Annotated in this window: 48 protein-coding genes and 5 tRNA genes (2 of these 53 cut by a window edge); 37 read left to right on the top strand and 16 right to left on the bottom strand. The window is 39.0% G+C overall.

All coding sequences use genetic code 11. The features are described from left to right. Together HDE70_RS20475 and HDE70_RS20470 are read left to right on the top strand one after the other, a co-directional pair. Nucleotides 1–389 carry the final stretch of a D-TA family PLP-dependent enzyme gene (locus tag HDE70_RS20475; protein ID WP_260161560.1) on the top strand. The gene continues 733 nt to the left of window position 1, outside the view, so 389 of the gene's 1122 nt are visible here — the last part of the coding sequence; its start codon lies beyond the left edge, outside the window; it ends in the stop codon at nt 387–389. Between the two features lie 11 nt (nt 390–400). Beyond that, on the top strand, nt 401–1471 hold the full coding sequence (locus tag HDE70_RS20470; protein WP_183891703.1) for a dipeptidase: 1071 nt from the start codon (nt 401–403) through the stop codon (nt 1469–1471). Nucleotides 1472–1554: 83 nt separating this feature from the next. On the opposite strand, the gene HDE70_RS20465 is transcribed toward HDE70_RS20470, so the two are convergent. From HDE70_RS20465 to HDE70_RS20445, 5 genes are all read right to left on the bottom strand, one after another. Further along, nucleotides 1555–2694, bottom strand: a complete 1140-nt coding sequence (locus tag HDE70_RS20465; RefSeq protein WP_183891702.1) for an acyltransferase family protein — start codon at nt 2692–2694, stop codon at nt 1555–1557. Between the two features lie 74 nt (nt 2695–2768). Further along, the gene (locus HDE70_RS20460; protein WP_183865841.1) at nt 2769–4556 is read right to left on the bottom strand and encodes a RagB/SusD family nutrient uptake outer membrane protein; all 1788 of its coding nucleotides are present in this window, start codon (nt 4554–4556) and stop codon (nt 2769–2771) included. A 27-nt stretch (nt 4557–4583) separates the two neighbouring features. Then, on the bottom strand, nt 4584–8147 hold the full coding sequence (locus HDE70_RS20455; RefSeq protein ID WP_183891701.1) for a TonB-dependent receptor: 3564 nt from the start codon (nt 8145–8147) through the stop codon (nt 4584–4586). A gap of 166 nt (nt 8148–8313) precedes the next feature. Continuing rightward, the gene (locus tag HDE70_RS20450) at nt 8314–9351 is read right to left on the bottom strand and encodes a FecR family protein (RefSeq protein ID WP_183891700.1); all 1038 of its coding nucleotides are present in this window, start codon (nt 9349–9351) and stop codon (nt 8314–8316) included. Between the two features lie 64 nt (nt 9352–9415). Then, nucleotides 9416–10000, bottom strand: a complete 585-nt coding sequence (locus HDE70_RS20445; protein ID WP_183865838.1) for an RNA polymerase sigma factor — start codon at nt 9998–10000, stop codon at nt 9416–9418. Nucleotides 10001–10562: 562 nt separating this feature from the next. On the opposite strand from HDE70_RS20445, the gene HDE70_RS20440 reads away from it, so the two are divergent. Continuing rightward, the gene (locus HDE70_RS20440) at nt 10563–11315 is read left to right on the top strand and encodes a hypothetical protein (RefSeq protein ID WP_183865837.1); all 753 of its coding nucleotides are present in this window, start codon (nt 10563–10565) and stop codon (nt 11313–11315) included. A 167-nt stretch (nt 11316–11482) separates the two neighbouring features. Further along, entirely contained in the window at nt 11483–12235 is a 753-nt protein-coding gene (locus HDE70_RS20435; RefSeq protein ID WP_183891699.1) for a hypothetical protein, read from the top strand. Nucleotides 12236–12284: 49 nt separating this feature from the next. On the opposite strand, the gene HDE70_RS20430 is transcribed toward HDE70_RS20435, so the two are convergent. Then, nucleotides 12285–12551, bottom strand: coding sequence for a helix-turn-helix domain-containing protein (locus tag HDE70_RS20430; RefSeq protein WP_068403249.1), 267 nt, complete (start codon nt 12549–12551; stop codon nt 12285–12287). 382 nt (nt 12552–12933) lie between these two features. On the opposite strand from HDE70_RS20430, the gene HDE70_RS20425 reads away from it, so the two are divergent. Continuing rightward, complete coding sequence (locus HDE70_RS20425; RefSeq protein WP_183865835.1) at nt 12934–14466, top strand: hypothetical protein; 1533 nt, start codon at nt 12934–12936, stop codon at nt 14464–14466. Nucleotides 14467–14474: 8 nt separating this feature from the next. Here the strand turns inward: HDE70_RS20425 and HDE70_RS20420 are convergent, their stop codons facing one another. Beyond that, on the bottom strand, nt 14475–15050 hold the full coding sequence (locus tag HDE70_RS20420; protein WP_183865834.1) for a thymidine kinase: 576 nt from the start codon (nt 15048–15050) through the stop codon (nt 14475–14477). 101 nt (nt 15051–15151) lie between these two features. Here HDE70_RS20420 and HDE70_RS20415 point away from each other — a divergent pair, with 101 nt between their 5' ends. Then, nucleotides 15152–16285, top strand: a complete 1134-nt coding sequence (locus tag HDE70_RS20415) for a hypothetical protein (RefSeq protein ID WP_183891698.1) — start codon at nt 15152–15154, stop codon at nt 16283–16285. Here the strand turns inward: HDE70_RS20415 and rodA are convergent. From rodA to purN, 7 genes are all read right to left on the bottom strand, one after another. Continuing rightward, nucleotides 16278–17543 carry a rod shape-determining protein RodA gene (gene rodA / locus HDE70_RS20410; RefSeq protein ID WP_183865832.1) on the bottom strand — a complete coding sequence of 422 codons (1266 nt, stop codon included), beginning with the start codon at nt 17541–17543 and terminating at the stop codon, nt 16278–16280. The two genes, HDE70_RS20415 and rodA, sit on opposite strands and share 8 nt — an antisense overlap. A 4-nt stretch (nt 17544–17547) precedes the next feature. Then, nucleotides 17548–19485, bottom strand: a complete 1938-nt coding sequence (gene mrdA, locus HDE70_RS20405; RefSeq protein ID WP_183865831.1) for a penicillin-binding protein 2 — start codon at nt 19483–19485, stop codon at nt 17548–17550. Further along, a complete protein-coding gene (locus HDE70_RS20400; RefSeq protein ID WP_183865830.1) occupies nt 19485–20000 on the bottom strand; it encodes a rod shape-determining protein MreD in 516 nt (171 codons plus the stop codon). Before HDE70_RS20400 ends, mrdA begins: the two co-directional genes overlap by 1 nt. Continuing rightward, nucleotides 19990–20829, bottom strand: coding sequence for a rod shape-determining protein MreC (gene mreC / locus HDE70_RS20395; RefSeq protein WP_183865829.1), 840 nt, complete (start codon nt 20827–20829; stop codon nt 19990–19992). The genes HDE70_RS20400 and mreC overlap by 11 nt, the downstream gene beginning before the upstream one ends. A 107-nt stretch (nt 20830–20936) precedes the next feature. Beyond that, nucleotides 20937–21959 (bottom strand): rod shape-determining protein, encoded by a 1023-nt coding sequence (locus HDE70_RS20390; protein WP_037440490.1) that lies wholly within the window; start codon nt 21957–21959, stop codon nt 20937–20939. A gap of 84 nt (nt 21960–22043) precedes the next feature. Next, nucleotides 22044–23570, bottom strand: a complete 1527-nt coding sequence (gene purH, locus HDE70_RS20385; protein WP_183865828.1) for a bifunctional phosphoribosylaminoimidazolecarboxamide formyltransferase/IMP cyclohydrolase — start codon at nt 23568–23570, stop codon at nt 22044–22046. Nucleotides 23571–23643: 73 nt separating this feature from the next. Continuing rightward, nucleotides 23644–24222 (bottom strand): phosphoribosylglycinamide formyltransferase, encoded by a 579-nt coding sequence (purN, locus tag HDE70_RS20380; RefSeq protein WP_183865827.1) that lies wholly within the window; start codon nt 24220–24222, stop codon nt 23644–23646. A 577-nt stretch (nt 24223–24799) separates the two neighbouring features. On the opposite strand from purN, the gene rpsT reads away from it, so the two are divergent. From rpsT to HDE70_RS20330, 10 genes are all read left to right on the top strand, one after another. Next, complete coding sequence (gene rpsT / locus HDE70_RS20375; RefSeq protein ID WP_041878275.1) at nt 24800–25054, top strand: 30S ribosomal protein S20; 255 nt, start codon at nt 24800–24802, stop codon at nt 25052–25054. Between the two features lie 58 nt (nt 25055–25112). After that, entirely contained in the window at nt 25113–25811 is a 699-nt protein-coding gene (gene radC, locus HDE70_RS20370) for a RadC family protein (RefSeq protein WP_183865826.1), read from the top strand. 83 nt (nt 25812–25894) lie between these two features. Beyond that, nucleotides 25895–28294, top strand: coding sequence for a phenylalanine--tRNA ligase subunit beta (gene pheT, locus HDE70_RS20365; RefSeq protein WP_183891697.1), 2400 nt, complete (start codon nt 25895–25897; stop codon nt 28292–28294). Between the two features lie 54 nt (nt 28295–28348). Then, nucleotides 28349–28639 carry a hypothetical protein gene (locus tag HDE70_RS20360; RefSeq protein ID WP_068403216.1) on the top strand — a complete coding sequence of 97 codons (291 nt, stop codon included), beginning with the start codon at nt 28349–28351 and terminating at the stop codon, nt 28637–28639. Nucleotides 28640–28670: 31 nt separating this feature from the next. Next, nucleotides 28671–28961 (top strand): cell division protein ZapA, encoded by a 291-nt coding sequence (locus HDE70_RS20355; protein ID WP_183865824.1) that lies wholly within the window; start codon nt 28671–28673, stop codon nt 28959–28961. Nucleotides 28962–29213: 252 nt separating this feature from the next. After that, entirely contained in the window at nt 29214–30776 is a 1563-nt protein-coding gene (rny, locus tag HDE70_RS20350; protein WP_183865823.1) for a ribonuclease Y, read from the top strand. A gap of 65 nt (nt 30777–30841) precedes the next feature. Then, on the top strand, nt 30842–31366 hold the full coding sequence (locus HDE70_RS20345) for a DUF962 domain-containing protein (protein WP_183865822.1): 525 nt from the start codon (nt 30842–30844) through the stop codon (nt 31364–31366). A 365-nt stretch (nt 31367–31731) separates the two neighbouring features. Next, nucleotides 31732–35004 carry a carboxypeptidase regulatory-like domain-containing protein gene (locus tag HDE70_RS20340; RefSeq protein ID WP_183865821.1) on the top strand — a complete coding sequence of 1091 codons (3273 nt, stop codon included), beginning with the start codon at nt 31732–31734 and terminating at the stop codon, nt 35002–35004. A 163-nt stretch (nt 35005–35167) separates the two neighbouring features. Beyond that, nucleotides 35168–35524 carry a hypothetical protein gene (locus tag HDE70_RS20335; protein WP_183891696.1) on the top strand — a complete coding sequence of 119 codons (357 nt, stop codon included), beginning with the start codon at nt 35168–35170 and terminating at the stop codon, nt 35522–35524. A 47-nt stretch (nt 35525–35571) separates the two neighbouring features. Further along, nucleotides 35572–36753, top strand: a complete 1182-nt coding sequence (locus HDE70_RS20330; RefSeq protein WP_221302113.1) for a redoxin domain-containing protein — start codon at nt 35572–35574, stop codon at nt 36751–36753. Between the two features lie 169 nt (nt 36754–36922). Here the strand turns inward: HDE70_RS20330 and HDE70_RS20325 are convergent, their stop codons facing one another. Next, the gene (locus tag HDE70_RS20325) at nt 36923–38674 is read right to left on the bottom strand and encodes a lysophospholipid acyltransferase family protein (protein WP_183865818.1); all 1752 of its coding nucleotides are present in this window, start codon (nt 38672–38674) and stop codon (nt 36923–36925) included. 240 nt (nt 38675–38914) lie between these two features. Between HDE70_RS20325 and HDE70_RS20320 the strand changes: the two genes are divergently transcribed. From HDE70_RS20320 to HDE70_RS20220, 21 genes are all read left to right on the top strand, one after another. Continuing rightward, nucleotides 38915–39820, top strand: coding sequence for a ComEA family DNA-binding protein (locus HDE70_RS20320; RefSeq protein WP_183865817.1), 906 nt, complete (start codon nt 38915–38917; stop codon nt 39818–39820). Nucleotides 39821–39822: 2 nt separating this feature from the next. Continuing rightward, nucleotides 39823–40353 (top strand): adenine phosphoribosyltransferase, encoded by a 531-nt coding sequence (locus HDE70_RS20315; RefSeq protein ID WP_183865816.1) that lies wholly within the window; start codon nt 39823–39825, stop codon nt 40351–40353. A 161-nt stretch (nt 40354–40514) separates the two neighbouring features. Then, entirely contained in the window at nt 40515–41687 is a 1173-nt protein-coding gene (locus HDE70_RS20310) for an acyl-CoA dehydrogenase family protein (protein WP_221270554.1), read from the top strand. Nucleotides 41688–41859: 172 nt separating this feature from the next. Further along, nucleotides 41860–42054: a 30S ribosomal protein S21 gene (gene rpsU / locus HDE70_RS20305; RefSeq protein ID WP_041878250.1), complete on the top strand. Its 195-nt coding sequence runs from the start codon at nt 41860–41862 to the stop codon at nt 42052–42054. 146 nt (nt 42055–42200) lie between these two features. Next, a complete protein-coding gene (locus tag HDE70_RS20300; RefSeq protein ID WP_183865815.1) occupies nt 42201–43085 on the top strand; it encodes a tyrosine-type recombinase/integrase in 885 nt (294 codons plus the stop codon). 15 nt (nt 43086–43100) lie between these two features. Beyond that, nucleotides 43101–43448 carry a ribosome hibernation-promoting factor, HPF/YfiA family gene (hpf, locus tag HDE70_RS20295; RefSeq protein WP_041878247.1) on the top strand — a complete coding sequence of 116 codons (348 nt, stop codon included), beginning with the start codon at nt 43101–43103 and terminating at the stop codon, nt 43446–43448. Nucleotides 43449–43623: 175 nt separating this feature from the next. Then, a tRNA-Thr gene (locus tag HDE70_RS20290) sits at nt 43624–43696 on the top strand. A 41-nt stretch (nt 43697–43737) separates the two neighbouring features. Further along, nucleotides 43738–43820: transfer RNA gene (locus HDE70_RS20285), tRNA-Tyr, on the top strand. A 19-nt stretch (nt 43821–43839) separates the two neighbouring features. Beyond that, nucleotides 43840–43912 (top strand) — tRNA-Gly (locus HDE70_RS20280). 80 nt (nt 43913–43992) lie between these two features. Beyond that, nucleotides 43993–44064: transfer RNA gene (locus HDE70_RS20275), tRNA-Thr, on the top strand. 127 nt (nt 44065–44191) lie between these two features. Continuing rightward, nucleotides 44192–45379, top strand: coding sequence for an elongation factor Tu (gene tuf / locus HDE70_RS20270; RefSeq protein WP_183865814.1), 1188 nt, complete (start codon nt 44192–44194; stop codon nt 45377–45379). Between the two features lie 121 nt (nt 45380–45500). After that, nucleotides 45501–45571, top strand: a tRNA-Trp gene (locus HDE70_RS20265). 13 nt (nt 45572–45584) lie between these two features. Next, the gene (gene secE, locus HDE70_RS20260) at nt 45585–45782 is read left to right on the top strand and encodes a preprotein translocase subunit SecE (RefSeq protein ID WP_068403184.1); all 198 of its coding nucleotides are present in this window, start codon (nt 45585–45587) and stop codon (nt 45780–45782) included. A 9-nt stretch (nt 45783–45791) separates the two neighbouring features. Then, on the top strand, nt 45792–46334 hold the full coding sequence (gene nusG, locus HDE70_RS20255) for a transcription termination/antitermination protein NusG (protein WP_041878241.1): 543 nt from the start codon (nt 45792–45794) through the stop codon (nt 46332–46334). 69 nt (nt 46335–46403) lie between these two features. After that, nucleotides 46404–46847 (top strand): 50S ribosomal protein L11, encoded by a 444-nt coding sequence (gene rplK / locus HDE70_RS20250; RefSeq protein WP_037443979.1) that lies wholly within the window; start codon nt 46404–46406, stop codon nt 46845–46847. A gap of 23 nt (nt 46848–46870) precedes the next feature. Continuing rightward, the gene (rplA, locus tag HDE70_RS20245; protein ID WP_068403182.1) at nt 46871–47569 is read left to right on the top strand and encodes a 50S ribosomal protein L1; all 699 of its coding nucleotides are present in this window, start codon (nt 46871–46873) and stop codon (nt 47567–47569) included. 2 nt (nt 47570–47571) lie between these two features. Continuing rightward, a complete protein-coding gene (rplJ, locus tag HDE70_RS20240; protein WP_183865813.1) occupies nt 47572–48093 on the top strand; it encodes a 50S ribosomal protein L10 in 522 nt (173 codons plus the stop codon). A 67-nt stretch (nt 48094–48160) separates the two neighbouring features. Then, on the top strand, nt 48161–48535 hold the full coding sequence (gene rplL, locus HDE70_RS20235; protein WP_183865812.1) for a 50S ribosomal protein L7/L12: 375 nt from the start codon (nt 48161–48163) through the stop codon (nt 48533–48535). Nucleotides 48536–48688: 153 nt separating this feature from the next. Next, a complete protein-coding gene (gene rpoB, locus HDE70_RS20230) occupies nt 48689–52492 on the top strand; it encodes a DNA-directed RNA polymerase subunit beta (RefSeq protein ID WP_068403176.1) in 3804 nt (1267 codons plus the stop codon). Nucleotides 52493–52579: 87 nt separating this feature from the next. After that, entirely contained in the window at nt 52580–56872 is a 4293-nt protein-coding gene (gene rpoC, locus HDE70_RS20225) for a DNA-directed RNA polymerase subunit beta' (RefSeq protein ID WP_183865811.1), read from the top strand. A 102-nt stretch (nt 56873–56974) separates the two neighbouring features. Continuing rightward, the gene (locus HDE70_RS20220) at nt 56975–57289 is read left to right on the top strand and encodes a DUF3467 domain-containing protein (protein ID WP_068403172.1); all 315 of its coding nucleotides are present in this window, start codon (nt 56975–56977) and stop codon (nt 57287–57289) included. 49 nt (nt 57290–57338) lie between these two features. Here the strand turns inward: HDE70_RS20220 and miaA are convergent, their stop codons facing one another. Further along, on the bottom strand, nt 57339–57671 hold the final stretch of the coding sequence (gene miaA / locus HDE70_RS20215) for a tRNA (adenosine(37)-N6)-dimethylallyltransferase MiaA (RefSeq protein ID WP_183891694.1). It continues 579 nt past the right edge of the window; the window shows 333 of its 912 coding nt (coding positions 580–912); the start codon falls outside the window, past its right edge; its stop codon occupies nt 57339–57341.

Raw genomic sequence — 57671 nt, 5'->3', positions numbered from 1 at the left:
TTGTATTATGGGATAAAGGCTATCAGGATGCTTTTGCAGAGCAGGATTATCTGACGGCAGCACTGGTGATTACCCGTGTTATTTCCTTAACATCTGCTACAAAGATCACGGTGGACCTCGGGCACAAAGCAGTAGCAGCAGAGAATTTATTAAAAAAGAGGGTTTATTTTTTGAATGCACCCACAGCAGAAGCCGTAAGCCAGAGCGAAGAACACCTGGTGCTGGAGCTGGGGTCAGGTCATGGTTTCCGGATCGGGGATATCCTGTATGGTTTACCAGTACATATCTGTCCTACAGTAGCACTTTACGGCAGTGCGAATATCATTAACAATCATAAACTAACAGAGGGGTGGAAGATAATTTCACGGGAGAGGAAGATTAATATTTAATTTTTAAGCTGATGTTTACTATAGATGCACACCTGGATTTAAGTATGAATGCGCTGGAATGGAACCGCGATTTGCGGTTGCCAATTGCTGCCATTAATGAAAGAGAAAAAGGATTAACAGATAAACCTGATCGTGCCAAAGCCGTAGTGTCTTTACCGGAGCTTCGGAAAGGTAAGATAGGTTTAGTCGTCGCTACCCAGATTGCACGTTATGTTGCCCCTGGGAATAACTTGCCCGGCTGGCATTCACCAGAACAGGCCTGGGCACAAACACAAGGTCAGCTGGCCTGGTATAAGGCCATGGAAGAAGCCGGGGAGATGGTACAGATCAATAACCTGCAAACACTCGAAAAGCATGTGCAGTTATGGGAGAACGATCAACCGGACGAACAGAAGCCCATCGGTTATATTTTAAGCCTCGAAGGTGCAGATTCTATCGTGACTATTCAGCATCTGGAACGCGCTCATGCCAATGGTCTTCGTGCAGTCGGACCGGCCCATTATGGCCCCGGACGGTATGCACAAGGTACAGATGCCACAGGTTTTATGGGTCCAAAAGGTCATGAACTGCTCAAAGAAATGGAACGTCTGAACATCATTCTGGATGCCACACATTTGTGCGATGACAGTTTCTGGGAAGCACTGGACCATTTTAACGGACATATCTGTGCATCTCATAACAATTGCAGAGCCTTAGTTAACCACAACCGTCAATATAGCGACGGGCAAATTAAAGCACTAATTACCCGTGGCGCAGTTATTGGCTTAGCACTTGATGCCTGGATGATGGTCCCAAACTGGGTTCGCGGACAGTCAACACCAAGAAGTATGAACTGTAACCTGGAAGTTATGGTGAACCATTTAGATCATATCTGCCAGATCGCTGGTAATACCTTACACGTAGGTATCGGATCGGATCTGGATGGTGCATTCGGAACAGAACAATGTCCATATGATGTGGAAAACATTGCCGATTTACAGAAGATACCTGCACTTTTAACAAAAAGAGGATATACAACTGAGGATATTAAAAACCTGATGCAGGGAAACTGGCTGCGGTTCCTCAGAAAAGCATGGCATTAAGCCAATCCATAACACGTTATTCACGTTGTAAACAAGTTATCCACATTTTATGTGGATAACTTGTTAGAGTTAAAATTAATAGCTTAGACTTTAATATAGATTTTGCGTCTGTCAAGTACATAACCTACCAGCCAACATACTAACATAAAGCTAATTGCAAATAGTAAGGAACCTATCGGCCCCGGTGCAATCACCTGAAAGAAATTAACATTTATCCACTTACTAAAATGGAATTGTGGAAAAAGTAAATCAATAATAATCAGTAATAAGTCTGAAACAATATAAATGAACAACGGGTTTTTCCCGAAAACCACGAAGAATTTTGTCCATTTGGTAGATTGTTTAACCTCAATAATATAAAGCAGGGCACCAATAATCATCAGGTCAAGTCCGGTGGTGACCAGTACGAAAGAACTGGTCCATAACTTTTTGTTAATAGGCAGTACAGCATTCCAGCATATTGCGATTAAGACGAATAAACTTCCCAGCAGAAAAAGTTTGGCAATGCTTTCATATCCTTTCCCTTTTTCCTGGATAAATTTACCGGCAAAGTATCCGATAATCACATTTACGATGGATGGAATTGTACTTAAAATCCCCTCGGGGTCAAAAGCAACATGTTTACCATTCATAAAATCACCATGATACAAATGAGAAGTTCCCATCACGAATTTATCCAGGTAATACCCTGCATTCCCTGTCATGGTTAATTCGGCACCAGGATCACCAAAAACTAATAAAAAAATCCAATAACCCACCAGAAAGAGCACACTCATCCAGATGACTGTTTTTCCTGATAGGTAATGGATCATTAGCGAAGCAATTCCAAAACACAGCGCTATTCTTTGTAAAACACCCAGAATACGGGTGTTTCTTATATCTGCAAATATGATATGCCCCTGGTTATCATGTTTGAAAAACGGAAACCAGTAGATCAGGAATCCGATAAGGAAAATGAGAAAAGTACGTTTGAATATTTTCAGCAGCACCTGGGAATTGTCCATCTGGCTGAATCTTTTCATAGAAAAGCTCATTGCATTCCCTACAGCGAAAAGAAACGAAGGGAAAACCAGGTCAGTAGGAGTGAACCCGTGCCAGGCGGCATGTTCAAGGATGCCAAAAGGTATTGCGCCCCTTCCGGGAGAATTTACAATGATCATGAAACATAAAGTCATGCCACGGAATACATCCAGGGAAAGAAAACGCTCGGTTAGTGGTTTCATAGGCTTATTAGGTTTATTCCTTTTTTAAACAGGAGCTCCCTTAAAGATAGGGAGTTCCTGAATGTATTTTCTGGCTAGTTATACCCGGGGTTTTGTGTCAGTATTTTTGTACCTCCCTGAATACTCAGATCAATCTGACGTTGAGGTATAGGGTAATACTCATTTCTTCCGGACGTGAATTTACCCCTTCTTACATCAGAAGTTATCTTGCCCTGATAGTTGAAATAAGCATTCAGTTCTTTCTCTGCAATACCCCAGCGTACCAGGTCAAAAAAGCGGTGTCCTTCCATTGCCAGTTCTATCTTACGTTCATAATAGATTGCGCTTAGTGCATATGCCTGGCCCTGGCTGGCAAAATCACCGGCAGGATACTCACTCACCTTATAATTTGCAGCCGGAACATCAGAGAACCCTCCAAGCGGGTTAGAATCATCTATATATTTATAAACCCAGCCCTCTTTATTTGCAGCTCTGGCTCTTACCCTGTTTACATACTGTTGTGCAGTAGCCAGGCTTCCCGCCTGTGCTTCACACTCGGCAGCTTGTAACAAGACATCAGCAAAGCGGATAACCAGGTAATTGATTGCTGAACCCGGAGCCCAGGTTGTTTTATCCGCATCTGTAGCCGCAGTTTTTTGCCAGTATATATTTTTCTTTGGTCCATAAGGCCCACCATAGCTCTGATCTCTGATCCACGCTGCTCCCGGATAATTTCCCCAGTCCAGATAAGGAACACCTCTTCTGCCAGCAGTCCAGTCAATTCTTGGGTCTAAAGTTCCCTGGTCAGGAATAAATTCTGTACCTCCGCCAACACCCATGTCGTTTTTAACCGCGTAGTCATTGTAATTGGAAAGGTAAGGAAGACCCGTTGTTTCATTGGTTCTGAACCTGTTTACTAAATCAATAGAAGGCTGGAAGAATCCGCAGCACCCAAATGGACTGCCCCCATAAGGGAAATTCAGCATATCTCCGTTATTACCACTTGTCGGGCCGGACGGATCTGCATTCGCTGCCATCTGTATCGTAAATACTTCTTCCGGATTGTTTTCCTTACTAGGCATAAAATTATCCTCGAATGAAGCATTCAGATCGTACTTTTTACCACTGCTGGTTACGCCCGACGGGATCACCACATCAAATACCGCTTTAGCATCCGCATATTTCTTCTGGTATAAATAAGACTTTGCGAGGTAAGCACCGGCTGCCCATTTATTGACTCTGCCTATTTCTCCCTGTGTTGCAGGAAGATTTTCGTAAGCAAATTTGAAATCACTGGTAATTCTGGCCCATAGCTCAGTACTTACTGGTTGATTAAAATCGGTGGTGGTTTCATCGATCCATGGCGCATTGTTCCAGAACTTCTTAATTTCAAAATAGAAGTGAGCTCTTAAAAACCTGGCCTGTCCGGCAATAACTTTTCCTTCCTCCGGTGTGATGTCCGTCGCCTTTGCTAAAAATTTCAGTACGTTATTTGTGCGGGAGACACCTTCATACAGTGCCTTCCACTTTCCGTTATAATAAGCATTGTTTGCATCAGAATAAAAGTTGGCAATAGGGTCAATAGCGGGCTGATCAGAGCCGTCACTACCTTTAGAGGCGTCGCCACCAGCAATTGATCCGAAGACCCAGTTGCTTGGTGAACCCTGCCAGGCTTCACCGCCGCCTAAACTCTGGTTTGCTCCCTGCATACCATACAGCGCCGCGTAAGCGCCAATCAGCAGGGAGTTTACACCGTTTTTATTAGCCACGAGTTCTTCAGATACCGAACCCAGAGGAGGCTGTTGTAATGCCTTTTTACAGGAATAGAATGATTGTCCTGTCAAAACCAGTACAGTCAATAAAATAAATGTAGATTTTTTCATCTTAATATTTTTTAAACCAAAAGGTGATTAAAAGGATAAGTTTACACCAACTAAGAAAGTGCGCTGACTAGGATAAGACCCATCATCAACTCCATAAGCAGTCTGCTGTCCGGTTTCACTTGATGTGCCAATTTCCGGATCAACACCAGAGTATTTGGTAATCGTAAACAAGTTCGCTCCAGACAGGTAAACTCTTAATTTGTTAACGCCTATTTTCTGTAATCTTGCCGAATTGAAAGAATAACCAATCTGCGCATTTTTTAATCTCAGGTAAGAACCGTTTTCTACGAAATATGAATTAGGAACCGCATTGGTACTGAATGAATTCGCCGTTTCCTGAATCGGTGCTTTTGCATTGTGATTCTGTGGAGTCCAGGAATCATATAAAGCTGTTTTACTTTTCGCCCCTCCGAATGATGGCGTGAAATCAGTCCACCATTTTACCTGGTTCCAGATCGAGTTACCCTGAACACCATAGAAAAATGCACTGAAGTCCCAGTTTTTATAAGTCAGGCCTAAGTTTAATCCATAACTGTAAGATGGATTAGCATTACCCAAAAAGGTACGGTCTTCCGCAGTGATACGGCCATCACCATTCACATCCGCATATTTAAAACGGCCTACCCCTATATCAGTCTGGTAAACATCATTGGGGTTACCTGTAGCCGATTGTGCTTTTTTGTTAGCCTCATCCACCTCTTGCTGAGAATTCCAGAAACCATCTACTTTATAGCCAAAAAACTGGCTGATCGGATGTCCTACTGCATTGCGGATAATATTACTTCCATCAAAACGACGGGCATCCACATCATAATAATCAGAACCACCAGAAATCTTCTGGATTTCATTGTGGTAAGTCGTGATTGTAGCCGTCGCATTCAGTTTAAGAGAACTGCTGACCTGTGTATTTCCGGAAACAGAGATGTCAAAGCCATTGTTTTTCATCTGTGCTATATTCACAAAAGGCACTTTTGCTGCACCACTTGTTGCGATCATTTCAGGATTATATAACAGATCTTTGATGTTTTTACGGTAATAATCAGCAGAGATATCAATATGCCCACCAAATAAAGTCGCATCAAAACCAAAGTTTGAATTGATGTTTTTCTCCCATTTGGCGTTTGGATTACCAGTTTGATTCTGATAGAATCCGGAAACGATATTGTTTCCGCCACCAATGGCATAATAAGACGTCCCTACTTTGCTTCCGAAGGTTGTAAACGAATTACCACCACTTACATTCAGCTGATTTCCCATGATGCCATAACCACCTCTGATTTTCAGGTCAGTGATCCATTTTACATTTTTAAGGAAACCTTCCTGAGAAATTCTCCATCCCGCACTTACCGCAGGGAACCAGCCGTATACATGCTGAAGGAATTTTGAAGAACCATCACGGCGTATCGTTGCACCGATCAGATATTTATCATTATAACTATAATCTACTCTTCCAATCAGGGAGAATAAAGTATTGGCCGTCCGCTCACTGGTCGTTTTCATCGGCCCGCTTCCGGTCGAGAGATTGGTGTAATCCGGATCAAAAGAAAAATATCCCTGGTTAGAACTTGTAGAAACGTGTGTATTTTCTCTAAAAAACTCTGTTCCTGCTACCGCTTTAATCCGGTGTTTATTAAATGTCTTATTAAAAGATAATGTATTGGTCCAGCTATAATTATAACCATCCAAAGCAGATTCTGAATAAGAATTGGTTGTCGAGTTTTCTGAATTCTCATACTGCGGATACACAAACGCGCGGGTAGCACCCGAATAGTTTTCTCCGCCAAACTGAGATCTTATCGTCAAAAAGTCTGTTAAATCAGCCTCTGCGAAGATATTTCCGAATAACCTGTTTTGTTGGGATTTATTATCTTTAGTACGTTCCTGCATTGCTACCGGATTGTAAGCATCACCCAAATTACCACCATAAGATCCGGCAAAGTTTCCCATGATATCTCTTACAGGAATAATAGGCTGCTCTCTGAAAGCATGACCAATTGCATTGTCACCACTTAAACCCGCGATCTGCGGATTATTTGTAATGGAATACGCAAGGTTTTCACCCACACGGACGTGTTTACTCACATTATACTGACTATTAGAACGGATCGTATACCTTTTCAGGTAAGTATTCAGTAAAGTACCCTGCTGATTGAAATAATTTGCAGAAAACAAATAACTACCCTGATCAGATCCTCCTGTAATGGCCACATTCTGGCTGGTGATTGATGCCGGTCTGAATATTTCATGATACCAGTCAGTTCCTTCTTTATTCGCTCTTGAAATCCGGTAAAAACTATTGTATTCATTCGCAGAAGTATAAAAAGGTTTTAGTTTATAGAGCGCAGGATTGGCTCTTGGATCACCTTCTTTAGCGCCTGCTGGTAAGATATAATCAGGCAGTACGTACGCCGGGCCGCTGCCATATAAAGAATCTACAAAGTCTGTAGCTCCCGAATTGGTCATGGCCAGATGCTTAAGATCTGCCATTTCCTGGGGATTCAGCATATTCCATACATTGCCACCCTTAGGGCGCTGGGTACCATAATACGCATCATAAGTCACGCTTACTTTACCCTTACCTTTTTTAGTGGTAATGACAATTACCCCGTTTGCAGCTCTGGATCCATAAATTGAAGCTGATCCTGCATCCTTCAGTACCTGCATAGTCTCAATATCATTCGGATTCAGATCGGCGATACTTTGCGTAGGCACACCATCCACTACATATAAAGGATTATTATTTCCAAAGGTGTTCACACCCCTGATTCTTACCTGCGGCTCTTCTCCAGGCTGCCCTGAGCCTAATACCGTAACACCAGAAGCCTGGCCTTGCAAGAGATTATTAACTGATGCAGTTGGCTGTTTGATCATTGACCCTACATTCACTACCGATACTGCACTTGTCAGATCTTTCTTTCGTTGCGTACCGTAACCAACTACCACGACTTCTCCTAAGGAAGTAAGTTCTTCAACTAGTTGTACATTTATTGTGGTACGGCCGTTTACAGGCATTTCTTTAGCGGTGAAACCAATGTAAGAGAAAACCAATATCGCATCCGGTCCGGTTGCCACAATCGCATAACTTCCGTTTGCATCTGTTGTAGTACCAATTTTAGTCCCTTTTACATTGACACTTACACCCGGCAATGGTTCTCCTTTATCAGAAGTTACTTTACCTTTTACAGTGAGCTGGTTCTGATTAGTCAGCAAACCAGCTGTTAATCCTGAAACATCTTTCTCATAAAGCAGGATCTGGTTATCCTCCACTTTATAGTAAATGTTCAGCGGATTCAGCGTCTCGTTCAGTATCTGCCCTAAAGGCTTGTTAACTGCACTTACATTCACTTTACGCTGTGCTTTGATTACAGTAGCACTGTAGACGAAGTTTACCTTGGTCAGCAGTTGTATTTCGGCCAGTATCTGCTTGATCTGGCCCTGGTTAATATTAATTGAGATTTCCTTGTTTAATATTTCCTGCCCCGTCACATTTTTGGCGAAGGACGTGCAGGTGAATAAAATGCCAAGAAAAATTTGTGTCATGGATATCCGCATTGCTGTTTTGATTAAAGCAACAAATCGCTTTTTTTTCATACCTTTAGAAGTTTTTGTTCGTTAATGTGAAAATTTCGTACAGAGATTATTGGCTGGCAATGTTGGGGAACTTTGTCAGCCTCTTTTTTTTGAGGAATTTGGTTAGTAGATCTTTAATCGGTCCATAGGCTACTTTGATTTTTGGTTGGTTAGGTTAGTTGATCGGTTATTTAGTTTTGATAATTATTTTGGTACCTGATATTTCATAATGTGCTTTTATCGTATGGCACAGCAGGTCTAGTTTCTGATATAAATTCTGTTTGGAAATATCTCCCGTAAACGTATTGTTGTAAAGTTCCCGGTCTTCAATGATGAATGCAATTCCATAGGTGGTCTGCAATTGATTCAGTACCTCAGTGAGCGGGGCCTCTTCAAATACGTAGGCAGCTTGATGTGCATTTTGATTAACAGGGACGATTGGAAGGGGATCGGCGACTAAAGTAGTTTCAAAATTGTCGTTGTCCTTTTTATAAGTTGTCTTTTGGTTGGGGGTAAGGATAACCTTTTGATCCTGATTAAAAAGATGCTTAAGATCTAAATGCTGATCCTTATTCGGGCAAACCATTACTTTTCCTGTTTTTACAATGACCTGGGTTTCTTCCGTAACCGGATTGGACCTGACAATGAAACTGGTTCCAACTACCCTGGTAATTACATTTTTGTTATAGACGAAGAAAGGTCTGTGTGGATTTTTACTGATCAGAAAATAACCCTCTCCCTGTAAAGATACTTCCCGGGTCTGTGCAGAAAAATGCTCCGGATAAGACAAGGAAGAAGAAGGTTGAAGGATGACAACGCTTCCATCTTCCAGATTAACCCGGAGTGGGGCAGAAGTATTGTTTTTCTTTTCCAGGATAGTGGTCAGTGCCTGGAATTTTAAATACCGGGGATCCTGATGATTGTTTAAAAACAAATAACCAGCAGTCAAAGTAAGTGCTATTGTTGCGGCGGCAGCAAGCCAGGTCAGAATTGACAACCGTTTGAGCCGGCCAGCAGGCGGCTGAGTTTGGTTGATACTATCGGTTTCCAGATTGATCCTGTCCCATAGTTTTTGTTCAAGTGTAGGTAACTCATTTGGATAAATCTCTTCCAGATCATCTCTGTCCAGCATGCCGTACAATTTTTCAATCACGATTAATTCTTCCTGAGAACATTTGTTCTCCAGGTATTTTTCTAATAATGAATGAAGGGCTTGTCTTTTCATTTGGTGCCTTTAAAACTATATGTACGTTTAAGCGGCCTTATCCCTAATGAAAAATGAAAGAAATTTAAAATTTATGAAAGAATAGAAAAGTGAGTAGTAAAAAGAGGTATTCCTTTAGATGAAACCGCATACTTTTCAAGGATTGTGTAATATGATATTCAACTGCTTTTTCAGAAATATTCAATTGTTGAGAAATCTCTTTGGTAGACCGGTTATCGATCCTGCTTAGCTTGAATACTTCTCCCGTTTTTTTAGGTAATAATGCAATCCCCTGGTTCAGTGCTTTAGAAAGATCATTGACCAGTGCTAAATCATCGGTACTGCTGGTCATAGGGGACAGCTGACCAATTATATGATCCTGATACTTTTCTTTAACCAGCTGAGATTTGTAGTGGTTGATAATACTATATTTCAGACTTCCAAACAGATAACAGTCCAGTGAATTGATCGCTATACTTTCTCTTCTTCTCCAAAGGTCTACAAATAGATTCTGCGTCAGCTCTTCAGCCAGTTCCTTATGGTAAACTTTGATATAGGCCGCTTTATAGATCCCTACCCAATAACGGGTATAGATTTCTTTAAAAGCTAACCCATCGTTATCTTTTAATAAATCCACTAAAGAATTATCAGAGAGACTATTGTATTTCATTTAAATTATATCTGGCAATAAAAATTAATTAAACTATTCGCTCGTTTAAACACCTATTGGTGTAATTGTTTAATCGCTTTTTTAAAATCATCCTGAATACACTAAGAAATAGTAGAAATGATTGGTTTCTATCTAAAAATAGACCATTTTAAGTATAAATTTAGCTATTGACCCGATAAAAACTATAAATCTTAATTATTTTAAGCCCTTAAGTTAGTAATTTAATCATTAATAATGTCCTAAACAATAACAAGTTATCGGCATTTAATATTTCAAAAGAAATATTAAATATAAATGGCGCAGTCAAAATAGTTGAACAATTGGCTGGAATCCAATACTATTGTGAAGGAAATTTTTTGTCAATTAGAGTTAAATTTATTTTGATATGGAAAAAATATATCCTATGTTTCTGTGTTTTTAATCAAAACTATTATTTTAGAGGTTAAAGTTCCACTTTGGACTAAACAAGGCTATTTTGAAGGTTTTTGCAGACCGAATAAAGTTTCATCTTCCTGGAAGAAAGAAACCTGTTTTTATGTTTAAATCGTAATGAACAAGAAGGATGGAAACAAAAAGACAAATTAAACTCAATTATACTCAGGAATTTAAAATTGCCTGTAAAATAAATAATTTGAAACCTGAAGAGTTGCTACAGTATTTTATCAGCTATGTCTCTTTTTATGCGTTTATAGGTGGTAACATGGAAGCTATGTACTTGTGGGCAACCAATGCATGTATTGATTTTAAAGAAGTACATGGCGGACAACCACAACCAGTAAATGATCATAGAATACAGGAAATTTGTTTAAAATATATCAAGAAACTGACTGCTTTAAATATGAGCAGCGGAGCTTCCAAAATGATAGCACACTATAAAATTGTTTCCCTCATGAAAGAATGGTCTTCAGAAATGCTTCCCATTACAGATTATGAACTGGAAATAGAGACTGTGGATGGTTATCAACTGGAATTGTCATTCGACTTTAATTTAGTCTGCCGGATGAACGGAACTGAAATACAGGAATTGCTTCAATATTTTATCAACCGGATATCTTTAGCGAGGGAACGGGCTTTAAATCTCTATCAGGTTGTTAAAACAGATCCCAGCACAGCTTTCCTGTTGCTTTTGAGCAGCAAGCATGAAAGCTTTAAAAATAAGATACTACCACAGCAGGAGATGTATAAAAAATACGCAGCTCAATTACAGAAACTGGATGAAAGACTGGAGGGGGAAAGTGATCTTGAAAGCAAAACAAGAAATTATAATAAATTTTATCTAGCGTGGTATAATGCACTAAATCAGAACATCAATTAATCAAACCCGGTTATTCCTGCCATGATTGTCCGTTTAAACGGACAATAGGTGAGGTACATCTTTTGACTGCTTTCAATGAAACCATTGTGCAGTGCAGCAAATCAACAAAATTAAAACTCTTGAGTCATGGACATGGTTATGCCTGTGAGGAAAACAAAATAAATAATATGGACTCAAAAGGACGAGATAGGTTAGCCTATACTGACGATTTCAGGGTGGCCTGTACGATCAACAATCTTAAACAAGAAGATGTATTGCAATACTTCATTAACAGGGTATCTTTTTACGCGTTTAACGGAGGGGAAATGGAAGCAGTCTCTTTATGGGCCACGAGTATCGTGATTGATTGTAAAAAAGAAGTAAATGCGGAGATAAAAGCAGTCAAGGACAGAAAGGTCAAGCGAATATCTCTGAAATATATTTTAATGCTGAGTGAGCTGAATGATAATCCTTATCTGTCAACGGTGGATAAAATGAAGGAAAGTTATATTCTGATGAGAGAATGGGAAATTGATATGTCACCACTGGTGGATTATCCGCAGCACTTCCTGCTGGACGAAGAGCGTTCTTTAACCCTGACTTTTGATTTTAATCTGCTTTGCAGAATGAATGGCATTGAAGCTGTACAAGTACTGCAATATTTTATGAATAATATTTCCATGGCCAGTGAAAGAGCTATAAACCTGATAGAGTTTGTGGAAACGAATTCCTGTATGTCTCTTTTTGGAATGATGAGGCTGAGTCTTGGCGACAAAAAAAACAGAATCCCCATTCATCAGGAAATTCATAAATGGTATGGTGAAAAATTACTCCTGCTCGATGACCGGCTAAAGAGAGAAGAAAACCTGGATAAGCGTATTGCTGTTTACAGAGCGTTCTATAAAGAATGGTATAACTCTTTGCGGAAAAACATCAATTGAAAGGTTTAATGGAATTTTAGGGGATGCATTAAACCTTTCAACTGACGGACTACACTTTTTTGTCTTTTTTCTCGAGCAGTGCCGTGGATGGTAGAAAATCTCTGGGCGACAGTCCAAAATGATCGGCAAATACATTGATGTGTTTTAAATTGTATTTAGCCGGATTTCCACTGTTTTCCACGTTACCAATGAAAGATGCTTTAACCCCAATAATGTAAGCAATATCTTCCTGTCTTAATTTCTTGTCAGCTCTTAATTTTCTGACGAAATCAACCACATGCTGTTCAATAAGATCTAGTTTTACCTTTCCTTCCATTTGCCGACTAAGTAATTTATATTCCCATTTATAATTTACACATATGAGTGTAAATATGACGTGTTTCTATTTTCTAAGTTAAATTATTGAAATTTGACAATATAATGTTGCATAATTTAATCTATTTCAAAATTTGTAAACCCTTATCATTTAGCACATAGGAGATTAATTTTTATAAAACAATTTGAGTTTTAAACAGGCAATCGGTGATGTGAACTAACAAGAGGATAAGATACAGAAAAAAAACTTTAACTGTATAATATCCGCTAATTATTACAAAATTTTCCAGAATAGTTAATCTGTACTATTCATCACATACAAAAAACGATATCTGATCGTTTCTCAGTATATTTGTTACATAAAAAAAGTATACGACATCTAAATGAATAAGACTCTGGCTGGTTTATCAGCTTTTAAAAATCTGGATAGCCTTCTTATTGCATTACTTGGCTTTATCCTGCTCCTGATTTATACCGGTCATACAGGAATTGGGATCTCCCCCGATTCTATCGTATATGTAAGCGTCGCCAGGAATATCCATGAATATGGTGCATTACTGGACTACACCTTAAAGCCAATAGTTGACTTTCCTATATTTTATCCTTTATTTTTAAGCACGGCTGCCTTTTTTTCCGGACTGGACCCGGTTGCTGCGGGGCCCTGGCTGAACGCCTTGCTCTTTGCGCTGGTTATTTTCTGTACCGGTAACCTGATTGAATCATTTCAGGGAAAAAACCGCATTTATAAACTGGTGATTCTCCTGTGTATTGCTATCAGCCCGTCACTATTTGATGTTTATGCCATGTTCTGGTCGGAAACATTATTCATATTGCTGTCGCTTTTATTCCTGATAGCCTTTAGAAGCTATATGAGGACGCGTTCCATAACTGCGCTGCTCTTTTGTTCGTTTATTGCTGCCATCACCTGTATAACCAGATATGCAGGTATTACAGTGATCGCAACCGGTTTGATGATGATGGTTTTTGACCGTTCTCTGGAATGGCGGAAAAAAACAGGACATTGTTTGCTGTTCGGCTTTCTCTCTATTACTTTATTGGCAGCTAACCTGATTCACAACAGGCTTGTAGCAGAATCACTGACCGGCCCCAGGGAATCAGGAATTACCTCTTTAGGAGATAATATTTTTTATTATGGAAAAGTGATCTGCTGGTGGCTGCCTGCATTGGACGAGCATCCGGGGGCCTATATGAGCACGGCTATTGTTCTGTTCCTGATTGTATGTGTGGTATACTTGAAGCGCGTGTGGTTTGTTAAAGGTTATACTACTACAGAAAATTGCTTTGCCGCATTTTTTATTGTCTATACCGTATTTATTATCGGGGTTTCTACACTTTCGCATTTCGAGCAGATCAATAACAGATTTATCTCCCCGGTATATATTCCTATGCTGATTGTACTCACCTGCTGGATACCGAAAACAATAGTCCGGCTGCCGGTTGTAAAGCGGTACATAGCTTTAGCTGGTGCAGGTATTGTCCTCATTGCTTTTCAGGCGGGTGAACTTGTCAAACTTTATGGAATGTACCAGGAGGTCAGCGAATACGGTATTGCGGGATATACGGACGATTCCTGGAAGAATTCCCAAACTGCCAGGTTTCTCAGAAAACATTCCTCAGCTTTTAAACCTGGGCATGAGTTATATTCTAATGCAGCAGAAGCAGTGTACTTTAACGGAGGATTAAGAGCAACTTCACTGCCACATTGGATCGAAGACCACGATATTCATGATTTCTTCTGTAAAGATGCAGTATACGTGATCTGGTTCCACGCAGTAGACGATCCTGATCTGCTTAATCTATCCGCTTTGCGAAAAAGGGCAGATGTACTGAAACAGTATAGTTTCAAAGACGGGGATATTTACCTGGTGAAACCACAATTATACAATAAGCGCTGAAGTTTAAATTAGTCCCTCGCGTGGAAACAAGCTCTGCACCTGGGTTCGTAACTTTCTTTTTCTCCAAGCAGGATTTTAGCATCGCTGGCTACCCGGCGAAAAGAATACATAGCAGGGCTTCCGCATCTTACGCAGACTGCATTCACCTTGGTAACTAATTCTGCAATGGCCATTAAGGCAGGAACAGGGCCGAAAGGTTTGCCGCTGAAATCCATATCCAAACCAGCTACAATTACACGGATGCCTTTATTTGCAAGTTTATTACAAACTTCAGGAAGTTCATCATCGAAAAACTGAGCCTCATCAATACCTACAACCTGTGTATCGGATCTCAGCAACAGAATTGCAGAAGAATGTGCTACAGGGGTAGCTTCGATAGAATTATAGTTATGGGATACGACTGCTGTTTCATCGTAACGGGTATCTGTTGCCGGTTTATAAATCTCTACTTTTAGTTTAGCGATCTCTGCGCGCTTTAATCTTCTGATCAGTTCTTCCGTTTTGCCTGAAAACATGGAGCCGCAAATTACTTCAATGCTGCCGCCATATTCTCCTCTGCTGTAATTTTGTTCGCTAAATAACATGCTGTATTCTGGGGTGTAATGACCGGCGAATATCGAAATTTTGTAGTACTTTTGAGTGTTTAGTTATCAACATAAATCACCAATTCTTACGTTATACAACTATGATGAACCAGGAGGACATATTCAAAAAGATAGGGCAGATACTTAATGAGTTAAATGATCAGTATCAATATCTTGCTCAAAATCCCCGTGAACTCAATGAATTGGAGCTTGAACTTTTTCTGGCAAATGCGAGTTTCTTAGCTGATCATGTTAATATTATTAAGAAAATAAATAGCGGGACTGCCCCCCGTATACTATCCGGTGCTGCCGAAATCAAGAAAGATGAACCTGCTGAAGATACTTCTGCTACGCATGAGATCCTTCCGGCCAGACCAAGACTGGATGAGGATATCTTCAAACTGGACAATGAACCTTCAAATTTCGAATTCATCTTAAATGAGAAGCCATCTACCGATAAGTTCGAATTTGAAGAGAAATCTATAGATGCCATATTTGACAGGCCGCTGAGCAAAGAAGAAGAAGTGATTATTGCACAGAAACAAAAGCTCAGAGAAATGGATAGCCTGGGCATACAGCTGCCAGAAGATGATGAGGTAGGGCCAGAACCGTTTTTAGTATCAGAGCCTGTGATAGAGACTGAAGTGGAGGAAACACCAGCTATACCTGAGCCGGAAGAAGAAGTTATTCCGGTAATCGAACCTGTAGAAGAAGAGATTGCGCCTGTAATAGAACCTGTAAAAGAAGAACCTGTTCCTGTAATTGAGCAGATTGAAGAAGTTGCAGAAGAACCTGTTTATAAAGAGGAACCTGTTAAAGAACCAATTTTTGCATTTGAAACAAAGCCTGTTCAGGAAGAATTATTCGCACCAGTACCTGTGCAAAAACAGGCAGATATTGAGCCGGAAAAACCGGTCGCAAAGCCTACATTAAATGATATCCTGGCTGGCAATACTGCTTCCCGGAATATTAACGCTGAGAATAGCCGGATAGAAATAAAAGACTTGAAACAAGCCATCAGTCTGAATGATAAGATGCGTTATATTAAAGATCTGTTTAACGGTTATAATCTTGCCTATGCAGAAGCGATAGATCTGGTTAACAAAATGCCTGATTTCAAAAGTGCAGACGAATTTTTACAGCGCAATTATGCAGCGAAGAATAACTGGGCAGCTAAACAAGAAACAGCAGATCAGTTTTACGAATTGTTAAACCAGCGCTTTACTGTTAAATAAAGCCCATTCTATTCGAATCCAGTTTCAGGAAAATAAAGAGTAATACTGTAAAACTCCATAAAGAAGACCCTCCATAGCTAATGAATGGCAATGGAATACCAATTACCGGGATGATACCAATAGTCATCCCTATATTAATAAAAACGTGGAAGAAGATAATACTGGCCACACAGTATCCATAAACCCTGGAAAAGGTAGAACGTTGCCGTTCGGCCAGGTTAATTACTCTTAACAGTAAAAAGATATACAACCCGATCACAACCGAACAACCCAGAAAACCCCATTCCTCTCCAATCGTAGAGAAGATAAAGTCGGTACTTTGCTCAGGTACATAGCCATATTTAGTCTGTGTACCTTCCAGAAAACCTCTTCCGGTCAATTGCCCTGCCCCAATAGCGATCTTGGACTGGATCACGTTATAACCAGCCCCTTTAGGATCTGTTTTAAGACCCAGCATGATTTCAATCCTTGTACGCTGATGTGGCTCCAGAACCTTTTCATAAGCGACCTTCACCAGAAATAAATAAGCAATGGCTATGATGGTGGTCAGGATCATCGAAAACATCATCTTCTGTTTTCTTCTGTTCTGATAAATAAAGAAACCCCCAACTACTGCAATAATAGGGATAAGGATATAAGAAGGGACCAGGAAGTCGGCAATAAATAACACGATCATCCCCAGGAAAATCAATAAGAAATAACCTGATAAACCTTCTCTGTACAAGGGGAACATGAAGGCCAGAAAGACCAGTGCCGATCCCGTATCAGGCTGAAGCATGATCAGTAGCAACGGAAAGCCGATGATCAGCGCTGCAAAAAAAATGGATTTAATATCCGTGAACTTGGGGTTGAAATTCCCGACATACCTGGCAATCAGCAAGGCTGTTCCGAATTTAGCCAGCTCAGAAGGTTGTAACCTGAAGGCACCCAGAGGAATCCAGGCCTGGTTACCAGCCACTTTACGGCCAACCACCAGTACGGCCATCAGCAGTAACATGGTAATCCCATAAACTACTGGTGAAAATACACTGAAGAACTTGGCATCAAGTAACAGGATAGAGAACCCCAGCATTAAGCCTGTGATGATATACACTAATTGTTTCCCGTAGTTACTGCTGAAGTTAAACAGCGTTGAAGTTTCGGGGTTATAAAGAGAAGCATAAATATTAACGAAGCCAATAGTACATAAGGCCGTGTAAATCAAAATGGTGATCCAATCTACATTGAAGAAAAAACGGCTGCCTTGTTGCGTAGTCATTTGCTTAGTTAATAGTTGTTTTAGTACTCACAATTTTATTTTCTGGTGAAGCTGGCAATACAACTGGTTTAGCAGCACTATCAGTTCCTTTAGGGGCCCATTTGATTTTCGGTCTTGGTACATCAGGTAAAACGACAAGTTTCTTCATCGCCTCTGACTGCGCCAGCCTTCCACCAGAAATTTTGCCTGTCAAATATTTTTCTGTAATATAACTGGCAATAGGTGCGGCATAGACCCCACCAAAACCTGCATTTTCTACAATTACAGCAATAGCTATTTTTGGATTATCACGCGGTGCAAAACCAACAAATACAGAGTGATTTTTTCCATGTGGATTCTGTACCGTACCCGTCTTTCCACAGAAAAGAATATTCGGGATCGCCGAAGCGCGGGCGGTACCATAAGGTGCATTAACGGCATCTTGCATTCCATCAATCACGGGCTCAAAATGTGCAGCATCGATGTCTACAGAGTTCTTAACCAGGTATTCTTTTTTTACATCTTTCTTTTCTCCGATACCTTTAACCAGGTGAGGCTTGATATAATAACCGCGGTTTGCAATGATCGCCATAATATTGGCCATCTGTAAAGGTGTAGCACTCATCTCACCCTGGCCAATTGCCAAAGAGATTACAGTCGTATATCCCCAATGTTTACCAAATCTTTTTGTATACTCTTCGGAGGTAAATATTCTTCCTTTACGCTCAAACGGCATATCCAGATCGAGTTTAGAACCCAGACCGAACTTACGGACTTTGGCAGACCAGGAATCATAAGCCTCAATTTTGTTTTTGTATTTCTTCTGCGTCATCAGCTTCTGAAATACATAACAGGCATAAGTATTACAAGATCTTGCCAATCCTTTACGAAGGGAAATATTTCCATCTACGTGTTCGCAACTTACAAAGTGGTTTCCTGCCCAATAGCCGCCAGGACAATTAAAAGTCGTATTCGGATCAATTACACCTTCCTGCAACGCAATTAAGTCATCCAGTGGTTTAAAAGAAGAACCAGGAGAATAATAACCTGAAAGTGGCCTTACTAAGAATGGTCTGTTTGGCGAACGGAAAATATCCATGTAGTTATTGCCCTGCTGCCTTCCAACCATCAGGTTAGGATCATAAGTAGGGCTGCTGACAAAAGCCAGCACTTCACCTGTACTTGGCTCAATCGCTACTATACTTCCTACCTTATTTTTCAGCAGTTGTTCTCCTAGTTTCTGAATATCGATATCCAGTGAAGAAACCAATGTTTCTCCGGAAATGGCCAGGGTATCAAATTTACCATTCAGGTAACTCCCCTGAGGGACATTCCTTGCATTATAAATCGTATTCTCTACTCCACGCTCTCCGCGAAGTACATCATTATACTGACGCTCTACACCCGATTTTCCGATATAATCTCCCGGGCGGTAATAGCCATCACTTTCCTCAATATCCTTATCTGAAACCTCTTTTACATAGCCAAAAAACTGTCCGGCTACACTATCCGGGTAATGTCTTACTGTTCTGTTTTGTGTTTCAAAACCAATAAAGCGGGAAAGTCTTTCTTGTAAAGCGGCGTAGGTTTGTACAGATAATTGTTTCTCAAATACTGAACGCTGGTATTTAGACTGATTTCTGGCCTTATTAAATCGTTTATGAAAACCAGCCATATCGATACCAATAATCCTGCATAAAGCAAGTGTATCAAACGGTTTAACCAGGCTGGGGGTGACCATCAGGTCATATACTGGTTCATTTTGAACAAGCACTTTATTGTTGCGGTCTGTAATAACCCCACGAGCCGGGAAAGTATATTTTTTCCGTAATACATTACTGTTTGCGGATAAAAAATAACGGTCACTGGCTACTTGTATATAGAAAAGCTGCCCTAATAAAATAAGTGCAACTACTATAAACAGACCTTGTATAATATATTTTCGGTTGAAAAGATTCTCCATTAGCGCATTTTTCTATTATAGAAGATAAATTCTATCAATATAACAGTGAATAAAGTAAAGATACCGCTAAGCAGGCATCTTAACAAAGTATACGAGAGTTCTGTTAATTTAAAAGCTTCTAATAAGAAAAGCACAAGGTGATGTGAGAAGGTACAAAGTAAGGCATATAAGCCGAACCATTTGAATCCCATATTACCTAAAGTGGGTTCGGGTTCATCAAAATTGTCACGGCTTACCGTTACGGAAATAAACAAAATCCGTACAAAAACCAGCGTTACACAGGCAGCAGTATGTACCCCTAAGGTATCATAAAAAGCATCCAGTGTTAAACCTGTACCAAAAGCGATGAGATACAGAATAGGGTTAGGGATACCAAAAGGTAACAACAATAAAAATAAGATATAGGTAAAAGGGGTCGCCAGATCGTAAAAACTCAGGTTCCTTAACAAAAGAATCTGTATGGAAAGCAGAATGAACCACCTTAAGATATTGATTAATATGATTCTACTGTTCATTCGGCAATTTTGATTCTAATGCTTTTTCTTCCTCTGCCAATTTATCTTTGATTACATACACATATTGTAAAGTGCTGAAATCATTGAAAAGGTTAATCTGGATAGTCAGGAAATTATCTCCGGTGGAGATCCCTCTGTTACTGATCGTTCCTACCTGTATGCCAGGAGGGAAGGAGCCAAAACCAGAAGTGATCACGGTATCCTTTAGTTTTACTTTAAAATGGTTGGGAACGTCTTTGATAAATGCTGTTCTGTAATCAGAATTCCGGTCACCCCATACCAGTGAGCCTAATGCTTTTGTTGATTTGATGCTGACACTGATTTTCGCGTCTTTATTCAGCAAAGATTCTATCGTAGCCAGGTGCGGTGATACATCACGGATAATCCCAACGACACCTCTGCCGGCAGAGATGACAGCCATCCCGCTTTCTATCCCGTCTAAGCTTCCTTTGTTAATCGTAATGACATTATTCCTCAGCGTGACAGAGTTTTTGATGACCCTGGCCGCCAGGTAAGTATACTGCACATGAGTAGCGGTATCTTTAACCAGTGTGTTTTTGGCACTGTCAATATTTTTAAGGGCGAGGAGTGCAGTATGAAGTCTTGCATTTTCAAAGGCAAGGCTATCATTTACAGTGCCCAGGTTCATGTATTTTTTGAATACATTGAGCCGCTCATAGGCATGTCCGACAACCTCATTGGTAGAATTAAGCGTTACACTCCTTTGGTAAGCGTTATTTTGAACAGTAAGGATAATGCCAATGGTGAAAAAGATGACAAACAGGAAAAATGCGTTGTATCTATTTATGAAAATCCAAAGGTTACGCATATTTCTTCATTCTGTATTGAGCTACAGTCCTCATTTTATTTAATGATAAAATGTGAGTGCTTTTATACAAGCGGCTCACATTTCTTATACTGTATGTAATGATTAATTTATTGCATTAAAAACTTATAGCCACCGATATTTTTCAGTGCGATACCAGTACCACGAACAACCGCACGTAATGGATCTTCTGCTACGTGTACCGGAAGTTTAGTTTTGGCTGCGACACGTTTGTCCAGTCCGCGTAATAAAGCTCCGCCACCTGTCAGGTAAATACCAGTCTGGTAAATATCCGCAGAAAGTTCTGGTGGAGTGATCTCTAATGCTTTCAGAATTGCTTCTTCAATTTTAGAGATAGATTTATCCAGGCAGTGTGCAATTTCAGTGTATGAAACAGTGATCTGTTTTGGTACACCTGTCATTAAATCTCTTCCCTGTACCGCGAAATCTGCCGGTGGATCTGATAATTCAGGTAAAGCAGCCCCAACTTCAATTTTGATTTTCTCCGCAGTACGGTCACCAATCATAATATTGTGCTGACGACGGATATAATTTACGATATCTGAGTCAAAGTTATCTCCCGCAACGCGGATAGACTGGTCACATACGATACCAGAAAGCGCAATTACAGCGATCTCAGTTGTACCACCACCGATATCGATGATCATGTTACCCATCGGCTCTTCTACGTCAATTCCGATACCTACAGCTGCTGCCATTGGCTCATGGATTAAGTAAACTTCTTTTGCGCCGGCAATTTCTGCCGAATCTCTTACTGCACGTTTTTCAACTTCAGTAATTCCTGATGGAATACAGATTACCATTCTCAAAGATGGAAACATCCAGCCTTTTCCGCCGTTCAGCATACGGATCATACCTTTGATCATTGCTTCAGCAGCGTTAAAGTCGGCGATAACACCATCTTTCAGTGGCCTGACCGTACGGATGTTATCATGGGTTTTACCCTCCATCTGCATTGCCTGACGGCCTATTGCGATAATTTTATTTGTTTGTCTGTCAAAAGCAACTATTGAAGGCTCATCAACAACCACTTTATCATTGTGTATTATCAGGGTGTTGGCGGTGCCTAAATCGATGGCAACCTCTTGTGTGAACCAGTTAAATAAACCCATTTATAGGTGATAAGTTATTATTAAAAATTCTATATACTATTTAATGTAAAACTACGTCTTTTTATTGTATTCGCAGTTAAAAAATTAGTGCTTAAAATGTCTGATGCCAGTGGTTACCATTGCGATACCTTTTTCGTTCGCCATGTTAATGGAATCAGCATCTTTAATTGAACCACCTGGTTGAAGAACAGCGGTAATGCCTGCTCCGGCAGCGATTTCAACGCAGTCAGGGAATGGGAAAAAGGCATCTGAAGCCATTACCGATCCGATTAAACTGAAGTTGAAAGCATCTGCTTTTACGATTGCCTGTTTCAAAGCATCAACTCTTGAGGTCTGTCCAACTCCACTTGCCAATAAAGTATTGTCCTTTACAAACACAATTGTGTTCGATTTAGTATGTTTTACAATTTTATTTGCGAAAAAAAGATCTTTTAGCTCCGCAGCCGACGGTGATTTCTCTGTTACGGTAACCATTTGATCAGTTCCTTCGATAATTAAATCTTTATCCTGCTCAATTACACCATTCAATAAAGTCTTGAATTGTTTTTTACCCAATTCAACAGGGTTACGCTGAAGGATTACCCTGTTTTTCTTCGCTTTGAACAGTTCAACTGCTTCAGGTGCGTAAGAAGGAGCAATCAGTACTTCGAAAAACAATTTGTTGATTTCGGTCGCTGTAGCTAAGTCAATTTCACGGTTTGCAATCAGTACGCCGCCGAATGCAGATACAGGGTCACAGGCCAGGGCATCGTCCCATGCTTGTCCGATTGTTTCTCTCGAAGCAATTCCGCAGGCATTGGTGTGTTTTAAGATCGCGAAAGTAGGCTCGATAAATTCATCGATCAAACTTACTGCTGCATCAACGTCAACCAGGTTATTGTAAGAAAGTTCTTTTCCATTCAATTTGGTGAACATTTCATCCAGATCTCCGTAAAAAACACCTTGCTGATGTGGATTTTCTCCGTAACGAAGAGTTTTTGCAGTATTAATGCTTTGTTTGAATAAAGTAAGCGGCTCTTCAGTATTGAAGTAATTGAAGATTGCTGTATCGTAGTGAGAAGAAGTGTGGAATGCTTTTTTGGCATAAGCTTTACGCTGTGCTAAGGAAGTTTCGCCATTTTGCTCTTCTAATTGTTGTTGAAGGGTTGCGTAGTCATCTTTTGAAGCAAGGATTACTACATCATTAAAGTTTTTAGCAGCAGCCCTGATCAGAGAAATACCACCAATATCAATTTTTTCAATGATTTCTTCTTCAGAACCACCTGCTTTCAGTGTTTCTTCAAAAGGATATAAATCAACGATGACCAGGTCGATTTCAGGAATTTCATATTCAGCAATCTGTACCTTGTCTTCTGCCAGGTTTCTGCGGTTTAATATACCACCGAAAACTTTTGGATGCAAAGTTTTAACCCTTCCGCCTAAAATAGAGGGATAACCGGTCAGATCTTCAACAGCTGTAACAGGTAAATTCAAGTCTTTAATGAACTGTTCTGTTCCACCTGTAGAAAACAATTGAACACCTTGCTGTGCAAGCAAGCGAACAAGTGGTTCTAGACCGTCTTTGTAATATACTGAGATTAAAGCGTTTTTGATCTTTATTTGTTGACTCATTGGGTGTGATTTTTGAGCCGCAAAATTATGATTTTTAAGCGATAAATTTCAGAGAGAAATGATAAAAAGTACCTTATTTTTTTATCTTTTTCAAAATACTCTCCACAATACGGGGATAATGTTGGTGTTCAAGCTGTTGTCCCTTGAATTTTACCATTTCCAAATTGTCATCTTTATCAATTTTATATTTGGCCTGGTAGATATATTCTCCTTCATCATAATTTTCATTTACGTAATGAATCGTGATGCCGCCTTCAGTTTCGCCCGCTGCGAGTACCGCTTTGTGTACATGATCTCCATACATTCCTTTACCGCCAAATTTAGGGAGGATAGCCGGGTGGATATTGATAATGCGGCCGGGATATTCTGCAATCAGGTTTTGAGGAATCAGCCAGAGAAAACCAGCCAGAACTATCAGGTCTATATCCAGATTTTTTAATAAATCGATGATGGATTCGGTCTGATAAAATTCTTTTCTGTCAAAAATATGAGAAGGGATTTCAAAATTATCTGCACGTTGTAAAACGTATGCATCAGGGTTGTTGGTCAATACCAGCGCAATTTCTACTTCTGGACTGTGTTTGAACAGTTCCATAATTTTCTGGGCATTAGAACCCGAACCGGAGGCAAAGATTGCTATACGTTTTTTCATGTGCAGTTTATAGTTAGGTATTCAAGCGGGGGATAGCGTTGAATCCATATAAAGTGGTTTTTTGTCAAAAATAGTATTTTGAGTATTGAATGAAAGGGTTTAATGAGAATATATTCATTTTTTAACTTAAAGGCCTTATTCTCACTTCAAATTTCAATTCTTTTTTCTTTTGAGGAGGATAACCATTTTCCAGACCTGTTAACTTGATATTCTGGTATACCACAAGTATGCCACAACCCTTATACAAAAGGTGTTTTATATTGAGATTACCTGACGTCATGGAATGTGAAACTGTAGTCGACATGAACTCATACAGATAGATATATAATTATATATAATAAACCGCGTGATTGTGATGTAACAACTAATGTAATACTGTCTTTTTGCAAAATATTGTGAATCAATATTTAAGAATCTTATAATCAGATTATAGTATAATCAAGATTATTTAAAATATTTGTAATATCGTTTTGCATATTAAAAACATAAGTTCTATATTTGCAGTCCGAAAAAAGGATAAACAGGGTTTGTTGTAATTACCAGACCTTTACATATAAAAATATTATTATACTAGAAAATGGCAAATCATAAATCATCTTTAAAAAGAATCAGAGCAAACGCTACTAAACGTTTACGTAACAGATACCAAGCAAAAACTACTCGTACTTTTGTTAAAAGATTACGTGCATCTGTAGATAAAAAATCAGGTCAGGAGTTATTGCCTAAAGTGATTTCTATGTTAGATCGTTTAGCTAAGAAAAATGTTATTCACAAAAACAAAGCTGCAAACAACAAATCTAAGTTAACTAAATTTGTTAACGGCTTAAAATAGTAATAGCTTTACAATATTGTAAACGGGATAGGCTTTGGCTTATCCCGTTTTTTTGTTTATGGTAAAATATGAACAGAAAATAGGGATTAAATTTTTAGCCCCCGCAGATCGCCCCCGCGAAAAACTAATGCTGAATGGCCGCAGGCATTTGTCAGATGCCGAGCTGATTGCAATCCTGATCAGTTCGGGAAATAAAAGTGAAACCTCAGTAGAGGTGGGTCAGCGGATCCTGCTCAACTATGGAAACGATCTCGATTTATTAGCAAAGGCATCCTTTCAGGAACTGGTCCTGTTTAAAGGAATAGGAGAAGCCAAAGCATTATCCATTATTGCCGCACTGGAACTTGGCCGCCGGAGAAAAGAAAAACCTCATGAGGAATCCCCTCAGATTCACTCTTCCAGTGACGCATTTGATTTATTACGCCCTGTACTGGCAGATCTGGATCACGAAGAGTTCTGGATGCTGATTTTAAATAAAGCCAATTTTGTGATCTGCAAACATATGATTAGTAAAGGAGGGCAGGCCAGTACAACCGTTGATCCGAAAATCATCTTTGAAAAAGCAATTGCTATGAAGGCAGCTTATCTTATCCTCGCACACAATCATCCTTCGGGTAACTGTAAACCTAGTAAAGAAGATATTGAAGTTACTAAAAAACTGGTTGAAGCAGGTCTGTTATTAGATACCCCGGTACTGGATCACCTTATTATTACCAATAAAAAGTTCTACAGCATGGCAGATGAAGAAATTATTTAATGTCAATTCTTCCATGTTTATGGGCTAATCAATATACAGCAAAGCATTATTTTATATCTTTGCATTTTAGAAGAAAATATAACATGAAGATATCATATAACTGGCTTAAACAATTCATACAAACTGACCTTAATCCACAGGAGCTTTCATTGATTCTGACCAATATCGGTCTGGAGGTGGAGAGCCTTGAAAAAGTACAACCAGTGGTAGGCGGTCTGGAAGGATTAGTGATTGGCCATGTGCTTACATGCGTTCCACATTCCAATGCAGACAAGCTGAGGGTTACTACGGTAAATGTTGGAGGTGCAGAAGCTATACAGGTTGTATGTGGTGCGCCGAATGTTGCCGAAGGACAAAAAGTTGTAGTGGCTACAGTAGGAACAACTGTTTATCCGAATGAAGGCGAACCTTTTAAAATTAATAAATCAAAAATCAGGGGCGAAGTTTCTGAAGGGATGATTTGTGCAGAAGATGAAATTGGTTTAGGTGGTTCTCATGCTGGTATTATGGTTCTTGCGGAAGACGCACTGATCGGTCAGCCAGCGAAAGATTATTTCAAAATGGAGGATGATTATCTTTTTGAAATCGGATTAACACCAAACAGAGCAGATGCAGCTTCACATTTAGGGATAGCCAGAGATTTAGCGGCTTACCTGAGAATTGATTTGAAAATGCCGGCTATTGATTCTTTTAAAACAACAAATGAAAATTTAACGATTGCGGTTGAAGTTGCAGATACAATTGCCTGCCCGAGATACAGCAGTGTTTCGATCAGTGGGGTAACGGTTAAAACTTCTCCGGACTGGTTACAGGATAAATTAAAAGTAATTGGCATCCGCCCGATTAACAATATAGTAGATATTACCAATTATGTGCTGCATGGTTTAGGCCAGCCGCTTCATGCTTTTGATGCAGATCAGCTGGCAGGAAAAAAGATCATTGTACAGAAGGTTGCTGAAGGAACTCCATTCGTTACGCTGGATGGGGCAGAACGTAAGTTATCTGCTGAAGATCTGATGATCTGTGATGCAGAGAAACCAGTGACGATTGCAGGTGTTTACGGGGGTAAGAATTCTGGTGTGAGTGCAGAAACTAAAAATATATTTTTAGAGAGTGCTTATTTCAATTCGGTATCGGTACGTAAGACGGCGAAAAGACATACTTTGAAAACGGACGCTTCTTTCCGTTATGAGCGTGGTACGGACCCTGAAATGACTGTTACTGCCTTAAAATATGCTGCCTTATTGATTCAGGAACTGGCAGGCGGAGAAATCTCTTCTGTAGTTTCAGATGTATATCCAACGCCGGTTGCCCCTTTTGATGTAGAAGTTAGCTATAAAAATATTACCAGGCTGATTGGTGCAGCTATTCCAGATGAGGAAATCAAAGCGATCATTACCTCATTAGGGATTAGTGTTGCTGAAGAAACAGCTGAAGGTTTATCTTTAAAAGTTCCAAGCTTTAAAGTTGATGTTACGCGTGAGTGTGATATTACTGAAGAGGTATTAAGAATTTACGGGTATAATAATATTGAGATTCCAAGTAAAGTAAATGCTTCACTTACTTTTTCTGCCAAGCCAGACAGAGAGCAGACACAGCATGTGGTTGCAGATATGTTAACGGCTAATGGCTATCTGGAGATCTGGTGTAACTCTTTAACTAAAGGTACCTATTCTAAAAATACGGAAGAGGTGGTTCAGATCCTGAATCCTTTAAGTTCGGATTTAAATGTGATGCGTCAGAGTTTGCTGATGCCGGCACTGGAAAGTGTTGCTTATAACCAGAACAGAAAAAATGGAGATGTTAAGTTTTATGAGTTTGGTAAAACTTATCATTTGATAAATGAAAAATATGTAGAGCGTCCAAGATTGTTATTGGTGCTTTCTGGTTCGGATGCTACAGAACAATGGAATCAAAAACCTGCTCCGGTAAGCTTTTATAACTTAAAGGCCGCAGTTGATGCTGTGATCGGCAGATTGGGAATCACAAATTACCAGACGGAAGAAATCAGTGATGAGAACTTTGCTTTCGGATTGAAGTATTTCAGAGGGCCGCAGCCGATTGTTACTTTTGGTGCGGTAACAGCAGCAGATAAAAAGCAGACGGATGTGGATAAGGATGTGTATTATGCAGACTTTGACTGGGCCTTATTATTGGATATTGTCAGAAAGAATAAAGTAATCAGCAAAGAAATCCCTAAATATCCTGCGGTAAGGAGAGATCTTTCTATGCTGGTGGATACGGAGGTAACCTTCGAAGCTTTGAAAACAATAGCCTTCAAAACAGAGAAGAAATTACTGAAGAATGTGCAGATCTTTGATGTGTATGTGGGTGATAAACTACCGGAAAATAAGAAATCTTATGCACTGAACTTTACTTTGCAGGATGACCAGCAGACTTTGACTGACAAGCAAATTGATGCAGTTATGCAAAAGATTATCGCTAACTTAGCCCAAAGTGCGAAAGCAGAGATAAGAAAGTAATTTTATTTGTTACTTTTAGGAATAATATAAATACTATCAATTTTTAAATAAAAGATGTCTTCGGTTGCAGAACAATTAGATTCAGTATTACATAAAGCGGCCCGGCTTATCGAGCTTTGTAATGCATTACAAGAGGAAAACGAGTTGTTAAAGCAGGAAAATTCATCTGTTAAGTTAGCCTTGAATGCGGCAAAAATTAAGAACTCAGATTTGGATGAGAAGATGAGGGTGCTTAAATTGGCGAAGAGTATTGAAGGAACAAGCGAAAAGACACTTGATATAAAGCAAAAAATTAACGATTTTGTGCGTGAAATCGATAAATGTGTAGTGTTGCTTAAAAAATAGGGATTACACGAAATTGAAACAAAGCTAAGAAATGGGAGAAATCTCGATAAAAATAACTATCTCGGACCGCATTTACCCTTTAAAGGTGAATATGGAGGAGGAAGAAATTGTAAGGCGGGCAGCCAAAATTATTAATGAGCGTATAAAGGACTATCAGGAAAATTATGCGGTCAGAGATAAACAGGATTTGCTATCTATGGCAGTATTGCATTATGCAACGGCTGTACTAAGGGTGGAAAATAAAGTGCAGGATCAAGATACTGCGGTAGCTGAAAAAGTTGAAGAATTAGATAGTTTACTGAACGATTTTTTTACCAGATAGGATCGGTCTGTAATTTCAAAGCGTATAAAGAGATTTAACCGTTGTTGAATTTTTTGTTTCATGTTTCGTAATCTTTAAATACAGGCAGGTGGCTGGGATCAGCTGCTGTTAATCATTGCATGTATTTAGAGCAGTAGCACAGGAAACTTAAAATTGAACAGCGGTTTTTTTTTAAGTCAGAATTGAGAAAGGTAATAAGAGGCTTGCATGAGCATAGGTTATGTTTATGCACGTTTATATATATAAATTAAAATGGAAATAATAGGAATAATTGGATATGTACTGGCCAGCTTAGTTGTTGGGATACTGGTTGGCAGATATTTGCTGCGCAACCTGTTGAAAAAACAGGAGATTGCTGCACAATCAAAAGTGAAAAAGATCTTAAAAGAAGCAGAAAGTAATGCAGAGATCTTAAAGAAAGACAGATTACTGGAAGCTAAAGAGAAGTTTTTACAATTGAAGACTGAGCATGAGCAGGAAGTAAATGCAAAAAATAACCAGGTAAATCAAAGAGAGAATGCTATTAAACAGAAAGAACAATCTGTAAATCAGCGTTTGGAAAACATGAACCGCAAGGAACAGGAGCTGGATAACAGCAAGAAAAACCTGGATAAACAAACTGATATTGCGATTAAAAAACAAGAAGAAGTTGATCTGCTGAAAAATCAGCATGTGAAACAACTGGAAACTATCGCAGGATTAAGTGCTGAAGAAGCAAAAAATCAGCTGGTAGAGAACATGAAGCAGGAAGCCAGAACCCAGGCGATGATCCAGGTTAAGGATATTGTGGATGAGGCCAGGTTAACTGCAACTAAAGAAGCTAAAAAAGTTGTGATCCAGACTATACAGCGTACAGCTGTGGAAGCGGCGATCGAAAATACAGTTTCTATTTTTCATATTGAAAGTGATGAGATTAAAGGTCGTGTAATTGGGCGTGAGGGTAGAAATATCCGTGCACTGGAGGCTGCGACTGGTATTGAGATCATTGTAGATGATACACCTGAGGCAATTATTTTATCAGGTTTTGACCCGGTAAGAAGAGAGATTGCCCGTTTAGCTTTACACCGCCTGGTAACTGACGGACGTATTCACCCTGCACGTATTGAAGAGGTGGTAGCGAAAACGAAGAAACAAATTGAGGATGAGATTGTAGAAATCGGTGAACGTACGGTTATTGATTTAGGTATTCATGGTCTGCACCCTGAGTTAATCAGAATGGTAGGACGTATGCGTTACCGTTCTTCTTATGGACAGAATCTATTACATCACTCTCGTGAGGTGGCTAACTTCTGTGCAACAATGGCAGCAGAATTAGGCTTAAATGCTAAAATGGCCAAACGTGCAGGATTATTACACGATATAGGTAAAGTACCTGATGATAATCCTGAATTGCCACACGCTATTTTAGGAATGCAGCTTGCAGAAAAATATAAGGAACATCCTGAAATTTGTAATGCAATCGGAGCTCACCACGATGAAATCGAAATGACTTCTATGATCTCACCGATCATACAGGCTTGTGATGCAATTTCCGGTGCGCGCCCTGGTGCAAGACGTGAGGTTGTTGAAAGTTATATCAAACGTTTAAAAGAATTAGAAGAGCTGGCTCTTTCTTATCCTGGTGTAGAGAAAACTTTCGCTATTCAGGCAGGTAGAGAGTTAAGAGTGGTGGTTGAAAGTGAAAGAGTAACTGATCAGCAGGCAGAATTACTGGCAGCAGATATTTCTAACCGTATTCAGACGGAGATGACTTATCCGGGTCAGATCAAGGTTACTGTAATCAGAGAAACCCGTTCAGTTGCCTTTGCTAAATAAGCAGCTCAATAAATATTATTACCGAAGCGATAGATTATTCTATCGCTTTTTTTTATTTTTATACTATGAAGAAGCAGAAATCCCCGGTGGAAAAATTGGAGCGTAAAAAGGAAGTGGATATTCTATTTGATACCTACTCAGAAAGTCATCAGAATCCCAGTAATGAACTGATTCACTGGGTTTGTGTGCCGTTGATTGTATTTAGCTTATTAGGAATGATCTGGGCTATCCCTTTTCCGCACCTGGCTTTCCTTGGAAAGTATAATGGATTTGTGAACTGGGCTTCTTTTGTCATTGCTTTTTCTGGATATTATTATTACCGCCTTTCGCCGGTACTTTCTTATATGATGATCTTATTAATCTTTGCTGCTGCTGCTGTAATTGTACAGCTGGAGAAGTGGGAATTGGCTGGTGGACCTGCACTCTGGCTGGTTTGTGCAGTAATTTTCGTGCTTTCATGGGTTGGACAGTTCATCGGTCATAAAATCGAGGGTAAAAAACCTTCATTTTTACAGGATGTTAAATTTTTGTTAATCGGCCCGATCTGGTTATTACACTTTATTTGTCTGAAGGTTGGCTTGAAATATTAGTTACTGCGATTTAGCTAACAAGCTATGCTTGTGGCTTCAGCTCAACATCTTAAATACGTTAAAAAAAACAAAGCCGCTGGGTAATACTCAGCGGCTTTGTTATGCGATATATACTGATTTGTATCGGGTTAACGTAAGCTTAATATTAGGGAAACACTATTTTAAGGCTCCCTGAGCATCCGGAGAAATAATATTAAGGCCTTCTAACCTCTTTTTGATAGCCTTAATGGGTCATTTTCACCTGTTTTTAGCAGTGTTTTAATTCATCTATAATTTGATATTAACTCATGGGCTCATTCATATAAAATTAATATTAACGTCACATTGCTGCCCTAGTTTTACAAAAACAAACAGAAGCAAGAAAAATGAAAAAATTTCTAACAATTAATCTCTCCTGCGTGATGCTTACTTTCCTCCTTTTTATGGGGTTAGGAGTAAATGCTCAGGTAACGACATCAAGCGTTAATGGTAAAATTAAAGATGCAAAGGGACAGACTATTCCCGGAGCGAGTGTTTTAGTTTTACATGTTCCAACCGGAACTAAATATGGTGCGGTTACCGGATCTGATGGATACTTCCGTATCAATAACTTAAATCCTGGTGGACCTTACAAAATCACTGTAACTTATGTAGGTTATAATAAACAGGAAAAAGACATTAACAGCCTGGGTTTAGGTACTGACCAGCGTTTAGACTTCACCTTAACAGATGAAGGTCAACAACTGAGTGAAGTAACTGTTAAAGGTAAAAGAGGTGGCGTTAAAGTTGGTGCAGGCACACAGATTGGCGAAGAGCAAATCAAGAACATGCCAACTGTAAGCAGAAGCTTAACGGATTTAACCCGTACAACTCCACAAGGTAGCAAAGACAACTCTTTCATGGGAACCAACTTCAGATACAATAACGTAACTATTGATGGTGCGATTAATAATGATGCTATTGGTTTCAGTCCTTCATTGGGTGGTCAGAGTGGAAGTTCTGGTATGCCAGGTAGCAGTACAAGAACAAACCCGGTATCGATTGATGCGATCCAGGATGTTCAGGTTTTATTAGCTCCTTACGATGTTAAGATTGGTAACTTTACTGGTGGTAGTGTGAATGCGGTAACGCGTTCTGGTACTAATGATGTATCGGGATCTGTTTATGCTTACGGTCGTAATGCAAGTTTAATTGGTAACAATAAAACTGGTGACGGATCAAAAGAGCCTTCTTCTTTCCATGATTATCAAACTGGTTTCAGATTAGGTTTCCCGATTATCAAAAATAAATTATTCTTCTTTACCAATGAGGAGATTACCCGTCGTCAGGATCCTGTGATCCTTGGTGCTGGTTCTCCGGATATGAAGGTTCTTACTTTAGATCAGGCTCAGAAAATTTCTGACTTGATGAAAAACAAATATGGTGTTGATGTTGGTTCTTTTGGAAACTATGATATCTACGCCAGATCAAATAAATTCTTCAACCGTGTGGATTGGAACATCAATGATAAAAATCAGTTGACTATCCGTAACAACACGATTACTTCTGAAGCGACTAACTTAGAGCGTGACCAGTCAAACTTCAGATTTGGTGGTATTGATTATAAACAAACAAATAATCAAAGTTCTACTGTTGCTGAGTTAAAAAGCAGGATCAACAATGATATGTCTAATAGCTTAGTAGTAGGTTATTCAAATATCCATGATTTCAGAACTCCAACATCTAATGCTGCATTACCTCAAATTGAAATTGGTGGTGCAAATGGTGGAACGATTTTCTTAGGAACAGATCGTGAAGCAAGTATCTTCAATATGAAACAAAAGACTTTTGAATTTACTGACAACTTCACTTTAACAAAAGGAAAACACACATTTACTTTCGGTACACATAACGAGTTATATAATATTACTTATGGTTTCGTGAATGCATGGAACGGTCGTATCTCTTATAAAGATGTAGATGGTTTCTTAGCAGGTACTCCTACACGTGTTCGTACGAACTATAACTATGCTGATAATTCAAGAGATAACATTATAGCTAATCCGCCTGCACAGTTTAAGTTAAATATGTACAGTGTATATGGTGAAGATCAATGGCAGATATCAGATCGTTTCAAATTAACATATGGTTTGAGATTTGATTTAGCTGATATGCCAAACAAACAACCATTAAGTTCGAAAACTACAAATGCACCTGTTGATCCTAACTATGGTACTACTTTTACTTATACACAACCAAGCCAGATTAAGAACAGCTTCTTTGGACAGGTACAAGTTTCCCCACGTATTGGATTTAACTTCGACGTATTAGGTGATCAAAGCTTGATCATGCGTGGTGGTAGTGGTTTATTTACTGGTAGAGTTCCTTTTGCCTGGTTAGGTTATGCTTATTATAACAACGGGGTAACTTATGGTGCATATGATAATAAATCAAGTCAGGTTGCATTCACTCCAGGAAGCGATCCTATCAGAGATGCATTAACCGGAAATGGTGAAGCTGGATTTGTTTCTAAGCAAGTGGATAAAAATGGTAAACCAATCAACGTTAGTGATGCAAGTGGCCCAACTCAGGTTGACTTAATTGATAATAACTTCAAAATGCCTAAAACATGGAGAAGTAGCTTAGCTTTTGATTATAAAACTGATGATCAGTGGAAATTCACTGTAGAAGGTATTTATACTAAAGTAATCAACGACTTGAAATTTCAACAGATCAATATTGTAGATAACCCTACATATATGATTTATGATACACAACATCAACAACCAATTTACAATGCTAACCTTAAAAACAACTCGTTATATACTAACTCATACCTGCTTTCTAATACAAGCAAAGGTTACCGTTACAGTGTAACTGGTCAGATTGGCAAATCTTTCCCTTTTGGGTTAGATGTAATGGCTGCCTATACTTACGGACAGTCTAAAGATGTAACCAATGGTATCAGGAACTCAATGGAGTCTAACTGGCAGTTAAATCAGGCTTTAAGCCCGAATAATCCACAATTAGCGACTTCAAACTTCGATATTCGTAACCGTATCATTTCTACAGTTAACTACAGACTGAGCTGGGATAAGGCCAACAAATATGTATCAAGTTTCTCTCTGTTCTATAGTGCTCAGTCTGGTACTCCTTATTCTTATGGATTCGTTAACTCTACGATCAATGGAACAGGACAGACTGTAAGTTTAGCTTATATTCCTAACGTAGGTGAAACGGCTAATTTCTTTGCTAAAACAGCAATAGGTGCACAGCAAGCAGCAGCTTTTGATGCATTTATTGACAGTGATAAATACCTGAAAACAAGAAGAGGTAATTTCACTGAAAGAAATGGAGCACGTACACCTTGGAATACACAACTTGATTTCCGTTTTGCTCAGGACTTCAAAATCATAGAAAATGGTACACATAAGCATACTTTAACGTTTACTTATGATATCGTTAACTTAACTAACTTACTGAACAAAAACTGGGGAGTTCAATATTTCTCTCCTAATACTTTCAACTCAATGGCTAGTGTAGGATTAACAAGTGTTACTGCTGGTACTCCAACAACTTACCCTACTTATACATTTGATCAGAAGAATACAAGTAATTATTCAAAAGACTTCTTTGCTTCAAGATTCCAAATGCAATTTGGTTTGAGATACAGCTTCTAATGAATGGTTAACCTTCTTATGGAAGGATATCATATAAAACCCTTATCTATTAATTTAGATAAGGGTTTTTTGTTTGTTGTGTGAATTAATATTCAGTTAATATTTGATCGGTATTTTTATTGATGAACAAATTTTCAGTTATTTGATTTTACATTATAAAATTATGAATTCTAAAACGCTGGTCCTTATTGCACTTATTTCGTTCTTGTTTATTTTACCATCCGATGCACAGGTAAAAATAAAAAAGTTCTGTACTTTAACTTATTACGGTCAAGATTTGCGCACTCCACATATAGATTATGGACAGACCAGAAAATATAGTCCTCTGAAGGACTCTATCTTTGTACACAAGTTGAATCAGGTAGAGTATATGTCTAATTTTGTTCAGGTAATAAACTACATTACCGAATTAGGGTGGCATTATGAAGGCAATATCTCCACCAACCAGGCAAATAGTACAGAAATTAAGATCTTGTTCAGTCGTGACTTTTTTCCTGCCGAATTAACAGAAGGTAAATAGTATATAATTGGGCATAACTTATAAGATTCTGCTATATTGGCTGCGAAATGATGATTTATTCATTTCATCTTAGTATAGTTACCCATTTTATGAAGCGTGTAGTTTTAAGTTTATTAGTTTTTAGTATTGGAATAGGTGGAGCTGCTGCTCAGCAGAAAGGTTTTATAATCAAGGGGGAAATCAGAGGCCTTCGCGGCCCTGCAAAAGTTTATTTAGATTCTTATGGAGCCAAAATACTGGATTCGGCAGTTGTAAATAATGGCATCTTTCAATTTAAAGGTATTGCGAAAAAGCCAGTACTCGCTTACTTAAGTTTAGATAGATACGGGGTCGGAAAAGATAGTATTGATCTGGAAAATAATACAGATGAACTTGGGCTGTTTTTGGATAATTCTGAAATTACTGTCACTGCTCAAGATTCTTTGATACGTGGTCAGGTTACCGGTTCAAAGATCAATGACGCGTACATGGCTTATAATAAATTTATAGGCGGTACAGTCTCTGCTGCTTATAAAAATTACCGGAACAGAATTTCTCCTTATTTATGGAACTCCTATCCTTTTTTTAAAGAGTTTGATGAATACATGCATAAATTCAAAGCGGAGCGCTTTGAAAAACAATTACAGTTTATCCATGAAAACCCTCAATCTTACTTCAGTCTGTATGCCCTGACTGATATTATTAATATGGGTTATGGAAAGGATATGAATAAAACGGGTACTGCTTACAGGTCTATTGATGCGAAATTCAGGAATACACAGGAAGGACAACGTATCGGGAAACTTATTCAGTCCATGAGCCAGGGCGCTGTGGGTACGCCCGCACCAGATTTTACTTTATATGATGTGAATGGCAAAGCGGTAAAGTTATCTGCTTATCGTGGCAATTATGTAGTACTGTATTTCTGGGTTACAGGTAACGACCTGATCAAAGCAGAAAACTATAAAATGATTAAATCTGCCGAATTATATAAGCAGAAGAAATTTAAGATTATCAGTATCTCTTTAGACCCCGAAAAAAGAAAACAAGTTTGGGTAAAAGAAGTGAAAGCAAATAAACTTCCATGGGTACAAGTATGGGGATTGAAATCCGGGCCGCTTGCCACTGCAAAGCTTTATGGTACTCAGGGAACTCCGGCGAGTATCGTGATTGGTCCTGAAGGAAAGATAGTTACCAGGGACTTAAATGGTGTCGAATTGCAATATCAGCTGGCAGAATATATGAAGTAACAGCTATGTAATTAGCGTATAGAAATGTTTAATACAGATAACCCATCCTTAATCCTGACTTAACATATCGCCTCTATATTTGTGGTGTAAATATTTGGTTAGTATTTATCAAGTTTAGGTTTAGTTGATAACAAAATAGCCCGGGTGGATGTCCGGGCTATTTGTTTTTTTAGAAGTTCTTACCAATTTTCTCCAGCATTTCTGGTGGGATACTTTGCATATCCACCACGAGGAATCCATCCAGACAATCTGAAAATTTCGGATCTATATTAAAGCAGATAATCTTCGCATTGAGGTTAAGGTATTGTCTTAACAACACAGGAATTTTAATATGTGTATTTTCAATATCAGATATCAATACATCAAGATCTTTTAGTGAATCACTGCTTTCAATCAGCAGGTCTTTATCAATCGCTGATAAATCTGCTTTGAATTTATTTCTTGGTCTTACATATTGTCCCAACTCATAATCGAAGTGATTCTTGGTAATGAAATCAACAATCAGTGATTTAGAGAATTTGGAAAAGTTATTACTGATACTAACCGGGCCAAACATGTAGCGGTACTGTGGATTATCTAAAAGATACTTTAAGATACCTTTCCATAACAAGAATAACGGTAATGCTTTTTGCTGATATTCTTTACGGATCCATGAACGTCCCAATTCAATTCCCTGTCTTAATACAGGATAGAATGGTTCTTTTATTTTAAAGAGCTCAGAAAGATAAAATCCTCTTTTGCCTAAAGTATTTAAAATCTCATCTCCTTTACCAATCCGGTAAGCACCGACAATATTTTTCTGCTCTACATCCCAGATGAATAAGTGATGATAGTAAATATCATAGTTATCAAGGTCTATCTTTTTATTAGAACCTTCGCCGACTTCTCTGAAAGTTATTTCTCTCAGACGGCCTATTTCCCTCAATACATTTGGGATATTAGCTGAAGGGGTGATGTATACTTCATAATTTTTCTCCGTCCACACCCGGTAAGCTTCCAGCTGTTCAATTTCTTCCACAATACTCGCTCCTGGAGTTTCCTCAATGATTGGCTCCGGAGTCTTCTTGATTTTGAAAAGATTGATGGGATTAAATAATTTCTTTTCCTGTTCGATACTTGTGCCCAGAGCATAAGTACGTGCACGAAGAAAATCAAGTAGTTTATTGGTGTTGTTGCGGTAAGAAATATCTTCGATATGAATCGGCTTCCCTATCCTGACTTTTATTTTCAGCCCTTGTTTATTGAGGAATTCTGAAGGTAGTTTTGCTGTACGCAAAGTTGGGTGAATGAAACTCAGAATATTGAATAATACACCATTATTACCGTGGAAGTAAATCGGGACTACCGGTACTTTTGCACGGGCGATCAGCTTTCCAACTACAGGATGCCATAAGCGGTCTGTAATTTCCTGTTTGTCCAGGCTAAAGGTAGATACCTCACCTGCTGGAAAGATCCCAATAGGAACCCCGTTCTGCAAAAGATCAAATGTTGCTTTTAACCCGCTGATACTTGAAGAATGCTGTACATTTTCAAAAGGGTTAACGGCAACAAAAAACTCATTTAAATTAGGGATCTTCTGAAGGATGAAATTCACCATTACTTTGGCTTCCGGACGCACGGTACATAATAGTTTTACCAATGCAAGTCCTTCTATCCCTCCATAAGGATGGTTTGCAATCGCAATAAAACCACCTGTTTTGGGAATATTTCTCAGGTCATCTTCATCGAAATCAATTGACACCCCTATAGTTTCCAGTATTTTATCTACAAACTCTAAACCATTGAAATGCTGATTCTGAGAGAAAACTTTATTAATATCGTTCAATTTCATGACTTCCATCAGTAAATCTGCAAGTCCCGGAACACCGAGTTTATCAATTTTAGTAGCCTTTGCAAATTCTTTGGTTGTTATGATCTTCATATTTGTTTTTAAAAGGGGGAGAATTGGGAGCATATCTGGAATAGAGATCTGAATATGTTCCTGAATCAATCTCAAAAATAAGATTTATATTTTTAGAAAAGTTTAAAATTTATCTGATCATATGTTTAAGCTTCCTTTTTGCCGTCATAATTGCCTCATCTTATTGGAAAATAAGAGAAAGAAGAATTTTATTCAGAAATCTAACCATCTTTCTGAATAAGGGGAGTACATTGACTGGAGATGCAAAAATGGTTACGTTCTTATTTTAGTTTCTCCAAACGGGAGTATAATGGCTTACTGGCTATGGTTGTGCTGATCGTATTGATCAGAGCAGTTCCCTTTGTTTATGTGTCCTTTTTTCCTGAACAAACGGATCCGGAAACAGAAAGGTTGGCTATCAATAAATTAATGTGGATGAAACAGGAGAAGGAGGGAGCAGTCAGACAGCAGAAGATGGCAGCAGCTCCGTCACTGAAATCAACGTTGTTTAATTTTGATCCCAATCTGATAAACGCGGATGACTGGCAGCGATTAGGTTTGTCAGTAAAACAGGCTGCTGTAATGTCCAGGTATAAAGAGAAAGGAGGCCGGTATTTTAAGAAAGAAGACTTGCAGAAAATGTATGTCATCAGTCCGGAAATGTATGAAAGACTGATACCTTATATAAGTATTGGTTTGGCAGGGGAACAGAAACACCAGCAACTGAATCCTGAATACCCTGCAAAACGTTATCCTGCGCAGCAGAAAGCCGTATTAATACCACTCAATACTGCCGATACTTTACAATTGATGGAGATCAGAGGGGTAGGCCCGGCTTTTGCCAGAAGGATTTTCAATTACCGGCAGCGTCTTGGCGGATTTTATAAGAAAGAGCAGCTGCTGGAAGTATATGGGCTGGATAGTTTAAAGTATGATGAAATTAAAGATCAGCTCAGTTTGGACGAGCAGGCGCTGACCAGAATTAACCTTAATACAGCATTGTTTGATGATTTAAAAAATCACCCCTATTTAAAGTATAAACAGGTCAATGCAATCATTCAGTTTCGAAAACAACACGGAAATTATGGTAATATTGCAGACTTAAGAAAGGTGGCTATTTTATCTGCTGAAACTATAGAGAGGTTAGCGCCTTATATTTCTTTTTAATCATGACAATGGAAACAAAAATAAAACAGATTGTACGCGATGTAAACGATTTTCCAAAACCGGGTATCGTTTTTAAAGACATTACACCAATTTTAAAAGATGCAGCGTTATGCGGTGAAATTACTACCGCCCTGGCTATGCAGCTTTCAGCAGTTAAGATTGATGTAGTGGCTGGAATTGAAAGCAGAGGCTTTCTGTTTGGAATGGCTTTGGCGAATTTGCTGAATGTTCCTTTTGTACCGATCAGAAAGGCTGGGAAATTACCGCACAAAACTATACAGCAAACTTATGACCTGGAATATGGCAGTGCTACACTCGAAGTGCATGAAGATGCTATTCTTCCAGGACAGCATGTATTGATTCACGATGATCTGCTGGCTACAGGTGGTACAGTGGTTGCAGCTTCCAAACTGATTCAGAAGCTGGATGCTGTAGTTGCTGGTTACTCGTTTATCATTGCTCTCGATTTTCTGAATGGAAAAGACAGGCTAAAAGCGTTTTCTGAGAACAATTTTGCATTAGCTTCCTATTAACAGGCTAAAATAGTTGAAAAAAAATCCTGTTGTTTTAGGGCTTCAGTTCTTATGCTATACTGTAAAATGAACTAAATACTGTTTCGTTCTGTTTCCGGGCAAATATTCAACTGCTTGTTTGGGCTTATATTCTCTATACTTGTCGTATTCAAATATAAAACATGCAAGAAACGTTAGCACAAAATACAGGGTTCAATTTTAGTACTTCAGAGAATCAGTTGATGATCAGAAGTATGGTTAAAGATTTTGCGGAAAAGAATATCCGTCCTCATGTAATGGAATGGGACGAAGCACAGACTTTTCCTGTAGAAGTTTTTAAGAAATTGGGTGAGCTGGGAATGATGGGTGTATTAGTACCTGAAGTTTATGGCGGATCGGGATTCGGTTACCAGGAATATGTAGACGTAATTGTAGAGGTAGCCAGGGTTTGCGGATCTATAGGCTTATCTCTTGCTGCGCACAATTCTTTATGTACAGGTCATATCCTTGCATTTGGAACGGAAGAACAAAAAATGAAGTGGCTGCCTAAACTGGCAACTGCCGAATGGATTGGTGCCTGGGGCTTAACTGAAGCGAATACAGGATCCGATGCATTGAGAATGATGACTACTGCCACATTGGATGGTGATCATTATGTTTTAAATGGTGCGAAAAACTGGATTACCCATGGTAAATCGGGTGATATCGCAGTAGTGATGGTAAGAACAGGTGAAAAGGGAGATTCTAAAGGTATTTCTGCTATCGTGGTAGAACGCGGAACTCCGGGCTTTTCAGCTGGTAAAAAGGAAAATAAGTTAGGGATGCGTGCATCTGAGACTACAGAAATGATATTTGACAACTGCCGTGTACCCGTAGCGAATTTACTGGGTAATGTAGGTGAAGGCTTTAAACAGGCGATGAAAGTGCTGGATGGTGGAAGAATTTCTATTGCTGCATTATCATTGGGGATTGCAAAAGGTGCTTATGAAGCTGCACTGGCCTATGCTCAGGAGAGACACCAGTTCGGGCAGCCAATTTCAAGTTTCCAGGCGATCAGTTTTAAACTGGCGGATATGGCTACTGAAATTGAAGCAGCTGAATTGTTAATCAGACAATCTGCCGATTTAAAGAACCGTGGTCAGAAAATGACTAAAGAGTCTGCTATGGCAAAATACTTTGCCTCAGAGGTCGCTGTAAGGGCTGCTACTGAAGCGGTACAGATCTTTGGTGGCTATGGTTATACGAAAGACTTCCCTGTAGAGAAGTTTTACCGTGACAGTAAGTTATGTACGATCGGGGAGGGGACTTCGGAGATCCAGAAAATTGTAATTGCGAGAGAAATCTTAAATAAATAATAACAGCCTAAACCTAAAATAGCTGTTTAAATACACCACGACATATTCTAACCAAATATATTTTACCAATCCAGTAGGCGAAAGCGTACTGGATTTTTTTATGCTTGTTTTATAAGGTTTTATGTTCTACCTTTGCAATCCTTAAAACAACGAGAGGAGGTATTTTAACGTTATGATCATAATTAATATTAAAGACGGCGAATCACTTGATAAAGCCCTTAAACGTTTCAAAAAGAAATTTGAAAAAACTGGTGTATTGAGAGAACTACGTAGCCGTCAGGCATACGAGAAAAAATCTGTAGCTCGTCGTACATTAGTTAAGCACGCGATTTATAAAGAAAATATGCACTTAGAAGGAAAGATTTAATTCTTCCCCTTTTAGTTTCAAATATTTTAAAGCGCCGCCGGATTTTTCCGGTGGCGCTTTCTTTTTAGGTAGTAATTCCGTACATTCACTTTTACAGGGTCTGTTTGAACTTTAAACAGCCGCTAAAAGGATAATAATTGTAATTAATGTCAGTAGAATCCTACCTAAACTATCTTCAGCACGAGAAGCGCTATTCTCCGCACACTGTACTTGCCTATAGAACGGACCTGGTGCAGTTTAATGAATATATTGAACAAACTTATGAAATGGGGCCTGAAGAGGCTAAATATGTGCACATCAGGGATTATATCGTTCACCTGATGGAAGATGAGGTTGGAGCCAACTCTATTGGCAGAAAGTTATCAAGCCTGCGGGGATTCTATAAATATCTTTATCGCCAGAAAATTATCCTCACCAGTCCAATGTCATTAATCAAAGCTCCTAAAACACCTGAGCGGTTACCGGTGTTTATAGAGGAACAGAAGCTGGATCACCTGCTGGACTCAGGAGAGTTCTTTGACGCGACTTTTTCTTCAGTTCGTGATAAAATGGTCATCGAAGTACTTTTCGGAACAGGGATGCGCTTAGCAGAGCTTTTAGGTTTAAAAGAAACAGACATTGATTTTTACCAGGAATCTGTCAAGGTTTTGGGAAAAAGAAAAAAAGAAAGAATTATTCCTGTGACCAAACCACTTATTAATCAGCTTAAAGAGTATATTGAGTTGAAATCGTTACAGAAATTTAATAACAAAACGGATGACTTGTTCGTTACTAATAAAGGAACAGCAGTTTACCCGGTCTTTATTTATAAGATTGTAAAAAGTTATTTGACATATATATCCACACAGGATAAAAAAAGTCCCCATGTATTACGGCATTCGTATGCAACAAGCCTGTTGAACAGGGGGGCAGATTTAAATGCGATCAAGGAATTACTCGGGCATGCCAGTTTAGCAGCAACCCAGGTTTACACGCATAATTCTATAGAAAGATTAAAATCAATATATAAACAGGCCCATCCAAAGGCATAAAAAAAGGAGGACAACATGAAAATTACAGTTCAATCAATCCATTTCAATGCAGATCACAAACTATTAGACTTTATTCAAAAGAAAGTTGACAAGCTGGAACAGTTCCACGACCAGATCATAAGTGGGGAAGTTTATTTAAAATTAGAGAATGTAGATGATGAGGCTAACAAAATAAGTGAGATCAAACTGATGGTTCCTGGAGGAATTTTATTCGCAAAGGAACAATGCAAGTCTTTCGAAGAAGCGACAGATTTATCAATTGAGTCGTTAAAAAAGCAAATAACAAAACATAAAGAAAAAAATAGAATAAAAGTTTCTGAGCTTAAGGCAGTATTAAATGCCGATGAAGTGTCTGATTATTAGGAATCTATTTTTGGAAATTTTAAATATAAAACCAGCAGAATACAGTCTGCTGGTTTTTTTTTCAAAATAGTTTTGCAACTATAAAATATTCTTGTAGATTTGCATTCCAATTCGGAACAGGGGTTAACCCATAAAGAGTTGGTTTGTTCTGTGAATGTTTAATAAATAATAATAAGCCTCCTTAGCTCAGCTGGTAGAGCAACTGACTTGTAATCAGTAGGTCATTGGTTCGATCCCGATAGGAGGCTCTTTTAAACCCGCATTTGATATGTGGCGGTTTAGGAGAAATGGGGGGATACCAGAGTGGCCAAATGGGACAGACTGTAACTCTGTTGTCGCAAGACTTCGAAGGTTCGAATCCTTCTCCCCCCACTTTATAATAATAATAAAAGCGAAAGTAGCTCAGTTGGTAGAGCGATAGCCTTCCAAGCTATAGGTCGCGAGTTCGAACCTCGTCTTTCGCTCTTGATTCAAAGAGCAGTCGGCATAATGGTCACAGTTTAAATGCCGGACCGGTATTGAAGATTGTGAAGAGAATAAAAAAGCCGACGTAGCTCAGCGGTAGAGCACTTCCTTGGTAAGGAAGAGGTCATGGGTTCAAGTCCCATCGTTGGCTCAGGAATAAAGATAAAAAAGCTTTGTTAAATCTGGCATTATGCCCAGAATGAACAAGGTTTTTTGTATTGAATTGTATCAAAACAATAATTAAAAATAAAAGTTAACCTACTAATAAGTATAAAAACATGGCAAAAGAAAAGTTTGACCGCAGCAAGCCGCACTTAAACATCGGCACTATCGGTCACGTTGACCACGGTAAAACAACCTTAACAGCAGCTATCACTAAAGTGTTATCTGATGCTGGTTTATCTGAGGCGCGTTCATTTGATTCGATTGACTCTGCTCCAGAGGAAAAAGAAAGAGGTATCACTATTAACACTGCACACGTTGAGTATTCAACTGCTAACCGTCACTATGCTCACGTTGACTGTCCAGGTCACGCGGATTACGTGAAAAACATGGTTACAGGTGCGGCGCAAATGGATGGTGCTATTATCGTTGTAGCGGCTACAGATGGTCCTATGCCACAAACTCGTGAGCACATTCTATTGGCTCGTCAGGTAGGTGTACCTTCATTGGTGGTTTTCATGAACAAAGTGGATATGGTTGATGATCCTGAATTACTAGAATTAGTAGAGATGGAAGTTCGTGAATTATTATCTTTCTATGACTTCCCAGGTGATGATATCCCAGTTATTCAAGGTTCTGCTTTAGGTGGATTGAATGGCGATGAGAAATGGGTTGCTAAAATCATGGAATTAATGGATGCTGTAGATAGCTACATTCCAATCCCTCCACGTTTAACTGAGCTTCCTTTCTTAATGCCTGTTGAAGATGTATTCTCGATCACTGGTCGTGGTACTGTTGCAACTGGTCGTATTGAGCGTGGTGTAATCAACTCTGGAGATCCTGTTGAGATCTTAGGTATGGGTGCAGAAAATCTTAAATCAACTGTAACAGGTGTTGAGATGTTCCGTAAGATCCTTGATTATGGTGAAGCAGGTGATAACGTAGGTTTATTATTACGTGGTATTGAGAAAACTGATATCCGTCGTGGTATGGTTATCTGTAAACCAGGTTCTGTAACTCCTCACACAGATTTCAAAGCTGAGATCTATGTATTATCAAAAGCTGAAGGTGGACGTCACACTCCATTCTTTAACAAATACCGTCCACAATTCTATTTCCGTACCACAGACGTTACTGGAGAGATCACTCTTCAAGAAGGAACTGAAATGGTTATGCCAGGTGATAACGTTACAATCAATGTTAAATTGATCAACGCAATCGCAATGGAAAAAGGACTTCGTTTCGCTATCCGTGAAGGTGGTAGAACAGTAGGTGCTGGTCAGGTAACTGAAATTGTAAAATAATTACTTAACCGTCCTTCGGGTCGCTAAGCAATTAAATAATAATACAAAGTGCCCGGACGTTATAGTCTGGGTACTTTGTTCTAAAAATGTTTGATTAACCTTCAGAGGTTGATTCTTATACACGGGAATAGTTCAACGGTAGAATAGAGGTCTCCAAAACCTTTGATCAGGGTTCGAATCCTTGTTCCCGTGCAAAAACTTAGATATGGCTAGCATAGTTCAATTTATTAAAGAATCGTATGAGGAAATGACCCAGAAGGTTACCTGGCCTACATGGGGAGAATTGCAAAATTCTGCAGTGCTGGTTTTGGTAGCTTCGTTTATTATTGCAGTAGTTATCTTTGCAATGGATAAGGGATCTACTTTTGTGTTAGATACTTTTTATAAATCACTTTCTAATTAATAGAACTAAATGAACGATCAGCTAAAATGGTATGTAGTTAGGGCGGTAAGCGGAAAAGAGAAGAAGGTAAAACAATACATCGATTCAGAGATCAGTCGTTTAGGTTTTTCTCATCTTGTTCCGCAGGTATTAATCCCTATGGAAAAATACTACCAGATGAAAGAAGGAAAGAAGATTGCAAAAGAACGCAACTTTTATCCTGGTTATGTTTTGATTGAAGCAACTCTGGACGGTGAGCTGGAACACATTATTAAAAATGTGAACAGCGTAATCGGTTTCTTAGGGGATAAAGGGGGAAACCCGGTTCCAATGCGTCAGGCAGAAGTTAACCGTATCCTGGGTAAAGTAGATGAAATGAGTCAGCAGGGTGAGACTATGAATGTAGCTTACTATGTTGGTGAGAACGTCAAAGTAATGGACGGTCCTTTCAATGGCTTTACTGGTGTGATTGAAGAGGTTAACGAAGAGAAGAAAAAACTAAAAGTAATGGTTAAGATTTTCGGCAGAAAAACTCCGCTGGAGCTTAACTATATGCAAGTAGAAAAAGAGTAGAATAAAGATCTTAAATGTTACATGCTTCCAACATTTTAACATTGAGTATTACAATTAACAAATCAGAAAATGGCAAAAGAAGTCAGTGCGCTTGTTAAATTACAAATCAAAGGAGGAGCTGCAAATCCATCACCACCAGTAGGACCTGCATTAGGTGCTAAAGGTGTTAATATCATGGAATTTTGCAAGCAATTTAATGCTCGTACCCAAGATAAGCCTGGTAAAGTATTACCTGTTGTAATTACTGTTTATGCTGACAAGTCTTTCGAATTTATCATCAAAACCCCGCCGGTTGCTATCCAGTTAAAGGATGCTACTAAATTAGCGAGTGGTTCTGCTGAGCCCAACCGTAAGAAAGTTGGTTCGGTGACTTGGGATCAGGTTAAGTCAATTGCTGAAGATAAAATGACTGATTTAAATGCATTCACTATCGAGTCGGCAATGAGTATGGTTGCCGGTACAGCACGCAGTATGGGAATCACCGTTAGCGGCGATGCACCCTGGACAAATTAATTAACAAAAAACAGTTTACAACAGTGGCTAAATTAACAAAAAATCAAAAAAAGGCACATGCTAAACTAGAATCTGGTAAAACGTATTCTTTACAGGATGCGGCTGCTTTGGTAAAAGAAATCACTACTACTAAATTTGATGCTTCGGTTGATATCGACATCGCTTTAGGTGTTGATCCGCGTAAAGCGAATCAAATGGTACGTGGTATCGCTACTTTACCACACGGTACAGGTAAAACTGTACGTGTATTAGTTCTTTGTAATCCTGATAAGGAAGACGAAGCTAAAGCAGCAGGTGCAGATTTCGTAGGTTTAGACGAATATGTTGCCAAGATTGAAGGTGGATGGACTGATGTTGACATTATTATCACTACTCCTGCTTGTATGGCTAAAGTAGGTAAACTGGGCCGCGTTTTAGGTCCACGTAACCTTATGCCAAACCCAAAATCAGGTACTGTAACTAACGAAGTTGGTAAAGCAGTAACTGACGTAAAAGGCGGTAAGATTGATTTTAAAGTTGACAAAAGTGGTATCATTCATGCTTCGGTAGGAAAAGTATCATTCCCAGCAGAAAAAATATATGAAAATGCATTAGAAGTTCTTCAAGTAATTTCTAAGCTTAAACCATCTGCTGCTAAAGGAACTTATTTTAAGAGCATTCATGTTTCTTCTACAATGAGTCCTGGAATCGCAATCGAAACAAAATCAGTAGCAGGGATCTAATTATGAACAGAGAAGAAAAACACGAAGTAGTTTCGGCTCTTCAAGAGAAGATGCAGGACTTTGGCAATTTTTATATTGCTGATACATCAAGCTTATCTGTTGAGAAAATTAACAACATCCGTCGCAAATGTTTCGAAAGCGGTATTGAAATGCAGGTTGCTAAAAATACTTTGATCAGAAAAGCGATCGAAGGATTAGAAGGCGACAATTCAAGTATTTTTGAAGCATTAAAAGGCCAGTCAGCATTATTATTCTCAAGAACAGGTAATGGTCCGGCTAAGCTGATCAAAGCCTTGAGAAAAGGATCTGACAAACCACAGTTGAAAGCTGCGTTTATTGACACAGCAATCTATGTTGGAGATAATCATTTAGATGCATTAGTAAGCTTGAAATCAAGAGAAGAGCTTATTGGAGACATCATTGGCTTGCTACAATCGCCAGCTAAAAATGTTATTTCAGCACTTAAATCTAGTGGTGGTAAAATCGCAGGAATTGTTAAAACTCTTCAGGAAAGAGAAGGTTAAGGAACACCTTATAAGTTTCATATTATTATAAATTATTTTTCACGTCAAATTTTAAAAACTCTATAAAATGGCAGATTTAAAAGCGTTTGCTGAGCAATTAGTAAACTTAACAGTAAAAGAAGTTAACGAATTAGCTCAAATCCTTAAAGACGAGTATGGTATCGAACCAGCTGCTGCTGCAGTTGCTGTTGCAGGTCCTGCTGGTGATGCTGCTCCTGCAGCTGAAGAAAAATCTACTTTCGACGTTATCCTGAAAGAAGCTGGTGGTTCTAAATTAGCAGTTGTTAAGTTGGTTAAAGACTTAACTGGATTAGGTTTGAAAGAAGCTAAAGACTTAGTTGACGGTGCACCAAAAGAATTAAAAGCTGGTGTTTCTAAAGACGAAGCTGAAGCTTTGAAAAAACAATTAGAAGAAGCTGGAGCTGTAGTTGAGATTAAGTAATCACTTAATTTTAATATAACTTTAAACATAGACTCCGACTGAACAGTCGGAGTCTATACCTGTTTATATACATTTCATCTAAGTTTGGTTGGTGAGATGTTCACGGCAAACCAAACAAATAGTTTATTCTTAAACTAAATTAACTTTAGTACCTTGGCAAATAAAGTCGACCAAAGAGTAAATTTTGCACGTAGTAAGCACATCATAGATTACCCGGATTTTCTAGATGTACAGTTGCAATCATTCAGAGAATTTTTCCAGATAGAAACTACTTCAGACAACCGTCATACAGAGGGCTTGTTTAAAGTATTTGCTGAAAACTTTCCAATCACTGATTCCAGAAATATTTTCGTTTTGGAATTCCTTGATTATTTTATTGACCCACCGCGTTATGATATACCTGAGTGTATTGACCGTGGGTTAACTTATAGTGTTCCCTTAAAGGCAAAGTTGAAATTGTCTTGTAATGATGCGGAGCACGAAGATTTTGAAACTATCATTCAGGATGTATATCTGGGTACTATTCCATATATGACCCCTAAAGGTACATTCGTAATCAACGGTGCAGAGCGTGTAATTGTTTCTCAGTTACACAGGTCTCCAGGTGTGTTCTTCGGCCAGAGCCGTCACACTAACGGAACCAAGCTTTATTCTGCGCGTGTGATTCCTTTCAAAGGATCCTGGATCGAGTTTGCTACTGACGTAAATAACGTCATGTATGCTTATATCGACCGTAAGAAAAAATTCCCGGTTACCACACTTTTACGTGCAATTGGTTACGATTCTGATAAAGACATCCTTGAATTGTTTGACTTGGCTGATGAGGTTAAGGTTAGCAAATCTGGTTTGAAAAAATATATCGGACGTAAGCTTGCTGCAAGAGTTTTAAGAAAATGGGTTGAAGATTTTGTAGACGAAGATACTGGTGAAGTAGTTTCGATAGATCGTAACGAAGTGATCTTGGACAGGGATACTGTTTTAGAAGACGAGCATATTGATATGATCATTGATGCTGGCGTTAAAACTATTATCTTATCTAAAGATGATGGTGCTAGTCAGGCTGATTATACTATTATATATAATACATTACAAAAAGATACTTCAAACTCTGAAAAAGAGGCTGTTGAAAACATCTATCGTGCTTTGCGTAACGCAGAACCACCTGATGAGGAAACTGCAAGAGGTATCATTGAGCGTTTATTCTTCTCAGACAAACGTTATGACTTAGGGGATGTTGGTCGTTACCGCATCAACCGTAAGTTGAAAATGGATACTCCTGATCACGTTAAAGTATTAACAAAAGCAGATATTATTGCAATTGTTAAGTACCTGATCAAATTAATCAACTCCAAAGAAGAGGTCGATGATATTGATCACTTGTCAAACCGTCGTGTACGTACAGTAGGTGAGCAGTTATATGCTCAGTTTGGTGTAGGTCTGGCGCGTATGGCCCGTACAATCCGTGAGCGGATGAACATTCGTGATAATGAGGTTTTCACACCAACAGACTTAATTAACGCCCGTACTTTATCGTCGGTTATTAATTCATTCTTTGGTACTAACCAGTTGTCACAGTTTATGGACCAGACTAATCCTCTTGCAGAGATTACGCACAAGCGTCGTCTTTCAGCATTAGGCCCAGGTGGTCTTTCCCGTGAAAGAGCTGGTTTCGAGGTGCGTGACGTTCACTATACTCACTACGGCAGGTTGTGTACGATTGAAACACCAGAGGGACCAAACATTGGTTTGATTTCATCTCTTTGTGTACATGCGAAGATCAATACATTAGGATTTATAGAAACTCCATACAAGATCGTAAGAGACGGTATCGTTGCTGTAGATGAAGATGTAATTTATCTTTCTGCAGAAGATGAAGATGGTAAAACTATCGCACAGGCAAACGCTGCTTATGATGATAAAGGTAATTTCACCACTGCACGTGTTAAAGCACGTTACGAGGGTGACTTCCCGATTATTGAGCCTGAGAAATTAGACTTAATGGACGTGGCACCTAATCAGATTACTTCGATTGCTGCTTCATTGATTCCTTTCCTTGAGCATGATGATGCGAACAGGGCCCTGATGGGTTCCAACATGCAACGTCAGGCCGTACCATTGTTACGTCCTGAGGCTCCGATTGTTGGTACTGGTCTTGAAGGTCGTGTTGCACGTGACTCAAGAACATTGATCAATGCTGAAGGTGATGGTGTTGTTGAATATGTGGATGCTAACGAAATTACTATCAAATATGTAAGAAACGATGCAGATCGTTTAGTATCATTTGAAGGTGATAGCAAAACTTATAAATTAATTAAATTCAAGAAAACCAACCAGAATACTTGTATTAACTTAAAACCAATTGTTAAAAAAGGTCAGAAAGTTGTTAAAGGACAAGTACTTTGTGAAGGTTATGCAACTGAAAATGGTGAACTTGCTTTAGGCAGGAACCTTAAAGTAGCGTTCATGCCTTGGCAGGGATATAACTTTGAGGATGCGATTGTAATCAGTGAACGTATTGTTCGTGAAGACATCTTTACTTCATTGCATATTGAAGAGTTTGAATTGGAAGTGCGTGATACGAAACGTGGAGAAGAGGAATTAACACCAGATATCCCTAACGTTTCTGAAGAAGCTACTAAAGATTTAGATGAAAACGGTATCATTCGTATCGGTGCTGAGGTTAAAGAAGGCGATATCCTGATTGGTAAAATTACACCAAAAGGTGAGTCTGATCCTTCACCGGAAGAGAAATTATTACGCGCTATCTTTGGAGATAAAGCGGGTGATGTGAAAGATGCATCCCTGAAAACTCCACCATCGATCAGAGGTGTTGTAATTGATACTAAATTATTCTCAAGAGCTAAGAAAACTACTAAAGCTGAAGAAAAAGCAGCGATAGAGAAATTAGATAAGAGATATAATCTGGCTACAACCAATCTTAAAAATGAGTTGGTTGACAAATTGTTCCAGATTGTAAATGGTAAAACTTCTCAGGGTATTTTCAACGTTTACAAGGAATTATTATTCCCTAAAGGTGCTAAGTTCACTCAAAAAAGTTTAGCTGATCTTGAATTCGCTCACATTAATCCATACAAATGGACTACTGATGACGATAAAAATGATCAGATCAAAATTTTGATCCACAACTATGGTATCCGTGTAAACGAAGAACTGGGTGCATATAAACGTGATAAATTCGCCATCAGTGTTGGTGATGAATTGCCTTCAGGTATTGTGCAGATGGCTAAAGTTTATGTTGCTAAAAAACGTAAACTAAAAGTAGGGGATAAGATGGCTGGTCGTCACGGTAATAAGGGTATTGTTGCCCGTATCGTTCGTGATGAAGATATGCCGTTCCTTGATGATGGAACTCCTGTTGATATCGTGTTGAACCCACTGGGTGTACCTTCACGTATGAACCTTGGACAGATCTACGAAACTGTATTGGCATGGGCCGGTAAAGAATTGGGTGTTAAATTTGCAACTCCGATCTTTGATGGTGCCAAGCATGATGAAGTTGAAGCGTGGATCGCTAAAGCTGGTGTTCCTGCTTCAGGAAGAACCTATTTACATAATGGTTTAACAGGTGAGCGTTTCGACCAGCCAACTACAGTAGGTATTATCTACATGCTGAAATTGGGTCACATGGTTGATGATAAAATGCACGCCCGTTCAATCGGACCATATTCATTAATTACACAACAACCATTGGGTGGTAAAGCCCAATTCGGGGGTCAGCGTTTTGGTGAGATGGAGGTTTGGGCATTAGAAGCATTTGGTGCGGCTAATATTCTACAAGAGATCCTGACTGTGAAGTCTGATGATGTAATTGGTAGAGCCAAAACTTATGAAGCAATTGTAAAAGGCGAAAACCTGCCGACTCCAGGTGTACCGGAATCATTCAATGTACTGGTACATGAGCTGCGCGGATTAGGTTTAGATATTACGTTAGACTAATGTTGAATTTTTTAATGTCGGAATGGGACCTGTTAAACCAGGAGCCCATTCTGACTTTTTAAATTTTCAAATTCAAACAACAGAGCTATGTCTTACAAAAAGGATAATAAATTAAAGAGCAATTTCACCTCGATTACCATTAGTTTGGCATCGCCGGAGGCTATTTTAGAGCGCTCTAGTGGTGAGGTGTTAAAACCTGAGACTATTAATTATCGTACTTACAAACCTGAACGTGATGGTTTGTTCTGCGAGCGTATTTTTGGTCCGGTAAAAGATTACGAATGTCACTGTGGTAAATACAAACGTATCCGTTATAAAGGTATTGTTTGTGACCGTTGTGGTGTTGAGGTAACGGAGAAAAAAGTACGTAGAGAGCGTATGGGTCACATCAATTTGGTGGTTCCTGTTGCGCATATCTGGTATTTCCGTTCATTACCAAATAAAATAGGTTACTTATTAGGCCTTCCTACCAAAAGATTAGATTTGATCATTTACTACGAGCGTTATGTAGTTATTCAATCTGGTTTAATGGAAGAACAAGGTATCCAGTATATGGATTTCCTTACTGAGGAAGAGTACCTTGATATTCTTGATAAATTACCTAAAGAAAACCAATACTTAGACGATAAAGACCCTAATAAATTCATCGCCAAAATGGGTGCTGAAGCATTAGAAGATTTATTGAAACGTATTGACTTAGATACTTTATCTTATAACTTACGTCACCAGGCTGCAAACGAGACTTCTCAACAACGTAAAAACGAAGCATTAAAACGTTTACAGGTTGTTGAAGCTTTCCGTGGTGCAAGAACACGTATTGAAAATAATCCAGAATGGATGATTATCAAAATTGTTCCTGTTATCCCACCGGAATTACGTCCGTTAGTACCTCTTGAAGGTGGTCGTTTCGCTACTTCAGATTTAAATGATCTGTACCGTCGTGTGATTATCCGTAACAACCGTTTAAAGCGTTTGATCGAGATTAAAGCACCAGAGGTTATTTTACGTAACGAGAAACGTATGTTACAGGAAGCTGTAGATTCGTTATTCGATAACTCACGTAAAGTAAATGCGGTAAAAACTGAAGGTAACCGTGCTTTGAAATCTCTTTCAGATATCCTGAAAGGTAAACAAGGCCGTTTCCGTCAGAATTTATTGGGTAAACGTGTGGATTACTCTGCGCGTTCGGTAATTGTTGTAGGTCCAAACCTTAAATTACACGAATGTGGTTTACCTAAAGATATGGCTGCTGAGCTTTTCAAACCGTTTATCATTCGTAAGATGATCGAACGTGGAATCGTGAAAACAGTTAAATCTGCAAAGAAAATTGTTGACAGAAAAGATCCATTGGTTTGGGACATTCTTGAAAACGTTTTAAAAGGACACCCTGTATTACTGAATCGTGCGCCTACGCTGCACAGATTGGGTATCCAGTCTTTCCAGCCTAAATTGGTGGAAGGAAAAGCAATCCAGTTACACCCGTTAGTGTGTACTGCATTCAACGCCGATTTTGACGGTGACCAGATGGCTGTGCATTTACCTTTAGGTCATGCTGCTATTTTGGAAGCCCAGGTATTGATGTTAGCTGCGCACAACATTCTGAACCCTGCAAACGGTACGCCGATTACTGTACCTTCTCAGGATATGGTTTTGGGTCTTTATTATATTACTAAAGGCCGTAGAACTGATGCTCAGCGTGTTGTTAACGGACAGGATTTCTCATTCTATTCTCCGGAAGAAGTTATCATTGCTTACAATGAGAAACGTATCGATCTTCACGCATTTATCAAAGTAAAAGTAAATGTTAAAGATTCTGACGGAAATATCGTTAATAAACTAACTGAAACTACTGTTGGTCGTGTACTGTTTAATCAAATGGTTCCGGCAGAAGTAGGATATATCAATGAACTGCTGACTAAAAAATCACTGAGAGATATTATCGGTGATGTAGTTAAGGTAACTGGTATGGCTCGTGCATCAAGATTCCTTGATGATATTAAAGAGTTAGGTTTCCAAATGGCATTCAGAGGTGGACTATCGTTTAACTTGCAGGATGTAAACATCCCGGCAGAGAAACAAGTTCTTTTAGAACAGGCTTCTGCTGAAGTTGAAGAGGTAAGGAATAACTATAACATGGGATTCATTACCAACAACGAGCGTTACAATCAGATTATTGATATCTGGACTCGTATCAACAACCGTTTAACATCATTCGTGATGACTCAGTTATCAAGCGATAACCAAGGGTTTAACTCGGTATATATGATGCTTGACTCTGGAGCACGTGGATCTAAAGAGCAGATTCGTCAGCTTTGCGGAATGCGTGGTCTGATGGCAAAACCTCAGAAATCAGGTTCAGGTGGTGAAATTATTGAGAATCCGATTCTTTCGAACTTTAAAGAAGGATTATCAGTATTAGAATACTTTATCTCTACCCACGGTGCGCGTAAAGGTTTGGCGGATACAGCGTTAAAAACTGCTGATGCTGGTTACCTGACCCGTCGTTTACATGACGTTGCTCAGGATATGATCGTGAACGCTGCTGATTGTGGTACTTTAAGAGGTATGTATACTACTGCGTTGAAAGATAACGAAGATATCGTTGAACCATTATATGACAGAATTTTGGGTCGTATTTCACTTCATGATGTATTTAATCCTCTGGATGGTGCATTATTGGTAGGTGCTGGTCAGGATATTGATGAAGACATCGCAAAAGCAATCGAAGAGTCTCCTTTAGAAGGCGTGGAAATACGTTCAGTATTGACATGTGAAAATAAAAGAGGTGTTTGTGCGCTTTGTTACGGACGTAACCTTGCAACTGGTAAACGTGTTCAACGTGGTGAAGCTGTCGGCGTAATTGCTGCACAGTCTATCGGTGAGCCGGGTACACAGTTAACATTACGTACATTCCACGTGGGTGGTACCGCATCAAACATTGCTGCTGAATCTCAGATCAATGCGAAGTTTGATGGTATCATAGAATTCGAAAACGTTCGTACTGTAGCAAATGATACAGGTGAGCAAGGTGTGAAACAAATTGTTTTAGGCCGTTCAGGTGAATTCAAAATCGTAGAAAAAGGTACTGGTAAAGTTATCATGACCAATAATATCCCTTACGGTTCATTCTTATATGTTGAAGAAGGAGCTGAAATTTCAAAAGGTGATAAGATTTGTTCATGGGATCCATATAACGCGGTTATTATCTCGGAGTTTGCCGGTAAAATCGAATTTGATGCAATTATTGAAGGTGTTACCTTCCGTGAAGAGTCAGATGAGCAAACTGGTCACCGTGAGAAAGTAATTATCGATACACGTGATAAAACTAAAAATCCATCAGTAAGAGTTGTAGATAAAAAAGGTGAATTAATCAGACAGTATAACATTCCTGTTGGGGCTCACGTTTCTATCGATGATGGAGAAGCAGTTAAAACTGGTCAGATCTTAGTTAAAATCCCTCGTGCTACAGGAAAAACAAGAGATATTACGGGTGGTTTACCACGTGTAACTGAATTGTTCGAAGCACGTAACCCTTCTAATCCGGCTGTAGTAACTGAGATTGATGGTGTGGTAACTTTAGGTGGTGTGAAACGTGGTAATCGTGAGATGACTATCGAATCAAAAGATGGTGAGATCAAGAAATATCTGGTACCATTATCTAAACACATCCTGGTTCAGGACAATGACTTCGTGAAAGCTGGTATGCCATTATCAGACGGATCGATTTCTCCTGCGGATATCCTGGCAATTAAAGGTCCTGCTGCTGTACAAGAATACTTAGTAAATGGTATACAAGAGGTTTACCGTTTACAAGGTGTAAAAATCAATGATAAACACTTTGAGGTTATTGTACACCAGATGATGCAGAAAGTTCATATTGAAGATCCGGGTGATACTACATTCTTAGAAAATAATTCTGTAGACCGTTGGGACTTCATGATTGAAAACGATGATATCTATGACAAGAAAGTTGTTATTGATGCGGGTGATTCAAACACGGTTAAACCAGGTCAGATTCTTTCTCTGCGTAAATTAAGAGATGAAAATTCTCAGTTAAAACGTAAAGATCTGAAACAGATCGAAGTTCGTGATGCAAGATCAGCAACTGCTAGTTCTGTATTACAAGGTATTACACGTGCATCATTAGGTACGAAATCATTCATCTCTGCGGCTTCCTTCCAGGAAACTACAAAAGTATTGAACGAAGCTGCAATTGCAGGTAAACGTGATAACATGCTTGGATTGAAAGAAAACGTAATCGTTGGTCACTTGATTCCTTCAGGTACTGGTGTTCGTGGTTACGAACGTATTATCGTTGGTTCACAAGAAGAGTACGACAAGTTATTAGCTTCGAAACAAGAAGAAGAAATAGAAGCATAATTTAAATAGTTAATTTTTTTTTAATCCCTCCTGATCTTGTCAGGGGGGATTTTTTTTTAATATAGCTACCATGCTAAGGAATTAAAGAAGTAGTTTTGTAGTATGGAAAACGAAAACAACGATAATCAGATAAACATTGAACTTTCTGAAGAGATAGCAGAAGGTATATTTTCAAACCTTGCCATTATCACACACTCCAACACGGAGTTTGTACTGGATTTTATCAGGGTAATGCCAGGCGTACCAAAGGCAAAAGTGAAATCAAGGATCATTTTGACTCCTGAACACGCGAAGAGGTTAATGAGCGCAATGCAGGATAATATAGAGAAATTCGAGTCAATTAATGGCAGGATCAAAACTCAGGAAGAACCTTCAGGATTTCCAATGAATTTTGGCGGGCCAACGGCACAAGCCTAGTTAAATAAATAAGGAGAAAACAGTTTCTGCCGTTTTTTTCTCCTTAATCTTATTTTTTTATTGATTCTTCCAGGAAATTGATGACTTCTGCCGACTGATCAGGGGAGAACCAATGGATTTGTGTGTCCCTTCTGAACCAGGTCAGCTGACGCTTTGCAAATCGCCTGGTGTTCTGCTTGATCTTATCTACCGCAATATCATAAGTAATTGTGCCATCCAGATAATCGAAAAGTTCAGTATACCCAACAGTTTTTAGTGCATTGAGTTCTCTGTAATCTTTCAGTGATTTGACTTCTTCTAACAGACCTTCCTCCAGCATCACATCTACACGATGGTTGATGCGTTCATATAAAAGAGGTCTTTCCATATTCAAACCGATTTT

Origin of the sequence: Pedobacter cryoconitis, from assembly GCF_014200595.1 — a bacterium.
Classification (GTDB): Bacteria; Bacteroidota; Bacteroidia; order Sphingobacteriales; family Sphingobacteriaceae; genus Pedobacter; species Pedobacter cryoconitis_C.
The sequence above is the reverse complement of the archived record's forward strand: the minus strand, read 5'-3'. Positions and strand labels throughout refer to the sequence as shown.

Excerpts from the sequence above, each read along its gene's own strand:
- HDE70_RS20470 (WP_183891703.1), top strand. The coding sequence starts at position 401 with ATGTTTACTATAGATGCACACCTGGATTTAAGTATGAATGCGCTGGAA.
- HDE70_RS20465 (WP_183891702.1), bottom strand. The coding sequence starts at position 2,694 with ATGAAACCACTAACCGAGCGTTTTCTTTCCCTGGATGTATTCCGTGGC.
- HDE70_RS20460 (WP_183865841.1), bottom strand. The coding sequence starts at position 4,556 with ATGAAAAAATCTACATTTATTTTATTGACTGTACTGGTTTTGACAGGA.
- HDE70_RS20455 (WP_183891701.1), bottom strand. The coding sequence starts at position 8,147 with ATGAAAAAAAAGCGATTTGTTGCTTTAATCAAAACAGCAATGCGGATA.
- HDE70_RS20450 (WP_183891700.1), bottom strand. The coding sequence starts at position 9,351 with ATGAAAAGACAAGCCCTTCATTCATTATTAGAAAAATACCTGGAGAAC.
- HDE70_RS20445 (WP_183865838.1), bottom strand. The coding sequence starts at position 10,000 with ATGAAATACAATAGTCTCTCTGATAATTCTTTAGTGGATTTATTAAAA.
- HDE70_RS20440 (WP_183865837.1), top strand. The coding sequence starts at position 10,563 with ATGGAAACAAAAAGACAAATTAAACTCAATTATACTCAGGAATTTAAA.
- HDE70_RS20435 (WP_183891699.1), top strand. The coding sequence starts at position 11,483 with ATGGACTCAAAAGGACGAGATAGGTTAGCCTATACTGACGATTTCAGG.
- HDE70_RS20430 (WP_068403249.1), bottom strand. The coding sequence starts at position 12,551 with ATGGAAGGAAAGGTAAAACTAGATCTTATTGAACAGCATGTGGTTGAT.
- HDE70_RS20425 (WP_183865835.1), top strand. The coding sequence starts at position 12,934 with ATGAATAAGACTCTGGCTGGTTTATCAGCTTTTAAAAATCTGGATAGC.
- HDE70_RS20420 (WP_183865834.1), bottom strand. The coding sequence starts at position 15,050 with ATGTTATTTAGCGAACAAAATTACAGCAGAGGAGAATATGGCGGCAGC.
- HDE70_RS20415 (WP_183891698.1), top strand. The coding sequence starts at position 15,152 with ATGATGAACCAGGAGGACATATTCAAAAAGATAGGGCAGATACTTAAT.
- rodA (WP_183865832.1), bottom strand. The coding sequence starts at position 17,543 with ATGACTACGCAACAAGGCAGCCGTTTTTTCTTCAATGTAGATTGGATC.
- mrdA (WP_183865831.1), bottom strand. The coding sequence starts at position 19,485 with ATGGAGAATCTTTTCAACCGAAAATATATTATACAAGGTCTGTTTATA.
- HDE70_RS20400 (WP_183865830.1), bottom strand. The coding sequence starts at position 20,000 with ATGAACAGTAGAATCATATTAATCAATATCTTAAGGTGGTTCATTCTG.
- mreC (WP_183865829.1), bottom strand. The coding sequence starts at position 20,829 with ATGCGTAACCTTTGGATTTTCATAAATAGATACAACGCATTTTTCCTG.
- HDE70_RS20390 (WP_037440490.1), bottom strand. The coding sequence starts at position 21,959 with ATGGGTTTATTTAACTGGTTCACACAAGAGGTTGCCATCGATTTAGGC.
- purH (WP_183865828.1), bottom strand. The coding sequence starts at position 23,570 with ATGAGTCAACAAATAAAGATCAAAAACGCTTTAATCTCAGTATATTAC.
- purN (WP_183865827.1), bottom strand. The coding sequence starts at position 24,222 with ATGAAAAAACGTATAGCAATCTTTGCCTCCGGTTCGGGTTCTAATGCC.
- rpsT (WP_041878275.1), top strand. The coding sequence starts at position 24,800 with ATGGCAAATCATAAATCATCTTTAAAAAGAATCAGAGCAAACGCTACT.
- radC (WP_183865826.1), top strand. The coding sequence starts at position 25,113 with ATGGTAAAATATGAACAGAAAATAGGGATTAAATTTTTAGCCCCCGCA.
- pheT (WP_183891697.1), top strand. The coding sequence starts at position 25,895 with ATGAAGATATCATATAACTGGCTTAAACAATTCATACAAACTGACCTT.
- HDE70_RS20360 (WP_068403216.1), top strand. The coding sequence starts at position 28,349 with ATGTCTTCGGTTGCAGAACAATTAGATTCAGTATTACATAAAGCGGCC.
- HDE70_RS20355 (WP_183865824.1), top strand. The coding sequence starts at position 28,671 with ATGGGAGAAATCTCGATAAAAATAACTATCTCGGACCGCATTTACCCT.
- rny (WP_183865823.1), top strand. The coding sequence starts at position 29,214 with ATGGAAATAATAGGAATAATTGGATATGTACTGGCCAGCTTAGTTGTT.
- HDE70_RS20345 (WP_183865822.1), top strand. The coding sequence starts at position 30,842 with ATGAAGAAGCAGAAATCCCCGGTGGAAAAATTGGAGCGTAAAAAGGAA.
- HDE70_RS20340 (WP_183865821.1), top strand. The coding sequence starts at position 31,732 with ATGAAAAAATTTCTAACAATTAATCTCTCCTGCGTGATGCTTACTTTC.
- HDE70_RS20335 (WP_183891696.1), top strand. The coding sequence starts at position 35,168 with ATGAATTCTAAAACGCTGGTCCTTATTGCACTTATTTCGTTCTTGTTT.
- HDE70_RS20330 (WP_221302113.1), top strand. The coding sequence starts at position 35,572 with ATGATGATTTATTCATTTCATCTTAGTATAGTTACCCATTTTATGAAG.
- HDE70_RS20325 (WP_183865818.1), bottom strand. The coding sequence starts at position 38,674 with ATGAAGATCATAACAACCAAAGAATTTGCAAAGGCTACTAAAATTGAT.
- HDE70_RS20320 (WP_183865817.1), top strand. The coding sequence starts at position 38,915 with ATGCAAAAATGGTTACGTTCTTATTTTAGTTTCTCCAAACGGGAGTAT.
- HDE70_RS20315 (WP_183865816.1), top strand. The coding sequence starts at position 39,823 with ATGACAATGGAAACAAAAATAAAACAGATTGTACGCGATGTAAACGAT.
- HDE70_RS20310 (WP_221270554.1), top strand. The coding sequence starts at position 40,515 with ATGCAAGAAACGTTAGCACAAAATACAGGGTTCAATTTTAGTACTTCA.
- rpsU (WP_041878250.1), top strand. The coding sequence starts at position 41,860 with ATGATCATAATTAATATTAAAGACGGCGAATCACTTGATAAAGCCCTT.
- HDE70_RS20300 (WP_183865815.1), top strand. The coding sequence starts at position 42,201 with ATGTCAGTAGAATCCTACCTAAACTATCTTCAGCACGAGAAGCGCTAT.
- hpf (WP_041878247.1), top strand. The coding sequence starts at position 43,101 with ATGAAAATTACAGTTCAATCAATCCATTTCAATGCAGATCACAAACTA.
- tuf (WP_183865814.1), top strand. The coding sequence starts at position 44,192 with ATGGCAAAAGAAAAGTTTGACCGCAGCAAGCCGCACTTAAACATCGGC.
- secE (WP_068403184.1), top strand. The coding sequence starts at position 45,585 with ATGGCTAGCATAGTTCAATTTATTAAAGAATCGTATGAGGAAATGACC.
- nusG (WP_041878241.1), top strand. The coding sequence starts at position 45,792 with ATGAACGATCAGCTAAAATGGTATGTAGTTAGGGCGGTAAGCGGAAAA.
- rplK (WP_037443979.1), top strand. The coding sequence starts at position 46,404 with ATGGCAAAAGAAGTCAGTGCGCTTGTTAAATTACAAATCAAAGGAGGA.
- rplJ (WP_183865813.1), top strand. The coding sequence starts at position 47,572 with ATGAACAGAGAAGAAAAACACGAAGTAGTTTCGGCTCTTCAAGAGAAG.
- rplL (WP_183865812.1), top strand. The coding sequence starts at position 48,161 with ATGGCAGATTTAAAAGCGTTTGCTGAGCAATTAGTAAACTTAACAGTA.
- rpoC (WP_183865811.1), top strand. The coding sequence starts at position 52,580 with ATGTCTTACAAAAAGGATAATAAATTAAAGAGCAATTTCACCTCGATT.
- HDE70_RS20220 (WP_068403172.1), top strand. The coding sequence starts at position 56,975 with ATGGAAAACGAAAACAACGATAATCAGATAAACATTGAACTTTCTGAA.